General features: G+C 64.5%; 22 protein-coding genes, 1 tRNA gene and 2 pseudogenes. 10 read left to right on the plus strand and 15 right to left on the minus strand.

The window, feature by feature from the left end:
* Positions 1–176: 176 nt before the first annotated feature.
* Positions 177–2,789 carry an exo 1,3/1,4-beta-D-glucan glucohydrolase gene (locus tag FHT08_RS16735; protein WP_166775852.1) on the plus strand — a complete coding sequence of 871 codons (2,613 nt, stop codon included), beginning with the start codon at positions 177–179 and terminating at the stop codon, positions 2,787–2,789.
* A 262-nt stretch (positions 2,790–3,051) separates the two neighbouring features.
* On the plus strand, positions 3,052–4,614 hold the full coding sequence (locus FHT08_RS16745) for a sodium/sugar symporter (protein ID WP_166775856.1): 1,563 nt from the start codon (positions 3,052–3,054) through the stop codon (positions 4,612–4,614).
* A gap of 93 nt (positions 4,615–4,707) precedes the next feature.
* On the opposite strand, the gene FHT08_RS16750 is transcribed toward FHT08_RS16745, so the two are convergent.
* On the minus strand, positions 4,708–6,564 hold the full coding sequence (locus FHT08_RS16750; RefSeq protein WP_243849067.1) for an EAL domain-containing protein: 1,857 nt from the start codon (positions 6,562–6,564) through the stop codon (positions 4,708–4,710).
* A gap of 487 nt (positions 6,565–7,051) precedes the next feature.
* Between FHT08_RS16750 and FHT08_RS16755 the strand changes: the two genes are divergently transcribed.
* Positions 7,052–8,008 carry a glycoside hydrolase family 5 protein gene (locus FHT08_RS16755; protein ID WP_166775912.1) on the plus strand — a complete coding sequence of 319 codons (957 nt, stop codon included), beginning with the start codon at positions 7,052–7,054 and terminating at the stop codon, positions 8,006–8,008.
* A 625-nt stretch (positions 8,009–8,633) separates the two neighbouring features.
* On the opposite strand, the gene FHT08_RS16760 is transcribed toward FHT08_RS16755, so the two are convergent.
* Together FHT08_RS16760 and FHT08_RS16765 are read right to left on the minus strand one after the other, a co-directional pair.
* The gene (locus FHT08_RS16760; RefSeq protein WP_104537569.1) at positions 8,634–9,212 is read right to left on the minus strand and encodes a response regulator transcription factor; all 579 of its coding nucleotides are present in this window, start codon (positions 9,210–9,212) and stop codon (positions 8,634–8,636) included.
* On the minus strand, positions 9,209–10,435 hold the full coding sequence (locus FHT08_RS16765; protein ID WP_166775858.1) for an ATP-binding protein: 1,227 nt from the start codon (positions 10,433–10,435) through the stop codon (positions 9,209–9,211). The genes FHT08_RS16760 and FHT08_RS16765 overlap by 4 nt, the downstream gene beginning before the upstream one ends.
* Before the next feature lie 120 nt (positions 10,436–10,555).
* Between FHT08_RS16765 and ispG the strand changes: the two genes are divergently transcribed.
* The gene (gene ispG / locus FHT08_RS16770; RefSeq protein WP_166775860.1) at positions 10,556–11,821 is read left to right on the plus strand and encodes a flavodoxin-dependent (E)-4-hydroxy-3-methylbut-2-enyl-diphosphate synthase; all 1,266 of its coding nucleotides are present in this window, start codon (positions 10,556–10,558) and stop codon (positions 11,819–11,821) included.
* The gene (locus FHT08_RS16775; protein ID WP_166775862.1) at positions 11,802–12,500 is read left to right on the plus strand and encodes a phosphatase PAP2 family protein; all 699 of its coding nucleotides are present in this window, start codon (positions 11,802–11,804) and stop codon (positions 12,498–12,500) included. The genes ispG and FHT08_RS16775 overlap by 20 nt, the downstream gene beginning before the upstream one ends.
* Before the next feature lie 158 nt (positions 12,501–12,658).
* On the opposite strand, the pseudogene FHT08_RS16780 reads toward FHT08_RS16775, so the two are convergent.
* From FHT08_RS16780 to FHT08_RS16815, 8 genes and pseudogenes are all read right to left on the minus strand, one after another.
* A pseudogene (locus tag FHT08_RS16780) lies at positions 12,659–13,078 on the minus strand (MFS transporter); the annotation flags it as partial.
* A 34-nt stretch (positions 13,079–13,112) separates the two neighbouring features.
* The gene (locus FHT08_RS16785) at positions 13,113–13,817 is read right to left on the minus strand and encodes an aspartate/glutamate racemase family protein (protein ID WP_166775864.1); all 705 of its coding nucleotides are present in this window, start codon (positions 13,815–13,817) and stop codon (positions 13,113–13,115) included.
* 135 nt (positions 13,818–13,952) lie between these two features.
* Complete coding sequence (locus FHT08_RS16790) at positions 13,953–14,864, minus strand: DMT family transporter (RefSeq protein ID WP_104607277.1); 912 nt, start codon at positions 14,862–14,864, stop codon at positions 13,953–13,955.
* Positions 14,858–15,910: a UDP-N-acetylmuramate dehydrogenase gene (murB, locus tag FHT08_RS16795; protein WP_166775866.1), complete on the minus strand. Its 1,053-nt coding sequence runs from the start codon at positions 15,908–15,910 to the stop codon at positions 14,858–14,860. The genes FHT08_RS16790 and murB overlap by 7 nt, the downstream gene beginning before the upstream one ends.
* The gene (locus FHT08_RS16800; RefSeq protein ID WP_166775868.1) at positions 15,907–16,962 is read right to left on the minus strand and encodes a quinone-dependent dihydroorotate dehydrogenase; all 1,056 of its coding nucleotides are present in this window, start codon (positions 16,960–16,962) and stop codon (positions 15,907–15,909) included. Before FHT08_RS16800 ends, murB begins: the two co-directional genes overlap by 4 nt.
* 5 nt (positions 16,963–16,967) lie before the next feature.
* Complete coding sequence (locus FHT08_RS16805; protein ID WP_166775871.1) at positions 16,968–17,735, minus strand: class I SAM-dependent methyltransferase; 768 nt, start codon at positions 17,733–17,735, stop codon at positions 16,968–16,970.
* A gap of 2 nt (positions 17,736–17,737) precedes the next feature.
* Entirely contained in the window at positions 17,738–18,022 is a 285-nt protein-coding gene (locus tag FHT08_RS16810; protein WP_016903110.1) for a DUF4190 domain-containing protein, read from the minus strand.
* 334 nt (positions 18,023–18,356) lie between these two features.
* Positions 18,357–19,889 carry an aldehyde dehydrogenase family protein gene (locus FHT08_RS16815; RefSeq protein WP_166775873.1) on the minus strand — a complete coding sequence of 511 codons (1,533 nt, stop codon included), beginning with the start codon at positions 19,887–19,889 and terminating at the stop codon, positions 18,357–18,359.
* A 132-nt stretch (positions 19,890–20,021) separates the two neighbouring features.
* Here FHT08_RS16815 and FHT08_RS16820 point away from each other — a divergent pair.
* A tRNA-Arg gene (locus FHT08_RS16820) sits at positions 20,022–20,098 on the plus strand.
* 408 nt (positions 20,099–20,506) lie between these two features.
* Here FHT08_RS16820 and pgaD read toward each other — a convergent pair.
* The 4 genes from pgaD to FHT08_RS16840 are packed head-to-tail and all read right to left on the minus strand — an operon-like array spanning position 20,507 to position 26,045.
* Positions 20,507–20,953 carry a poly-beta-1,6-N-acetyl-D-glucosamine biosynthesis protein PgaD gene (pgaD, locus tag FHT08_RS16825; protein WP_166775875.1) on the minus strand — a complete coding sequence of 149 codons (447 nt, stop codon included), beginning with the start codon at positions 20,951–20,953 and terminating at the stop codon, positions 20,507–20,509.
* Positions 20,950–22,203, minus strand: a complete 1,254-nt coding sequence (gene pgaC, locus FHT08_RS16830) for a poly-beta-1,6-N-acetyl-D-glucosamine synthase (RefSeq protein ID WP_166775877.1) — start codon at positions 22,201–22,203, stop codon at positions 20,950–20,952. Before pgaC ends, pgaD begins: the two co-directional genes overlap by 4 nt.
* A 3-nt stretch (positions 22,204–22,206) precedes the next feature.
* Complete coding sequence (gene pgaB, locus FHT08_RS16835; RefSeq protein WP_166775879.1) at positions 22,207–24,105, minus strand: poly-beta-1,6-N-acetyl-D-glucosamine N-deacetylase PgaB; 1,899 nt, start codon at positions 24,103–24,105, stop codon at positions 22,207–22,209.
* Positions 24,087–26,045, minus strand: coding sequence for a tetratricopeptide repeat protein (locus FHT08_RS16840; protein WP_166775914.1), 1,959 nt, complete (start codon positions 26,043–26,045; stop codon positions 24,087–24,089). Before FHT08_RS16840 ends, pgaB begins: the two co-directional genes overlap by 19 nt.
* 762 nt (positions 26,046–26,807) lie before the next feature.
* On the opposite strand from FHT08_RS16840, the gene FHT08_RS16845 reads away from it, so the two are divergent.
* The 4 genes and pseudogenes from FHT08_RS16845 to FHT08_RS16860 form a co-directional block, all read left to right on the plus strand.
* Positions 26,808–28,508 (plus strand): ShlB/FhaC/HecB family hemolysin secretion/activation protein, encoded by a 1,701-nt coding sequence (locus FHT08_RS16845; protein ID WP_166775881.1) that lies wholly within the window; start codon positions 26,808–26,810, stop codon positions 28,506–28,508.
* 69 nt (positions 28,509–28,577) lie between these two features.
* Entirely contained in the window at positions 28,578–42,593 is a 14,016-nt protein-coding gene (locus FHT08_RS16850) for a hemagglutinin repeat-containing protein (protein ID WP_166775883.1), read from the plus strand.
* Complete coding sequence (locus FHT08_RS16855) at positions 42,594–43,505, plus strand: hypothetical protein (RefSeq protein ID WP_166775885.1); 912 nt, start codon at positions 42,594–42,596, stop codon at positions 43,503–43,505. It abuts the gene before it with no gap.
* A 390-nt stretch (positions 43,506–43,895) separates the two neighbouring features.
* Positions 43,896–44,696 (plus strand): annotated as a pseudogene (locus tag FHT08_RS16860) (hemagglutinin); the annotation flags it as partial.

A 44,696-nucleotide genomic window follows, 5' to 3' on the forward strand; every position in this document is an offset into this window, starting at 1 on the left:
TGGTTTGACAGGTGCTGCCGGTATTCCATGCCTATAGCCCGGGTCAATAAGTTGGCCGTCGTTTGGCATACAAGCGCGCGTTGTTGACAGGGTAGGGGAATCACGCAAGCGTACGCCGCCTAATGGCCTGCGGCGTCACGCATCGCCGTGGGGAGAACCACCTGGAGACCTGGATCTTGGACAAGCTGCTTCGTCGTACCGCCGCGCCTGTCGCGCGTCGTGCCCTCTCTCTGGCCACCGCCGCTGCGGTGCTGATGCTGGCCGCCTGCCAAGGCAAGGACACCGCTGCCGAGGCGAGCAAGACCGCGCCGGCCGCCGCACCGGCCGAGGCGTCCACCACGATCCATCCCGACCAATGGCCGTCGCCGAAGTGGCCGTTCGCCCAGGACCAGGCCCTGGAGCAGCGCATCACCGATGTGATGGCCAAGATGAGCGTCGAAGAGAAGGTCGCGCAGACCATCCAGGGCGACATCGCCAGCATGACCCCGGACGATGTGCGCAAGTACCGCATCGGCTCGGTGCTGGCCGGCGGCAATTCCGATCCGGGCGGCAAATACGACGCAAGCCCGGCGCAATGGCTGAAGCTGGCCGACGCCTTCTATGAAGCGTCGATGGACACCTCCAAGGGCGGCAACGCGATTCCGATCATCTTCGGCATCGATGCGGTGCACGGCCAGAGCAACATCGTCGGCGCCACGCTGTTTCCGCACAACATCGGCCTGGGCGCCACGCGCAACCCGGAGCTGATCAAGCAGATCGGCGAAGTCACCGCCGCCGAAACCCGCGTCACCGGCATGGAGTGGACCTTCGCGCCGACCGTGGCGGTGCCGCAGGACGACCGCTGGGGCCGCAGCTACGAAGGCTATTCCGAATCGCCGGAGGTGGTGGCCAGCTTCGCCGGCAAGATGGTCGAAGGCGTGCAGGGCGTGCCGGGCACCCCGCAGTTCCTCGACGGCAGCCACGTGATCTCCTCGGTAAAGCATTTCGTCGGCGACGGCGGCACCACCGACGGCAAGGACCAGGGCGACACCAAGGTGTCCGAAGCCACCATGCGCGATATCCACGCGGCCGGTTACCCGCCGGCGATCGCGGCCGGTGCGCAGACGGTGATGGCCTCGTTCAACAGCTTCAACGGCGAGAAGATGCACGGCAACAAGGTCATGCTGACCGACGTGCTCAAGGGCCGCATGAACTTCGGCGGCTTCGTGGTCGGCGACTGGAATGGCCACGGCCAGGTCAAGGGCTGCACCAACGAAAACTGCCCGGCCTCGTTCATTGCCGGCGTCGACATGGCGATGGCCTCCGACAGCTGGAAGGGCATCTACGACACCGAACTGGCGGCAGTGAAGTCGGGCCAGATCTCGGCCGAACGCCTGGACGATGCGGTGCGCCGGATCCTGCGCGTCAAGCTGCGCCTGGGCCTGTTCGAAGCCGGCAAGCCGTCCAAGCGTCCGCTCGGCGGCAAGTACGAATTGCTGGGCGCGCCGGAACATCGCGCGATCGCCCGCCAGGCGGTGCGCGAGTCGCTGGTGCTGCTGAAGAACCAGGCCGGCATCCTGCCGCTGGATCCGAAAAAGCGCGTCCTCGTGCTGGGCGACGGCGCCAACGACATGGGCAAGCAGTCCGGCGGCTGGACGCTGAACTGGCAGGGCACCGGCACCAAACGCAGCGACTACCCCAATGGCAACACCATCTGGGAAGGCCTGGACAAGCAGATCAAGGCGGCCGGCGGCACGGCCGAGCTGGCAGTCGATGGTGCGTACAAGACCAAGCCCGACGTGGCGGTGGTGGTGTTCGGCGAAAACCCGTACGCCGAGTTCCAGGGCGACATCGCCACCCTGCTGTACAAGCCGGGCGACGAGAGCGAGCTGGCGCTGATCAAGAAGCTCAAGGCCGAGGGCATCCCGGTGGTGGCCGTGTTCCTGAGCGGGCGTCCGTTGTGGATGAACCAGTACATCAACGCCGCCGATGCCTTCGTCGCCGCCTGGTTGCCGGGTTCGGAAGGCGAGGGCATTGCCGACGTGCTGCTGCGCAAGGCCGATGGCACGGTACAGAACGACTTCAAGGGCAAGCTGAGCTTCTCCTGGCCCAGGACCGCGGTGCAGTTCGCCAACAATGTCGGGCAGAAGGATTACGACCCGCAGTTCAAGTTCGGCTTCGGCCTGACCTATGCCGACAAGGGCGACTTGGTCGCACTGCCGGAGGAATCGGGCGTGTCCGGCGAGCAGTCGGTGGGCGGGGTGTACTTCGTGCGCGGCAAGCCGGCGCTGGGCATTGCGATGCAGCTGTCCAATGCCGGCCAGGCCAACATGCCGGCGACCACGCTGCCGGTGGGTCTGTCCGATGGCAGCCTGAAGATGACCGCGGTCGATCACAAGGCGCAGGAAGATGCGCGGCGTCTGGTGTGGTCCGGTGCCAAGGCCTCCAGCGTGTTGCTGGTGTCCGGCAAGCCGGTCGATGTCTCGCGTGAGAGCAACGGCGATGTGCAGTTGCAGCTGACCGTGCGCCGCGACAGCGCAGTGACTGCGCCGGTGTGGCTGGGCGTGGGCTGTGGCGACAAGTGCGGCGGCCGCGTCGATGCGCAGAAGACACTGGCCGCGCTGCCGCAAGGCCAGTGGAAGGTGGTCGGCGTGCCGTTGAAGTGCTTCGCAGTGGCCGGTGCGGATGTGACCAAGCTGACCCAGGTCGCCAGCATCGAAAGCGCTGCGGCGCTGGACCTGTCGGTGTCGAAGATCGCGCTGGGTGCGCTCAACGAAGCCGAAGTCACGCTCGACTGCCCGGTCAAGTAAACAGCACACCCGCAGGCGCGCCTGCGGGTGCGCCCAGGTAAGAACCACATACATGCGTCGCCGGCCCCGGCGACGTGTTACAGCGGCCACCTTTAGCGGTGGTGTCATCAGCCGCCGCGGGACGCGCGCGTCGATCGGCCGGGAAGGCCTGCAGCTGCGGTTCGCCGCGCTGCCCCCCCCCCACGCACGCGGTGCGGGCGGCGGCAGTCTGCAGACCTGGCCGGTCCACGACGCGCAGCCCAGAGCCAGACAGGAGAGTGCAGTGGGTTTGGCGACGTTGGATATCGTGATTGTGCTGGTCTATCTGACCGGCATCTTCGTGCTCGCGCAGTGGGTCTCGCGCGAGAAGGCAGGTCACACCAAGAGCGCCGAGGATTACTTCCTGGCGAGCAAGTCGTTGCCGTGGTGGGCGATCGGCGCCTCGCTGATCGCCGCGAACATCTCGGCCGAACAGATCATCGGCATGGCCGGTTCCGGCTATGCGATCGGCCTGGCGATCGCCTCCTACGAGTGGATGGCGGCGCTGACGCTGCTGATCGTGGGCAAGTTCTTCCTGCCGATCTTCCTGCGCAACGGCATCTACACCATGCCGCAGTTCCTGGAACAGCGCTACGGCAAGTGGATCCGCACGCTGATGGCGGTGTTCTGGCTGCTGCTGTACGTGTTCGTCAATCTCACCTCGATCCTGTGGCTGGGGTCGATCGCGGTCAGCCAGGTCACCGGCATGGACCAGACCCTGGCGCTGGCGTTGATCGGCGTGTTCGCACTGGTGTACCAGCTGTACGGCGGGCTGAAGGCGGTGGCGTTGACCGACATCGTGCAGGTCACCCTGCTGGTGCTGGGCGGCCTGCTGGTGGCCGGGCTGACCCTGGCGCGGATCGGCGATGGCGCCGGCGTGCTGGCCGGCTTCAAGCACCTGTGGAGTGCGCACCCGGAGCACTTCCACATGATCCTGAGCAAGGACAACCCGTTCTACAAGGACCTGCCCGGCCTGAGCGTGCTGCTGGGCGGCCTGTGGGTGATGAACATCAGCTACTGGGGTTTCAACCAGTACATCATCCAGCGCGCGCTGGCGGCCAAGAACATCGGCGAGGCGCAGAAGGGCATGGTGTTCGCCGCGTTCCTGAAGCTGCTGATGCCGTTGGTGATCGTGGTGCCGGGCATTGCCGCGGTGGTGCTGGCGCCGGATCTGGCCAAGCCCGACCAGGCCTATCCGACCATGATGCAGCTGTTGCCGACCGGCATCCTGGGCCTGGTGTTCGCGGCGCTGGTGGCGGCGATCGTGGCCTCGCTGGCCTCCAAGATCAACTCGGTGGCGACGATCTTTACCCTGGATTTCTACGCCAAGTTCCGCCCGCAGACCGAGCAGAAGCAGCTGGTGCGCGTGGGGCGCATCGTGGCCATCGTGGCGGTGGTGATCGGCATCCTGACCGCGCGGCCGCTGCTGGGCAACTTCGACCAGGGCTTCCAGTTCATCCAGGAATTCACCGGTTTCTTTACGCCTGGCGTGGTGGTGATCTTCATGCTCGGCCTGTTCTGGAAGCGCGCCAACGAGGCCGGCGCACTGACCGCGGCGATCGGTTCGGTGGTGTTGTCGTTCGCGCTCAAGTTCGCCTGGCCGGAACTGCCGTTCATGGACCGCATCGGCGTGGTGTTCGTGGCGGCGCTGGTGCTGGCAGTGCTGGTGTCGTCGATGACGGCGCCGACCCAGGCGCGCGACCTGATCCGTACCGACGATGTGGCCTACGGCACCACGCTTGGTTTCAAGATCGGTGCGATCGGGGTGGTGGTGATCCTGATCGCGCTGTACGCGACGTTCTGGTAATCGCCCAGGCAGTCCGCTGACATTGGCTGCGCACATGCGGCGTGACGCTCAGGTGTCGCGCCGCATTGCGTCTGCACGTTGTGCTACCGCCGCTTACACGTGAGCCGCGGCCAGGCTTGCGGCAAGCAGGTTGACCGGCGCTTGGAACTGCTCATGCCACGGCGTCTGCAGCCAGGTTTCCAGTGCGGCGGCCGGCATCGGTTTGGCGATCCAGTAGCCCTGACCTTCGTCGCAGCCCCAGGCGCGCAACTGCGTGTAGGCCTCTGCCGATTCGATGCCTTCGGCGACCACGCGCTGGCCCAGGCTGTGGCCGAGCCGGATCATCGCCGGCACCAGGGTGCGGTCTGTGCGGTTGTCCGGCAACGAACGGATGAAGGACTGGTCGATCTTCAACGAGCTGGCCGGCAGCTGCTTGAGATAGCTGAAATTGCTGTAGCCGGTGCCGAAGTCGTCGATGGCGATATGCACGCCCAGCGCCGCGATGGCAGCCAATTGCTCGGCCAGATGCTCCGGGTGGCGGATCATCGCACTTTCGGTGAATTCGATCTCCAGCCGGCGCGGATCCAGCTGGTGGCGCTCCAGGCCACGCCGTAGCAGGCCGGCGAATCCAGGCCGGTCCAGGTCGGCGGCCGACACGTTCAAGGCCAGATTGAAGTCCAGACCCTGTCGTTGCCAGCGCGCGGCCTGTGCGATGCCGTTGTCGATGACCCAGGCGGTGATGCGGTTGATCAACGCGGTTTTTTCGGCCATCGGCACGAAGTCGGCAGGCATCACCGGGCCGATCATCGGATGCTGCCAACGCAGCAGCGCTTCCACTCCGACGCAGCGGTGATCGTGCAGATCCACGCGCGGCTGGTAGTGCAGGCGCAGCTGACTAGCGCTGTCCAGCGCGGCGGGCAGGGCTGCCAGCAGGCGGAAGGTATTGCGCTGGGCCACGTCGTGTTTGCGCTCGTACATGCTCCAAGGCACGCCGCGCTCGCGCGAGATGTCCACCGAGGTGGTCAGCGAGCGGATCGTGTCGGCAGCGCCGTAGCTGGTCTGTAGCGAGACCGCGCCGATCGAGGTCACTGCGGTATGCGGAATGCCCTGATGTTCCAGTGGCTCGGTGAAGGCCTTGGAAATCCTGGTGCACAGCGAGGACAAACGCTGTGTCTCGGCCTGGGCCAGAAAGCCGAAGGTGGTCGGGTCCAGCCGATACAGCGTGGTGCCGGCAGGCAGATAGGCCGCCAGGCGGCCCTGCGCGAGCGCCACATAGCCGTCGACGTAATCCCAGCCCAGCGCCTTGACCATGTCGCGGAAGTAATCGCTGCCGCAGATGTCGACCGCCACCGCAGTGATGGCCGGCGCACTGTCGCGTTGCGACAGCCAGGCATCCAGATCTTCGGCAAAGCGCGACCGATTGGGGAGCCCGGTCGGACCGTCGCGGTAGGTAGTGCTGCGCAGGTTTTCCACCCGCAGCACTGCCAGGTCGCGCAGGCCTTCCAGTTGCGTGATCGCTTCGGCGTCCAGACCCGGACGCGGGCTGGTTCCGATCACGCATAAGGTGCCGATGCGGTGGCCGTCGCGCAGCGTCAGCGGCGCACCGGCATAGAAGCGGATGAACGGCGGTCCCAGTACCAGCGGGTTGTCGCAAAAGCGCGGATCCAGTTGCGCGTCGGGCACCACCATCACCTCGTGGGCGCGGATCGCATGTGCGCAGAACGCCTGGTCGCGTGGGGTTTCCTGCGGTTCCAGGCCAATACGGGCCTTGAACCACTGACGATGCTCGTCCACCAGCGACACCAGCGCGATTTCCGCACCGAGGTTGCGGGCCGCCATGGCGGCGATGGTCTCGAACACCGGATCGGGCGGCGAGTCCAGCAGGCACAGGCCATGCAGGACGGCCAACCGGGTCGACTCGTCGACCATGGGCGGAAGAGGGGACTTGGCAGGAGCGAGCGCGGATTGCATGTGCTCCTATCGGCCTGGAGCGGAATCCCTTGATCGACCGCGCTGGGCGCCGTTCAGTTGAAGCGGCCTTGCCACGCGATGGCTGCGACTGAGCCGCTGCAGGAACGACAGCTGCGCGATGGCATCAGGCCACGGCATGACGCGACGGTATGAGCGACGGCCAGGCGCCAGTTCGACGATCGCTCCGGACTGCTGCGGTATGGCCGAGGCAAGCAACTGTTCGGCGTCGCAGTCGGCGCCGGGCGCGCCGGCCACTAAACATCGGCGTCGCCTGGCCGATCACTGATGGCGCGCCTGCCTGTGTCGACCACAACAAAGTTCGGCGCACTTTTTTCTGCGGTTGTTCGTTATGTGACATGGGTTGCATCGATTGACGCAAAAGATTGACACAGTGTTCACGCGCGCTGTGAGCGATGCCGTCGCTTCTCATCTCCCTACTGTCTGGAAATCGATCGTGAAATCATCGTTGTCTCGTTTCGCCAGCTGCATGCTGCTGGTCGTTGCAGGCCTGGCATTGTCGTCTGCCGCGCACGCGGGGCTGTCGGTGTCCGGCGCGCAGCTGCGTGAGTCCAATGGCAACACCGTGGTCTTGCGCGGCGTCAATTTGCCGCATGCCTGGTACGCAAGCCGTACCGATGCGGCCCTGGCTGCCATCGCTGCCACCGGCGCCAACAGTGTGCGTGTCGTGCTCAGTTCCGGCTATCGCTGGAACCGCACGCCGGAGGCCGACGTGGTGCGCATCATCGCGCGTTGCAAGAGCCTGGGCTTGATCGCGGTGCTGGAGGTGCACGACACCACCGGCTATGGCGAAGACGGTGCCGCCGCCGGTCTGCCCCAGGCCACTGCGTACTGGACCAGCATTCGCAAGGCGCTGATCGGCAACGAAGACCACGTCATCATCAACATCGGCAACGAGCCGTTCGGCAATCAGTTGAGCGCCAGCGAATGGGTCAACGGGCATGCAACCGCGATCGCCGCACTACGCAAGGCCGGGTTGACCCACGCACTGATGGTGGATGGCCCGAACTGGGGACAGGACTGGACGTTCTACATGCGCGACAACGCTGCCGCCTTGCTGGCACGCGACAGTCGCCGCAACCTGATCTTCAGCGTGCACATGTACGAAGTGTTCGGCAGCGATGCGACGGTCAACAATTATCTGCGCGCTTTCCGCGATAAAAAGCTGGCGCTGGTGATCGGCGAGTTCGGTGGAGACCATCGCGGCGCGCACGTGGACGAGGCGGCAATCATGCGCCGTGCCCGCGAATACAACGTCGGCTATCTGGGCTGGTCGTGGTCGGGCAACGACAGCAGCACGCAATCGCTGGATATCGCGATCGGCTGGAACGCCACGCGCCTCAGCAACTGGGGCCGCAACCTGATCCTGGGCGCCGATGGCATCGCCGCGACCTCGCGCATGGCGAGCGTGTTCGGGCCACGTTGAGATTGAAGCCCTGCGGTCAGAGTCTTTGGTTTTTCGGGGTGCGTGGATGGGTTACTTGCAGAGCTTCCGATTTGCGGGCTTTTTGCAGGGCCCTTGCCCGCCCACTATCGCGGGACACGCCGCAAGTACGTCCGTGTAGGCTCTTACGCGGCATCCATGCCGCGTAAGGTCCCGCGACGGTGGGCGGGCAAGGACCCGTCGAGATGGTCGGTGTCATAGTGCAAGCGACGCATGACGTGTGCTGGTCGGATTACTAAGCGTTCGATCAACCTCTGACCATTTTCGCGTCGCAAGCCGAGCAGCAAACGGGCTTTCAACACGCAAGCTACAAACAGCGCATCTGCTGCCGCGAGCCGAGCAACACGCTTTCAAGAAAGCAGCCGATCAACTCTCTGGCGTGGTGTCCTTGCCGGTTGCGCGACCCTTGGCGGCATGGATGCCGCCAAGGAGCCTCCATGAACGGATTCACGGCATGTCCCACGAGCGGTGAGGGCACCGCGCACTCGACTCACCGAGCGTTTGACTTGAGCGTCGGATCGAACCAAAAAACAACGCCATGGTTGAATGGATCAAGCCTGGAATAGCACCTGAAAAACGCCACGGTTCAACGTTTCGTTGCCAGGTCTCAACGCCCGGGCTCGCGTAACGGCCCCGGGCTTGGCCGCTTGGTCAGCTTGCGCTGCAGCGAGCGGCGGTGCATGCCGAGCAGGCGTGCGGCAGCGGAGACATTGCCGCCGGTTTCGTGCAGCGCCTGCTGGATGTGCTCCCACTGCAGGCGGCTGAGCGGTGTCATCATTTCCCGCGCGGTTTCTTCTTCGTCCGGCTCGGGCAGTTCGTCGTCCTCTTCGCCCAGCGCCCGCATGATGGTGGGGATGTTGGCCGGCTTGGGGAGATAGTCGTCGGCACCGAGCTTGATCGCCTCCACGGCGGTGGCGATGCTGGCGTAACCGGTGACCAGCAGGATGCGCATGTCGGCGCGGATTTCGCGCAGCGGCTGGATCAGGCTCAGGCCCGAATCGTGGCCGAGCTTGAGATCGATCAAGGCGAAATCGGGCAAGGCGCTGCGTGCGGTCGACAGGGCACTGGCCGCATCGGTGGCGGTCACGGTTTCCACGCCACGGCGGGCGAGGCTGCGTTGCAGCGTGCGCAGGTACAAGGTGTCGTCATCGACCAGCAGGCCGGTACGCAGGGGAGTGCTTGTCATGCGAGTGCCTCGTGTTCGGAGAGCGGCAGACGGAAACCGACGCGGGCGCCGCTGCCTTCGGCGGGCAGCATCCACAACTCGCCCTGCAGGCGCTCGACGGTGGCGTGCGAGAGCGCCAGCCCCACTCCCATGCCGTCATGCTTGCCGCTGTTGAACAAGGTGCCCGGCAACATGGCCTGCGAGGTGTCGAAGCCTGGACCGTAATCGCGGACTTCGCCGCTGAGATGGTCCTGCTCCACGCGCAGGGTCAGATCGATCTGCGGCCGACCGGCGCGTTCGCCCGCATCGGCCGCATTGTTGAGCAGCACCATCAGCAGGTGGCTGACGCCTGGCTGCAGCAGCAGGCGCATCGGTGCGTCGTCGTTGCGGCGCAGCTCGATGGTCGGGCGCACCAGCCGCCATTGTTCCAGGACGTCCTTGACTGCCACTTCGCGGCTGAGGTGGCCATTGTCGGCCGGTGCGGCCAGGGCCAGCACGCGCTCGTGGCACTGCACCAGCAGCTCGCGCAGGGTGTCCAGATCCTCGCGCAATTCGCTCTGGTCGCACTGGTCTGCGATGTCGTCCACCAGTAGGGTCATCGTCGCCAGCGGGGTGTTCAATTCATGCGCGACCGAGGCCGCATGTGTGGCCAGCGCGACGATGCCCTCGTTGCGTGCGAAGCGCTCGCGAAGCGTGGAAATCTCGCGCTCGCGTTCGCGCATCGACAAGGCCAGCCGGGTGGCGAAGGCCAGCACCACCACCGTCGACAGCAGGAAGTTGGCCGCCATGCCCCACATGTGCAGGCTGAGCGGGTCGAAGCTGCCGTAGGGCAGCGGCAAGCCGAACGCCGCACTGATCACATAGCCGGCCACGCAGGACGCCGCCACCGCCATCGCCCAGCCTAGCGGCAGGGCCAGCGCGGCCAGCGCGATCAGGACCAGGAACAGCGAACCGAACGGGTTGGCGATGCCGCCGCTCCAGCCTACCATCCAGGTCAGCACGGTGACATCGACCAGGATGTGGCCGAATTCGGTGGCCTGGCTGACCGCGCCACGGTGGGCCACCCGCAGTTGCGCATACAGGTTGAACACCGTCAGCGCGGCCACACCGGCCCACAAGGGTTGCTGCGGCAGGTGCAGGCCCATGAGTCCGGTGGCGACCAGGATGGTGGCGGCCTGGCCGGCAGTGGCCAGCCAGCGCAGGCTGCACAGGGTCCGCAGGAAGGAGGCGTCTGAGGAATTCATCACGGCAATGCTATGCGCTCGGGGGCGTGGCGGCCTGCGACAAACCGTCGCATCGGCAGGGAAGGCAGCCCGCGCAGCGCTTCAGCTGTGAGCGGACCGATGACAGGCTAAAATACCGCGATGTACGACGCCGTGACTCGCCCAACCCCTCCCGCCGACGCCACCGCCTGGCCGCGCCGCATCACCCAGGCCGTCAAGATCGGCAGCGTGATCGTGGGCGGCGGCCACCCGGTGGTCGTCCAGTCGATGACCAATACCGACACCGCCGACATCGCCGGCAGCGTCAAGCAGGTGGCCGACCTGTGGCGCGCGGGCTCGGAAATGGTGCGCCTGACCGTCAACAACGCCGAGTCGGCCGCGGCCATTCCGCGCATCGTCGACAAGCTGCGCATGATGGGAATCGAGGTGCCGTTGATCGGCGACTTCCACTACAACGGCCATCAGCTGCTCGCCGCCGAACCGGCCTGCGCCGAAGCCCTGGCCAAGTACCGGATTAATCCGGGCAATGTCGGCTTCGGCAAGAAGAAGGATCTGCAGTTCGCGCAGCTGATCGAGTTCGCAATCAGGTACGACAAGCCGGTGCGCATCGGCGCCAATTGGGGCTCGCTGGACCAGTCGCTGGCCGCGCAGCTGATGGACGAGAACTCGCAGCGCGACACGCCCTGGGATGCCGGGCGCGTGCTGCGCGAGGCGCTGATCCGTTCGGCGGTGGATTCGGCCGAGCGCGCGGTGGAACTGGGTCTGGCGCGCGAGCGCATCATCCTGTCGGCCAAGGTGTCCGGTGTGCAGGAGCTGATCGCGGTGTATCGCGACATGGCGAGCCGCTGCGACTTTGCGCTGCATCTGGGCCTGACCGAGGCCGGCATCGGCAGCAAGGGCATCGTGGCCTCGGCTGCGGCGCTGAGCGTGCTGCTGCAGGAGGGCATCGGCGACACCATCCGCATCTCGCTGACGCCGGAACCGGGCCAGTCGCGCACCCAGGAAGTGATCGTCGCGCAGGAACTGCTGCAGACCACCGGCCAGCGCGCCTTCACGCCAATGGTCACGGCCTGCCCGGGCTGCGGCCGCACCACCTCCGAGTTCTTCCAGGAACTGGCCGGCGTGGTGCAGAACCACGTGCGCGCCAAGATGCCGGAGTGGAAGATCAGCAACCCCGGCGCGGAAAACATGACCCTGGCGGTGATGGGCTGCGTGGTCAATGGGCCGGGCGAATCGCGCCACGCCAATATCGGCATCTCGTTGCCGGGCACCGGCGAGGCGCCGTCGGCACCGGTGTTCATCGATGGCGAAAAAAGCGTCACCTTGCGTGGCGAAAACATCGCCTACGAGTTCATCGATCTGATCGATCAGTACGTCGAACGTACCTATGTCCGCCGCGCCGGCTGAATCGCCGGCCGGTTTCAGGGGGTGGCTGCGCAGCAATGCGTGGCGCATGGCGTTGCTGTTTGCCGGCGTACTGCTGCCGCTGGGGTTGTTCGTCGACCTGGCCGACGAAGTCCACGAACTGGAAAATTTCTACTTCGACGAGCCCTTGCTGTGGAGCATGCGCAGCATCGCCACGCCGGGCCTGGATGCGTTTTTCGGGGTGGTTTCCAAGATCGGATACCAATACGGCGTGATCCCGGCCGATATCGTCATCGTGCTGGTCTTGCTGATGTTGCGGCGCTGGCGCGAGGGGACCTTTGCCGCACTCGGCTTTGGTGGCTCGGCCTTGTTGAACATGGGCGCCAAGCAGGTCTTCGAGCGCGACCGCCCGAGCCTGTGGGAATCGATCGCCCCGGAAAGCACCTTCAGCTTTCCCAGCGGGCATGCGATGGGCTCGATGACGCTCGTCGCGGTGGTCATCGCGCTGGCCTGGAACACGCGCTGGCGCTGGCCGGTGACCATCGCCGCCAGCCTGTTCGCAATGCTGGTCGGCGTGTCGCGAATCTACCTGGGCGTGCATTACCCCTCCGACATCCTGGGCGGCTGGTCGGCTGCGCTGGTGTGGGTGGTCGGGCTGTATCTGGTGATGTTTCGCGGCGCACGGCGACCGCATTGGCGTCGCCATCTCACTCCGGCCTGAGGTCACGGCCGCGCCGACGTCGAACGGGGTCTGCGCAAGCGCGGTTGCCAGGAGTGGCGGACACAGGTGCCGCCTTTGACTCAGCAACGACTTGCCCGCTCCCGGCGGCGCAATTGCAGCCCGATCACGCTGCCGATCAGGGCCAGCAGAATCATGTCATAGGCCGGCTGCAGCAACGTCGGTGTCATCAACGACACTACCAGCACCCAGGCTGACACCATCCAGGTCAGCCACAACGACAGCGCCACACTGCGTGGATGATCGCGCAGCACCAGCTTGAGCGGCGTTTCGCGCGCGACAGCCCGCGTCGCCATCAGCTCGGCGAACACCGGCGTTTCGTGCAGCCAACGCCGCAAATACACGGAACGCAGGCAGAAGATGCCGCCGGCCAGGAACGGCAGACGCCAGGCATGGTCGGCGATTTCCTGCGGCGTGAAGGCGCGATTGATCGCCCCGGCGCTGAGCGAACCGAGCAACACGCCGGCAGCCAGGCCGGCGGTCAGGGTTCCGCAAGCCGGTCCCCTGCGCTGCGCAGGCACGTGTTCTGCGACGAAGACCCACGCACTGGGGACTTCGCCGGCACAGGCGCGTTGGCTGCGCCTTCGCTGCCGATCAGTCGTGCACACTTGCGTGCGCGGCCGCTTCGGCATGCAGTGCGGTGGTGTCGAACAACGGCAGCTGCGCATCGCCGCTGTCCACCAGCAGCGAAATCTCGGTGCAGCCCAGGATGATCGCTTGCGCACCATCCTGGCCGAGGTCGGCCATGACCTGGCGGAAATAGCCGCGCGACTCCGGCCGGATGATGCCCTGGCAGAGTTCGTCGTAGATCACCCGATGCAGTTGCACGCGTGCATCCGCCGGCGGTACCAGCACCTGCAGGCCGCGCGCAGCCAGGCGCGCGCGATAGAACGGCTGTTCCATGGTGAAACGCGTGCCGAGCAGCCCGACCCGGGTGAGGCCCGCGGCAATCAACGCATCGGCGGTGGCATCGGCGATATGCAGCAACGGCAGCGGCGTTGCGGAAGTGATCGCATCGGCAACGCAATGCATGGTGTTGGTGCACAGCACCAGGAAGTCGGCGCCGCCGGCATGCAGCGAGCGCGCCGCTGCCGCCATCGCCTGGCCTGCGCCGTCCCAGTCGCCGGCGTGTTGCAGGCGCTCGATCTCATGGAAATCGACGCTGTACAGCAACAGCTTGGCCGAGTGCAGGCCGCCGCAGGCCTGGCGCACCCGCTGGTTGATGATGCGGTAGTAGGGCAGGGAGGATTCCCAGCTCATGCCGCCGATCAGGCCGATGGTTTTGCTTGGAACCGGCATGCGACCTCACCTTGGAGCAGTCAACGAAAGTGCGTATCGTCCAGTCGATGCCTGGGCTGCGCGGACAGCGCAGTGTACGTCGGTATCGTCGCCCCACCATCTCCTGCGCCGGTGAGGCTGCCTGCGGACGATCGATCATTCGCCCGGTTTTGCGCCTTCCACCGGGGCATGCGTGGCGGCGCGACGTGCCAGCACGCTTTCGCGATGGGCGATATAGACGTTGGCGCAGATGATGATGGCCGCACCGATCAGTGTATGGCGTTCGATCGCCTCGCCGAACAGCCACCAGCCCAGCAGCGCCACCAGCGGCAGCTGCATGAAGCTGATCGGCTGCAGTGCGGAAACCTCGCCCAGCTTGAGCGCGCGTGTCCAGAACAACTGCCCGGCGGTGCCGAAGATGCCAGTGGCCACCAGCCACAGCCAGGCGATGCCCTGCGGCCAGGCCCACTGAAACAGCGCCGGAATTAGCGACATCGGCACCCAGAACACATAGGTATAGAACACCACGGTGTCCGAGTCGTCGCTACGCGAGAGCTGCTTGATCTGGATCGCCACGACGGCGCTGATCACCGCTGCCAGCAGCGCAATCAGCAGGCCGGGCGTGAATGTGGACGAGCCCGGCCGAAGGATCACCAGCACGCCGACAAAGCCTGCCGCCACTGCCAGCCAACGGCGCATGCGCACCTGTTCGTGCAGCCATACCACGGCCAGCACGGTGACGAACAACGGGGTGGAATACGACAGCGAGATCGCCTGCGACAACGGCAGATGGCCGATCGCCCAGAACCCGCACAGCATCGAGGCCAGGCCGATCAGGGTGCGTGCCAGGTACTGCGGCAATTGCCGCGTGCGTGGCAGCGCCTTGCCGGGGCGCAGGATCAGCGGCAACAACGCTAACAGCCCGAACGCATTGCGAAAGAACGCGATCTCGGTGGTGGCGATCGTGCCCGACGCCAGCCGGATGCAGATGGCCATCAGGCCGAAGGCGAAGGTACTGGTGAGCATCCACAGCGCAGCACGTCGTGATGCCTGCTGCGCTGTCACCAATGCGCTCCGATGATGCGCGGCTCCGGCTCCAGGATCACCGAGTAACGCTCGCGTACCGATTCGGCAACGCGCCGCGCAAAGTCCAGCAGCTGCGCGCCGCTGGCGGTGCCGTAATTGACCAGCACCAGCGCATGGTCCGGCGACACCCCGGCATCGCCCTCGCGCCGGCCTTTCCAGCCGCACTGCTCGATCAACCAGGCCGCCGACAACTTGCCCTGGCCGGGTTGTTCGCCGGCATACACCGGCATATCGGCAAAGGTGGCCTGCAGTGCGGCAATCTGCTCGCTGGGCAGCAACGGATTCTTGAAGAAGCTGCCTGCATTGCCGAGCACATCCGGGTCCGGCAGTTTGCGCCGACGGATGTTGATCACTGCCTGCGCCACATCGGCGGCGCCGGCTAGTTCGGCGCCCATGCTGGCCAGTTCCTCGCGGATGCCTGCATAGTCCAGCCGCAATTCGTGCAGCAGCGGCAGATTAAATTCCACCGCGACGATCAGATAACGCTCCGGCTGCCGCTTGAACACGCTGTCGCGATAGGCGAACGCGCACTCGGCCGCGGTCAGCCGCACAAACTGCTGTGCGTGCAGATCGAAGGCGTCCACCACGTGGATAAAGTCGCCCACCTGCGCGCCGTACGCGCCGATGTTCTGGATCGGGCAGGCCCCGACCGTGCCGGGAATCAAGGCCAGATTCTCCAACCCCGACAAGCCTTGCTGCAGCGAGTACAGCACCAACGCATGCCAGTTGACGCCGGCACCGGCGCGCACGATGGCATGGTCGGCGTGGTGCGCAATGATGGCGATGTCGCGGTTTTCGAAACACAGCACGCAGCCTTGCGGGTCGCCGGCCAGCAGCACGTTGCTGCCGCTGCCCAACACCAGCAGCGGTTGCCCGGCGATTTCCGGCGTTGCCAGCGCCTGCGGCAACGCATCGGGTGCGTGGATGCCCAGCAACCAGCGCGCCGTGGCCTCCACATGAAAGGTATTGAGCGCGCGCAGTGGCGCGTGTTCGCTCAAGCGCCAGCCGGCCTGCGCTGCCTCGCTCATAGCGGCGACACCGCACCGCCGCTGGGCGCTTCGCGGCGGCGACGGATCGCCGCCACGCATTCGCCGATCAGCGGGGGCCCGCGATAGACCAGGCCGCTGTAGCACTGCACCAGGGTCGCGCCGGCCGCCATCTTGGCTACCGCGTCCGCACCGGAGTTGATGCCGCCCACGCCGATCAACGGAATCGACTCGGGCAGGCGTGCGCGCAGGCGGCGCAGCACCAGCGTGGATTGCCCCAGCAGCGGCGCGCCCGACAGGCCGCCGGCCTCGGCAGCTAGCGGATGGTTGGCGATCAGGGTGCGGGTCACCGTGGTGTTGGTGGCGATCACGCCATCCACCGCCAGGTCGGCCAGCACGCGCGCGGCCGCATCGATGTCGCGGTCGTTGAGGTCCGGCGCCACCTTCACCAGCATCGGCACGCGCTTGCCGTGTTGCGCGGCCAGGGTTTCCTGGGTGTCGCGCAGATCGGCGATCAGCCGACGCAGCGCCTGTTCTTCCTGCAGTTCGCGCAAGCCGGCGGTGTTGGGCGAAGAAATATTGACGGTGATGTAGTCTGCCAGCGGGTACACGCGCTCCATGCAATAGCGGTAGTCGCTGGTCGCTTCCTCGTTGGGCGTGTCCTTGTTCTTGCCGATGTTGATGCCGAGCAGGCCGCCGCGACGACGCGCGCGTTGCACGTTGGCCACCAGCACATCCACGCCCAGGTTGTTGAAGCCCATGCGATTGATCACCGCTTGATACTCCGGCAAGCGGAACATGCGCGGCTTGGGGTTGCCCTCCTGCGGCCGTGGCGTCACCGTGCCGATCTCGACAAAACCAAAGCCCAGCGCAAGCAGCGCATCGATGTGCTCGCCGTTCTTGTCCAGGCCGGCACCGAGCCCGACCGGATTGGGAAACATCAAACCGAAGGCCGGCGTCGGCAGCGGCGCCGGACGCTTGGCCAGCAGCGGCATGGTGCCGGTGCGGTAGGCGGCATCGATGGAGCGCAATGCCAGCGCATGGGCGCGCTCGGCGTCGAGGGAAAACAGCAATGGGCGGGCAAGCGAATACATGCGGGTCAGTTCAATCCCCCGGCGAAGACCCGGGTCTGGTATTGGAAGTCGATCAGCCCGTCGCGCGCATGCGCATCGAACAGCGTGCGCAGCGCGGAGAGCATCGGGGCATGGCGTGGGTCGTGCGCAAGCGGCGCATAGGACGACGACAATAGCCGGCCACGCAAGGCATCGAAATCCAGCCGCTGCACATTCGGAAAGCGTGCCATCGCGCGAAAGCCCTCAGCGAACCACGCCTGCATGGTGGCATCGTCCTGATAGCGCTCGGCCACGGCCGAATAGTCGGTGCCGTAGTCCAGCAGCAGTTGCTCGTAACCGCGCAGGAAGTCGGTGGTGTCCAGCTCGCGGCTGTTCCAGTAGATCACCGCCAGCCCGCCCGGCTGCAGGATGCGTGCCCACTCCGCGCGCACGGCCTGCATGTCGAACCAGTGGAAGGCCTGCGCCGCCGACACCAATCCGACGCTGGCATCGGCCAGACCGGTGGCCTCGGCGGTGCCGTCGACCGCCCGGAACCTGGGGAACTCCGCCAGCCACTGCTGCGCGGCTTCGCGCATGGCCGGGTTGGGTTCCACCGCTGTGACCGGATAACCGGCCTCCAGAAACAGCCGGCTGGAGATGCCGGTGCCGGCACCGATATCGGCCACCGCGGTGGCCGGCGTCACGCCCAGCGCTTCGTGTAGCCAGCGCAGCAGTTGCGGCGGATAGCTCGGCCGGTAGCGCACATAGGCCGCGACGCGGTCGTTGAAGCGCTGGGCGGAGGAGGGCGCGGCCATGCTCAACTGTTGGCGGCCGCAAGCCAGGCCAGGCCGCCGAAGAACAGAATGAAGATCGCCACCCCTGCCACCCACAGCGCAACCGCCAGCCAGCCAAGAATCAGCCCGCCGATGGCCAGACCGTCGCCGTCCAGCCCCTGCGGATTGCGGCGGATTTCGCCACGCGCCAGATGGCCGGTGATGATGGCGCAGAGACTGCCGAGGAACGGAATCAGCGTCCAGCCGAGGATGCCCGAGACCAGGCTGACGATGGCCATGGCGCTGGTCTGTCGAACGACGACGTTCATCATGAACTCCTGAAGTGGCGGCAGCCGACGGCTGGCGTGGGCCGATTATCCCAGAGCCGCCGCCCGAATGGCGTGCCGTCTGCGGGCAGACGCGGTGCGTGGCCTGTTTTGACGGGAATGGGCGAGGCTGCGTGTCTGGCCACCCGGCCGAGCGCTCGATGAAAATGTCGGGCGCCGAGGCAAGGCGCAGCCGCGCGGTTCACGCCCACGACCAGGGCATCGGCACCAGGCCGCTGGGGATTGTGGAAGCCGGGCGCGGGCGCAGCGCAACAGCCGTGGTCCGGCATGCTCGCGACAGCGCGCCGGCTCAACGCCCGGCGCGCCTGCACGTCGATCAGAGATCGAACTTGATGCCCTGCGCCAGCGGCAGCGAGTCGGAGTAGTTGATCGTGTTGGTCTGGCGACGCATGTAGACCTTCCATGCATCCGAGCCGGATTCGCGGCCACCGCCGGTTTCCTTTTCGCCACCGAATGCGCCGCCGATCTCCGCACCGGAGGTGCCGATGTTGACGTTGGCGATACCGCAGTCGCTGCCGGCGGCCGACAGGAACTTCTCGGCCGCCTTCAGGTTCTGGGTGAAGATCGACGACGACAGGCCCTGCGGCACACCGTTCTGCAGCTCGATCGCCTCGTCCAGCGTGCTGTACTTCATCACGTACAGGATCGGCGCGAAGGTCTCGTGCTGCACCACCGCGTCGCTGTTCTGCAGCCCGGTGACGATGGCCGGCAGCACGAAGTTGCCCGGGCGGTCGATCGCGGTGCCGCCCACTTCGACCGTGCCGCCGGCGGCCTCGGCCTTGGCGATCGAGGCCAGGAACTGCTCCACCGCGCCCTGGCTGTTGAGCGGGCCCATCAGGTTTGCCGGGTCGGTCGGGTCGCCGATCTTGCTGTCGAGCTGCTTGTACGCCTTGACCAGCGTGGCCAGCACGTTGTCGTAGATCGAGGCGTGCACGATCAGGCGGCGGGTGGTGGTGCAGCGCTGCCCGGCGGTGCCCACCGCGCCGAACACGATGCCCGGGATGGCCAGCTTCAGGTCGGCGGTGTCGTCCAGGATGATGGCGTTGTTGCCGCCCAGCTCCAGCAGGCAACGGCCCAGGCGGTGCGCGACCTTTTCCGCAACCACGCGGCCGATCTGGGTCGAGCCGGTGAAGCTGATCAGCGGGATGCGGGTGTCTTCCACCAGTTTCTGCGACAGCGCCGTGCCGGCATCGTTGATCAGGAAGAAGATGTCCGGGAAGCCAGCGTCCTTCAATGCCGCATTGCAGATCTTCATCGTCGCGATCGCGGTCAGCGGGGTCTTGTTGGACGGCTTCCAGATGCAGATATCGCCGCAGATCGCCGCCAGGAACGCATTCCATGCCCACACCGCCACCGGGAAGTTGAACGCGCTGATGATGCCGACCAGGCCCAGCGGCTGGTACTGCTCGTACATGCGGTGGCCCGGCCGCTCCGAGTGCATGGTGTAGCCGTACAGCATGCGGCTCTGGCCGACCGCAAAGTCGGCGATGTCGATCATCTCCTGCACCTCGCCATCGCCCTCGGGCTTGCTCTTGCCCATTTCCAGCGCCACCAGCGAGCCCAGCGCATCCTTGTGCGCACGCAGCGCCTCGCCACACAGGCGAACGGCTTCGCCACGGCGCGGCGCCGGCGTGGTCCGCCAAACCTTGAAGGCAGCCTGCGCGCGCTGGACGATCAGCTCGTAGTCTTCCGGCGTGGTCGCCTGCACCTCGGCGATTACCGCGTTGGTGGTCGGATTCAGCGGCTGCAGCACCCCGGCACCGGTGGCCGGCGACCAGGTCGCCTCGCCAAGATAGGTACCGGAATTGGACGTGGCGAGGTCGAGCGCCTTGAGCAGGTCAGCGGACATGGGATCTCCAAAGGTCGGGACGGTCGCGCGGCGGCCAGGGCACCGGCAACACGGTAGCCGCCGATTTTAGCAGGCTCCGCCGCCCGCCCACCGGCTTGGCAATCGCAACGATCGTGCGACAATGCCCACCTTGGCCCCGTAGCTCAGCTGGATAGAGCGTCCCCCTCCTAAGGGGAAGGTCGCCCGTTCGAATCGGGCCGGGGTCACCAGGATCGATTGGAATGGCGCTTGCTTTCGGCGCATTGCTGAGCGAGGTCATCGATTGCCTGAGCGATCATTTGCCCCTTGTGGACCTCATGAGGTCCACATAGATCCGCGTCATTGAGACCAGCATTATCTGGACTGGTGACGTCATCGATCGCGGCGAGGATTCGATGATCGTGAGTCGCCGGTAAAGAATCTGGCGCGTAGCAAGCGAACCGCGCGTTTATGTAGCAGTGCCATCCAAGGGACCTAGGGACGCTGGACATCGAGCGGCTGCAGCCGGATGGCAACGTCGCCTGCCTGGCGAGTGGCTGCGTGATCGAGGAGCACCGCAATGCTGTTCGCCGAGCACGGTCATGCTGGCAGCCTCTTACGAGATTTATCTAGTCGTATCTGTAGTCCATAAGCCCGACTCAGCCATGCCGCACCACCCGCACCCCCACCGGCCGTGCAAACTTATCCATCGCCACCGATGAAATACGGCTATGACGCAGCAGGCTACCAAGCTGCTCGGGGACACCCAGGCGTTGATCGACTTCCGGTTCGAGCACGGTGCGGCGGCGTTTGCGCTGGTCGGCCTTGGCGAAGCGGATGCGGTTGTACTCGGCCCAGCCGACGGTGGTGATGGCGCTCATCAGTGCGATCACCGGCAGGGCGCCCAGCGCGAACGGGTCCAGCGCGTTGTGCTTGAGGTACAGCTCCATGTAGGCGCTGCGCAGGCCGAAGAACCAGGCGATGAGCGTTGCCAGTGGTGCCCACAGATAGAAGTAAACCATCCAGGCGCCGACGGTGGCGGCGCCGTAGGCGAGCCGGCGCGACCGGCCGAGGCGTTGCGGCAGGTTGATGATGGGCGGTGTCATTGGATTCCTCGGTCGGGGCTTTTCCAGCGGGCGCGTTTGCTGCGACGCGCGAGCAGGGCACGTGGGAAGGCGATGACGGCGGTGAGCATGCCGATCATCCAGAAGGCGACCGGATACCAGATCACCCAGAAGAACTGGCGCGCCAGGCCTTTTTCGTAGCGGCGTTCGATCACCAGGCTGGTGGCGAACTGCATCAGGCACACCACCGCCAGCACCAACCCATGCCAGCGCGGCAGGATGGTATCGACGTACAGCGCAGGCGGCAGCGCGATGACCTTGCCGAGCAGCCACAGCACGATGATGAAGAGCATCGTGTAGGCCCAGGCCAGGCTGAGCGCGTATTCCAGCAGCACGCCCCACATGCGTCGGCTGCGCCATGACAGCACGCGGCGGCCATGGCTCAGCAACACTTCCACACCGCCGCGCGCCCAGCGCAGGCGCTGCATCCACAGGCCGCGGAAGGTTTCCGGCATCAGGATCCAGCACAGCGCGTTGGGTTCGTAGCGGATATCCCAGTCGTCGAGCTGCAGCCGCCAGGAGATGTCGATGTCTTCGGTGACCATGTTGTCGGACCAGAAGCCGACGCCGTGCAGTGCCGAGCGCCGGAACGCACAGATCACCCCGGAGACCGTGAAAAGGCGTCCGTAGACGCGCTGCGCACGCTTGATCAGTCCGACGATGGCGGAAAATTCGCCCACCTGCATGCGGCCCATCAGCGTGGTGCGATTCCGCACGCGCGGGTTGCCGGTGACGCCGCCGACCTGCGGCCCGGAAATCAAGTGGCCGACCATCCAGCGGGTGGCATTCGGGTCCAGGATGGCGTCGGCGTCCACGCACACCAGATAGTCCGAGCGCGACGCCAGCGTGCCGACACGCAGCGCGTTGGCCTTGCCGTGGTTCTGCTCCAGATGCACCACGCGCAGGCGCGGATGCTGATGGGTGAGGTCGTCGAGCGCTTCGGCGGTGTTGTCGTTGCTGCCATCGTTGATGGCGATGATCTCGAAATCCGGATAGTTCTGCGCGCTCATTGCGGCGATGGTTTCGCCGACGTGTTTGGCCTCGTTGTAGCAGGGCACCAGCAACGACACGAACGGCTCGCTGGCCAGCGGCGGCGGCGACGAGGGACCGGGCCTGCCGCGTTCGCGTCGCAGGTAGTAGTACGTGCCTCCGATCATCCAGAAGAACGCCATGATGATGGGATAGAAAAACGCGAAGTTGAACAGAGCGCCCAACAGGAGGCTGGTCGTCATCGGTTACCGCTCGATATATGGGAATTGCCGAGCCGACATGGCCTCGCGCGCTTCGGGAAGAGACGGGTGGCCGCCGATGAAGTCGTCGGGGTAGTACGCCAGGTGGCGCACGCCCGCAGCCAGGAGCAACTTGCTGTGTTCGAGCAGGACGCCTTCCGGCAAGGGTTTGCCGGTGCGCCAGTCCACGGTCTGCAGTTCGAAAATGGTGTTCTCGAAACCATGCGGTTGCTGGCCGACACGCTGCGCCAATTGCTGCAGCCAGTGCTGCGGGTCGTTTGCCTGCTCCATGTACGGCATCGCCATCAGCGCGGTGTAGTCGTAGGCCGAGGAAAAGGCGTCCAGGCGCTGCGCGAACCAGGCTTCGCTGTGCGGCTGCAGCACTGGCTGCGCGAACAGGTTGCGCACGGTCACCAGCTTGGGGCGCCAGCGTTCGGCGGCTGCCTTCAGCTCCTGGGTGAAGCCGATCAGCTGCTGCGTGCGCCTGGTCGGATCGCCATTGCCGTAGGCAGGCACTTCGTCGTCGCGCAGGTAGGCATCGTCGTGAAACAACAGGCCTTCGAAGTAGGTGTTGGCGGCCAGGTCTTCATAGATGTCGGCGACCAGCTGATGCGTGCGCGGGTTGCCCGGATCCAGGCGTGGCACATCCTTCGGGTCCTTGCCGCGAATCTGCAGCGCGGCCTGCTGCCGTGCATCTGGCAGATGGAAGCCCTGCACCGGTAGCCAGGCAAATACGCGCACGCCTGCACGGGTGCGCAGCTGCCAGGCCACACGCCCGAACAGATCCGCGCGCATCGGCAGATGCCGGTTGGGGAAGTACAGCGCATCGGCTGCGCCATCGCCATCCGGGTCGGCGAAGGCCTGCAGGAACACATGGCTGGGGCCGATGTCTTTGACGCGCTGGACCAGGATGTCGAGGTTGCGCTCCAGCTGCGCCGGATCCGGATCGTAGACATAATCCAGATCGATCTGGATCGCACGCAGACCATCGCGCGACAGATCGCGTCGCAGTTCGTCGGCCAGGTCGCGCACATCGGGGTTGTTGAACAGCAACAGGCGACCCAGGCTGGCCAGCGATTGTCCGTCCACACGGTCGCGGCCCTGCTGGCCGATATCGGCTTCATGCGAACGACCTTCCAGGTCGAAGCTGAGCGTCATGCCCAGTTGCGCGGCAATGGCGTTGCTGGCGCGGTTGTAGGCGGCATACGGCCAGACCATGGCGCGCGGCGGTTTGCCCAGATGCGCCACGATCGCGTCGCGGCTATGGCGCAGATCGGTCTGAATGCGCTGGCGATAATCCGCCTCGCTTTCATAGCCCTTGCCCGCCTCCCAACGACGGGTGACCGCGGCCGGCGTCTGATTGCCGAACGGGTTGCCGGCGATACCCTTGTGCAGGTCATCGCTGTGCGAGCCGATTTCGATCAGGCCGCTGCCTTGCATTTCGCGCAGCTGCGCCCAGGTGACGAAATCATCGTGGGTGAAATCGCGATGGCCGTAGGGCACCACCTGGCCGGCGGGCAATTCGACCCAGCTGGTGACGGGGGCGACCAACGCGGGATAGCCGTAGGCCTGCAATAGCGGGAACACACGCGTGTAGACGCTGCGCAAGCCGTCGTCGAAGGTCAGCAACACCGGCCTGGAGGGCAGGGCGCGTTCGCCGGCACGTGCATCCAGGACCTGCTGCACGCTCACCGGGTGGTAGGCGTGCGAGCGCAGCCAATCCAGATGCGCGGCGAAGTTGCTGGTGGACACCGCATAACGATCGGGATCGCCCTTGGCGGCGACGTCGTCGCGAATATCGTGGTAGCTGAGCACCAGCAGGCCCGCCTGCGCCGACGACGCAAACGTCATCAGCAGCAAGGCGACCAGCAACAGCGGCAGGCGGATCAAGGCGTACCTCCCCATCGGAAATCCAGGTCGAATCCAAGTTGTTGTTCGCGCTGGCCGTCGTAAACCGGGCGCGACCAGCTCACGCCGTAGCTCAGCGCACTGCCGTCGCCCAGCGACCACAGGTGCCGATAGGCCGCGCTGGGCACCCACTGGCTGCCGAAGCCGGACTGATAGGTCGGCCCGATGCTGACCTCCAGCCGTTGCCGGAAGGCGTAGTCGTAGCGACGCCAGCCGATCTGATCGATGCGCACGCCGGCGGCCACCGCGGAGTTGCGGCGCGGATTGAAGTAATTGACGGCGCGGTCGTCTTCGGCGCGCCCGGCCGAAGCGGCGAACAGGCCATCCAGCAGCACATGCGGGCTGGCCCACAGGCGTTGGCTGCCGGACAGATCCAGCTGATCGCGCCGATTGCCGTCGCTGTAGCGCAACTGGCGTGCCTGCAGTTCCCAGCGGCTTTCGTCATTGGGCGTCCAGCGCAGGGCGGCGCCGATGCTGTCGCCGGTGATGCCGAAGCGGCGTGCCTGCAACGAGGCGTCCGGATCGCGCGTGCGCCAGGCCAGGCTGCCGTACCAGGCATCGGAAAACCGCCAGCCGGCATCCAGTGCCCAGGCGGTGCCATCGCGATCGAATTCGTCGAGCGCACGTCCGCCGTAGGCACTGACATCCAGGCGGTCGTAGCGGTAGTGGGTCCCCAGCCAGAAGCTGCGATACTGCACACGTGTGTCCTGGAAATCGGCCCAGTCGTCGCGTGCACGCAATCCCACACGCCAGCGCTGGCCGAGCAGTGGCGATTCGGCTTCCAGCAACGTGCTGCCGAAGTCGTTGCCAAGCGGCGAGGTGCTGTTGGTCAGGGTGTCGTTGTCGCTGCGGCCGCGCGCATGGCTGAGATGCACCTGCCAGCCGCGTTGACGTTCCAGCGAGGCGCCAATCCGTTGCAGGCCGGCGTCATCCGGATATTCCTTGTGCAGCGGCGCAAAGGTCGCATCGGCCAGATCCAGGCGATCCAGATCGCGTTGCGCTTCGACAACGCCACTGCGTGCCTGTTTCTGATGCGGATCCAGCGTCAATGCCATCGCGTTGCGTTGCAGTGCTGTGCTGGGGTGCCCGCGACGGAACTCGATCGAGGCCAGGGCCGCCTGCAGCTCCGCATTGTCGGGGCCGATGGCCACGCGTTCGCGCAACAGGGCGTCTGCGTCGCGATTGTGGTTCGCCGCCGAGCGTGCGGTAGCCAGGGCGATGTCTGCGCTGAAGCGGTCCCAGTTTTCGTAGCCGCTGCTGGCACCGTTGCGACGCGGCCACGGCGCCTGCGTGGCCGCGAGTTTTTCGAACAGCGGCATCGCCAGATCGAAGCGTTCCTGCTCCAGCAAGGCATAGCCCAGCAACAGCTGCGTATTGAAGTCGTCGGGGGTGTGCCGCAGGGCTTGCCGAAGCACGGCTTCGGCCTCGGCCGGGCGACGCAGGCCCATCAGCGAATCGCCGACCGTCGGCAATACATAGGCGGGAACCTCGATACCTTCCGCCTTCAACGCCTGATAGTTGGCCACGACATCGCGATGGCGCTGACGCTGGTTGAGTGCGACCAGGCTGTCCACGCGCAGCCGCGTGGCTTCCCATGTCAGCGTCGGCGGTGAGTCGCGTTCGATGCGGGCGACATTGACCAGGGCCTGATCGGTCTCCGCATAGCGGTGCGCCGCATCGATGGGCTCGGCGCTGGCCCACCCGATCATACGGGCGACGCGATCGTTCTCGATGCGCTCGCGCTCCTGCTGCGAGAACCAGTCCGGGTGCCGCCATACGGCCTCTGCCGCAAGCTGTGCGCTGCCGAGGTCGCTCAGCGTGACCGCACGCATGGCATAGGCGCCGCGATCACGTGGGTTCGCACGCAGTACGCGTTCGTAAATGGCCAAGGCATCTGCATAGCGTTGCTGACCGCGCAATTGCTCAGCCTGCTGCATGGGCGTGTGGGCGATGGAGGCGTCAGCCACCTTGCTCGGCCGCACTTCGCCGCCGTGCGCCTGGGGCACACATGCAGCAATCAATGCGAGGCTGAGCAGGGGAATGACCGCGCCCCCGCGGTCAGGACAGCCGCGACGCACGTGATTGCGGCGATTGGGGGAGGAGGCGGTGCATTAGCGATCCAGGCGTATGACGACAGGCGATACTGCGTATGCCCACGTAAAGCTCACGTCATCACAAATTTAACGCGACCTTCATCGGATCAGTCCGCTGTAAACGTGATTGATGTCACACAAATTATTCCTGGGAATCTGATGAAGCCAGCGGATCGGCTTTCAACTGGGCTGCTGGCCGCTGAGGTCTGGGCAGGCGGACACCACCCAACACGTACGAGCGACGGCAGAAGCGTGGCAAGTGGAAGTGGCAGTCAGATATGCATCCAAAGTCATTGCTCCATTGACCTCTGTTAGCGACACGTTGACGGACGTTCGCGGGAAGAGACGGAGACGGAATACTGCAGCGAGTCCGGGGACCAGATTTTTTTGCCCACTTTTTAAGTGATATTCATCACATAATTGAAATGGGTCGGGTTTTTCTTACAGGGTGGCCCCTACATGGCGCGTTGACCGGTTCTTCACGTTCCATCACAGTTGCGCCGCATTCGTTGTGCCCAAGGATTGTGTCGCCGTCTTGGTGGCCAGGCACAGCGGTGTGAGCGACGGCGCGCCAAGGCGCGGCCCGCCGCACAGGGGGCAGGACAGATGTGGATGCGTTCGGCGCCAACGGCGCTGGTGGCTTGCCTATGGGCTGTCGCCGGGCTGGCGGCTGCACAACAGACGGCACCGACAACGCTGGATCGGCAGGAGCAATTGCGCCAGGCCGAGGAGATTCAGCGGCGTCAGGAACAGGAGCGACAGGCACCCTTCGCCGGCCCGCGCGAGGATGCCGAGCGCGTGGACGCCCGCAGCACCGTGCTGCCCAAGGAGGAACTGTGTTTCCCGATCGCCCGCGTGCATCTGTCCGGTGCAGGGAACGATGGTGCACGCTTTGCGTGGTTGTGGATGTCGCTGCGTCGTTATGAGGGCCGCTGCATCGGTCGCGCGGGTATCGACATCATCCGCCGTCGCGCCCTGGACCAACTGGTCGCGCGCGGCCTGGTCACCACCCGCATCGGCGTGCCCGAACAGGATCTTTCGCGCGGCGAACTGCGTTTCGAACTGATGCCCGGCCGCGTGCGCGCGGTGCGCGTAGTCTCCGACACCGGCGGCGAACACTGGAAGAGCGCGCTGCCGCTACGGCACGGCGACCTGCTGGACCTGCGTGCGATCGAGCAGGCAGTAGAGCAGTTCAAGCGACTGCCATCGCAGGACGCCAAGATCGACATCGCGCCGGGCGAGGCACCGGGCGAATCGGATCTGGTCATCACCTTGCAGCATGGTCGGCGTTGGCGTGGCGTGGCCAATGCCGACGACTCGGGCGTGGAGGCTACCGGGCGCGTGCAGAGCGGGCTGGATTTCTCGCTGGACAACCCGTTGGGCCTCAACGATCTGCTCAGCGTCGGCTACAGCCATGACCTGGCCACGCGCGACGAAGAGCGCGGCACGCGCGGCAACAGTCTCAGTTACAACCTGCCATGGGGCTGGTGGACGTTTGCGTTGTCGGCCTCGTCGTACCGCTACCACCAGCGCGTGGACGGATTCTTGCAGACCTTCCAGTCCAGCGGCGAATCCAGCAACGCGCAGCTGGATATCCAGCGCGTCTTGCATCGCAATGGCACCAGCAAGACCTCGGCCGGTGTCACGGTTGGCCGGCGGCGTGCGCGCAGCTATCTGGATGGCGTGGAGATCGGCATCCAGCGTCGCGATACCAGCAGCGCGGAGTTCTACTTCACCCATCGCCGCTATCTGGGGACGATGCAGTTGGACGTGCGTATCGCGCATCGGCGTGGCACGCCGTGGTTCAACAGCCAGTGGACCGGTTACGACCCGCAGATCGGGTTCCCGACATTCCGTTATGGCGTGACCACGCTGGACGTGAGCACCGCCATGCCGTTCAAGCTGGGACCGGTGCCGATGGCCTGGGAAAGCAGCCTGCGTGCGCAAACCGCAGGCGAGCTGTTGCTTGGCTCGGAGTTCGTCACTATCGGGGGCCGCTACAGCGTGCGCGGTTTCGATGGCGAAGCGACCTTGGGCGCGGAAAAAGGCGCGTACTGGCGCAACACCTTGAGTTTTCCGATCCAGCAGATCGGGCTGACGCCGTACCTGGGCCTGGATGCCGGCCGCATCGATGGCACCAGTGCCAGCGGGCTGCGCGGCCGCAGCCTGGTGGGCGGCGCGGTGGGTCTGCGCGGCGGTTGGTTCGGTGCCAGCATCGATGCGTTTGCAGGCTGGGCGATCCATCGCCCGGACGGATTTGGAAGTGCGCAGCCGGCGTATGGCGCGCGTGTGATCTACCAGTTCTGACATGGATCGCGCCGCCAGCCGGCAGCGCGCTGTTGATTGATGACGCCCAGCAGTGGCGAGAGAGAAACGATGGACACCGAAGCGATGGGCATGCGTGCTTACCTGGCCGAACAAAGCAAGCGTGCGCTTGCGTTGCTGCTGTGCTGCACGGTCACCTGGACATCGTTTCCGGCCTGGGCACAGGTGGCGCCAACGCCGAATCCCGGCGGGCAGACGCCCGGTCAACAGGTCGCCGCCAATGGCGTGCCGGTGGTGGACATCGTCGCGCCCAATGCGCGCGGCATCTCGCATAACCGATACAGCAATTTCAACGTCGGCCCGAACGGGTTGATCCTCAACAACAGCGCGCAGATCTCCAAGACCGAGCTGGGCGGCTATGTCGCCGGCAACGACAATCTGCAACGCAGCGGTGCCGCCTCGCTGATCCTCAACGAGGTCACCTCGGCCAGCAGCCGCTTGCAGGGTTATACCGAAATCGCCGGTGCCAAGGCGCAGTTGGTGATCGCAAACCCGAACGGCATTTCCTGCGATGGCTGCGGATTTCTCAACACTTCGCGCGTGACCTTGACCACCGGCACGCCCAACCTGGGCAGCGATGGCGCGTTGAACGGCTTCAGCATCACCGGCGGTGCGCTGGGTATCGGCAGCAACGGCCTGGATGCGTTCAATGTGGATCGCCTGGACCTGCTGTCGCGTCAGCTCAGCGTGGAGGGCTCGATCTGGACCAGGGAACTGGTCGCTGCCGCGGGTGTGGGGCGGGTCAACTATGACGGCATGCTGCTGGAGGTGGTGCCGGGCACCGATGGCGCGGCACCGTCGATCGGCATCGACGTGGCGCAGCTGGGCGGCATGTATGCCGACCGTATTCGCCTGATTGCGACCGAAGCCGGTGTGGGCGTGGTAAGTCGCGGCACCCTGGCGGCGCAGAGTGGCGATCTGCAGATCGACAGTGCGGGCCAGGTGAGCCTGGGCGGGACCACGGTGGCGCGCGATGGAATGGGTGTGCGTGCAGCCGGTGACCTCGACCAGCGCGGCGTGCTCGGCTCGCAGCAAGGCGATGTGCGTCTGCGCGGCGCGCGCATGACCCTGGCAGGCGATCTGGTCGCCGCCGGTACCCTGGATGCACAAGCCAGCGGCACGTTGAGCCACAGCGGCCGCAGCAGCGCCGGCGCCATCCGTCTGTTCGGTTCGGAACTGAATGCCGATGGCAGCCTGCATACGACCGGTGCGCTGGATCTGGGCGCCGATGGCGTGTTGCGCAGCAACGGTGTGGCCTATGCGGCAACCGCCGCAAACCTGCGTGCGGGGCAGATTAACCTCACAGGCACGCTGCAGAGCGGCGGCGCGATCGGGCTGAATGCAAATGCGATCGATGCACTGGGCATCCTGGACGCGGCCACCGCCTTGCGCGTGAACAGCAGCGGCGACGTGCGCCTGGGTGGATTGGCGCAGACCGGGCAGGGCGCCGATGTGCGGGCCGGCGGTCGGCTGGAACTGCAGGGTCAGCTGATTGCTGCGGATGCAGTGGCGCTCGATGCGGCGAGTATCGACATCGCACAGCGCGGCGCAATGTCTGCCGGTGGCGATCTTGAACTACGCAGCGCAGGTGCGTTGAACAATGCCGGTAGTGGCTACGCCGGCCGCGATCTGCGTCTCCAGGCAGCGTCCGTCACCACGTCAGGCAGTCTGTCTGCAGCACGCGATGCGCAGGCGGCGGTTGCAGGTGGTCTGGTCAATAGCGGCACGTTCGTTGCAAGCAATGCGCTGACCATCGACGCGGCGCAGCTGGACAGTCGTGGCGATATCGGCAGCCAGCGGGGGGAGACGTTGCTGCGCAGCCGCGGTGGTCTGGCGCTGAGCGGCAACACCGTGGCAGGCACTGCCCTGGGCCTGGACGCCGCAGCGGATGCGCAGGTCTCGGGCATCGTCAACGCTGGTCGCGTGAATCTTCGTAGCGGCGGCGATACCGCACTCTCCGGCACCCTGCAGACCACTGCCGGTGGGTTGGTGATCGCCGCAGGCGGTGAGCTCGTCAGCGACGCCGTGGTGGGTTCGACAGGCACGATCGATTTGCAGGCGAACGGCGCGCTGCGTCAGCGTGGTCAGCTCCGCGGCGATAACGCGGTGCAATTGCGTGGCGCGGCGGTCGAGCACAGCGGTGTCATCGATGCAGGTGGCGACCTGCGCATCACCAGTGCTGCCGAGCTCGCGTTGGACGGCACCGTGCAGAGCGCTGGCTCAGCAGCAGTGCTGGCGGGCGCAGCATTGGAAAACCGCGCGAAAGTGGTCGCAGCCGGTGCGCTGGATGTGGAGGCAGCCTCGTTGCGCAACGCGCAAAGTGGCGCGTTTTCGTCGGATGCCGGTGCGCGCGTGCGCACGGCCGGCACATTGGACAATGCCGGCAGCCTGTATGCGGCGAGCGATCTGCAGCTGACCGCAGGCGCGTTCACGCAAAGCGGCAGCGCCAGTTCGGGCAACACGCTTTCGGCAGCTGTGAGCGGGTCATTCGACAACGCTGGCAATGTGATTGCCAGGAACGCGCTACAGATCGATGCCGGCAGCGTGCGCAGCAGCGGTCAACTCGGCAGCGAATCGGCAGGTGTTCGTCTGGGCAGCCAGGGCGATATCGCGCTGCAAGGCGTGGTTGCCGCTGCGACCACGCTGCAGGCCAGCGCCGCTGGCGATCTGCAGCAGGCAGGGTCGCTAAGAGCGCAGTCGCTGGCATTGAGTGCCGGGCGTGATCTCACCGCTGCTGGCAACCTGCAATCAGCGTCCACGCTGGATCTGCAGGCACAACGTGCTCTGACATTTGCTGCCCAGGGCCAGGCTGGCGATGATGCTTCGATGCGCGCCGCCACACTGACAACCAGCCAGGATGCGGTGTTGCAGAGCACGGGAGCGATCGCGCTGGACGGCGCAGCCATCGACAGCCGCGGCAAGCTGGACGCGGGCAGCGATCTGCAGATCCGCAGCCAGGGCGATCTGGCACTGGCGGGTGTGGCACAAGGCGGGCGCGACGTTGGTTTGAATGCCGCCGGCGCGCTCAGTAACGCAGCGCAGGTGTTTGCAGGCCGCGATCTGTCGTTGCAGGCAGGTAGCCTCGACAACACCACGAGCGGTGTGTTGGCGGGCGAGGGCAACATCGCCCTGACCACTACGGCACTGCTGAACAACGCTGGGCGCGTGCAGGCCGGTGGCGATCTGCAGATCAACGCTGCAAGCCTGGACCAGGGCGGTAGCGCGTCTGCGGGCAACACGTTGCATGCGACGATCGCAGGCACGCTCGACAATCGCGGCAATCTGATCGCCAAGGATGCGTTGCAGGTCGATGCGGCCACGCTGCGTAGCAGTGGACAGTTGGGTAGCGAGCGGGCCGATGTCACGTTGAACAGCCGAGATGCGCTGCAACTTGAGGGTGTGGTTGCAGCGGCCACTGCATTGCGTGCGACTGCTGGCGGCGATTTGCAGCAGGCCGGTTCGCTCAAGGCACAGTCGATCGCGTTGCAGGCGGGGCGCGACCTCACTGCAAATGGCACTCTGCAATCGGCATCCACGTTGGACCTGCAGGCGCAGCGCACGCTCGCCCTGAATGGACACGCATCGAGTACGGGTGAGGCAACCGTCACCGGCGCATCGGTTCTGACAGGCGCTGCAGCAGTGCTGCAGAGCGGTGCCGCCATCACCCTGGATGGCGGCTCCATCGATAGCCGCGGTTCGCTCGATGCGGCGACCGATTTGAACGTGCGTAGCGCCGGTGATCTTGCACTGGCTGGCGTGGTCCAGGGCGGGCGCGATGTTGCGCTGACCGCTGCGGGCGCGCTGAACAATGGCGCTCAAGTCGTCGCAGCACGCGATCTGCACGTGCAGGCCGCCAGTGCCAACAACGCCGTAACGGCAACCCTGGGTGCACTACGCGACCTGCGCGTCGATGTCGCTGGCGTGCTGGAAAACAATGGCAGCCTGCATGGCGAGCGTGGCCTTGCACTGAACACCGGAACATTGCTTCAGCGCGGACGTGTCTATAGCGGCGACGCGGTGTCGATCGCTTCGACAGGCGCATTCGAAAACGTGGGCCAGCTGGTGTCCGGCAAGGACCTGGCCATCGCTGCCGACAGCATCGTGAGCAGCGGGCAACTCGGCTCGGTCAACGGCGCACTGACGTTGACCAGCCAGAACGCGATCGATCTGCACGGTGTGGTGGCTGCGGCGACCACGCTGCAAGCCACCGCTGGCACGGATCTGCTGCAGGCCGGCTCGCTCAACGCGCAGGCCGTGACATTGCAGGCCGGCAGCGATCTCACTGCCGGAGGTACCCTGCAGTCCGCGTCTGCGTTGGATCTGCAGGCGCAGCGCAGCCTGACGTTGAACGGCCAGGCGCAGGCGGGCAGTGACGCCAAACTGCGCGGCAACAGCATCGCCACCGGCCGCGACGCCGTGCTGAAAAGCGTCGGCGCGATCAGCCTGGACGGTGTGGCAATCGACAGCCGCGGCACCCTCGATGCCGGCACGGACCTGCGCCTGCGCAGCACGGGCGCGCTTGCGCTCGCTGGCGTGGCGCAAGCCAATGGCGATGTTGTGTTGAGCGCAACCGACACCTTGAGTAACGCGAGCCAGGTGATTGCCGGCCGTGATCTTTCGGTGCAGGCCGGCAACATCAATAACGTGGCGGCCGGCGTGTTGGCGGCCGATGGCAGCGTCACGCTGACCACTGGCGCGTTGCAGAACGCCGGCAGCCTGCAGAGCGGCGGCGATCTGCGCATCACCGCCGCCAACATGGACCAGGGCGGTACTGCGATTGCAGGCAAGGCACTGACCGCAAAGGTCACCGGCACGCTGGACAACCGCGGCAACCTCATTGCCAAAGATGCGCTGCAGGTGGAGACAGGCAGCTTACGCAGCAGCGGCCAGCTCGGTAGCGAAACTGCCGACGTCAGCGTGATCAGCCAAGGCGACATGACGCTGCAAGGCGTCGTCGCTGCAGCGACCACACTGCAGGCCACTGCAGTTGGCGATCTGCAGCAGGCGGACTCACTCAAGGCGCAATCGATCGCGCTACAGGCCGGGCGCGATCTCACCGCCGCAGGCACGCTGCAGTCGGCAACGCAACTGGATCTGCAGGCGCAGCGCGCACTGACAATGAACGGGCAGGCGGTGGCGACGGGCGATGCAACCCTGCGCGGCGCGCAGATCGGCACCGGTCAGGCTGCCGTGCTGCAAAGCGGTGGCGCGATCAGCCTGGATGCTGCCGCGATCGACAGCCGTGGCGCACTCGATGCAGCCACTGATTTGAATCTACGCAGCACCGGCGACCTGGCGGTTGCCGGTGTGGCGCAAGCCGATCGCAATGTGGTGCTGAGCGCAGCTGGCACGTTGACCAATGCGGCGCAAGTCGTCGCTGGTCAGAGCTTGAACGTCACCGCAGCCAGCGCAAGCAATGCCGCCAGCGGCGTGCTGCTCTCGCAGGGCGACGCCACGGTCGCCATCGGCGGCTTGCTCGACAATGCTGGCGCCGTGCGCGCCGGCAATCAACTCGCCTTGGGCGTCGGGTCGCTGCGCCAGACCGGCCAGGCCTACGGCTTGCAACGCCTGGGTGTCATTGCCACTGGAGCGGTGGACAATCGCGGTGACCTGATTGGCGGCAATGGCTTGCGCGTGGAAGCGGCGCAAGTCAGCAGCAGCGGCCAGCTGGGCAGCGAGCGCGGCGATGTCGCATTGATCAGCCGCGGCAACCTGGAGCTCGGCGGCAGCCTCGCATCGGCAGGCAGCTTCTCGGCGCAGGCCGATGGCGCGCTGGCACAGAGCGGCAACTTGAGCGCTGGCAGCACGCTGGAGTTACGTTCCAGGGGCGACCTGGGTGTGGCCGGCCAGCTCGGCGCTCAGCAGGTCACCTTGACCAGCGACGCCGTGCTGCGTCAGCAGGGCACCGTCAGCGGTACGACGGTGGATCTGCAGGGCGCCCGCATCGAGAACGCCGGGCAGACCACCGCTTCGGGCAACTTGAGCCTGCGTGCGGGTGAGATCAGCATCGCCGGCACCGTGGGCGCTGGTATCAACGCAGATGGCAGCCTCGGCAGCGGACGCACGCTGAGCCTGATCGCCGATCGCCAGCTCAGCGCCTCCGGCAAGCTGTTGGCTGGCGGCAACCTCACGGCGCAGGGTAGCCAGCTGCAGCTGGCGGGTGCCAGCACACGCGCAACCGGCAATGTCGCACTGACCACCGGCGGCAACCTCGATCATCGTGGCGGTGATTTGCTTGCCGGCGGCACGCTCACCGTGCAGGCCGGCGGCAACATCGACAACGGGCGTCTCAACGCCGTCGCCGGCCAGATGCAGGCCAACCAGTTGAGTATCGACGGCGCCAGCCTGAGCAATGCCGGCGGGCGGTTGGTGCAAAGCGGCAATGGACTGACCCGCGTCAGCATCGGCGGCGCGATCGACAACACCGGTGGCACGCTGGCCAGCAATGCGCAGGATCTGACCATCACTGCAGCCAGCCTGGAAAATGCACAAGGGCGCATCGAGCACGCCGGCACCGGCGTCCTGTCGGTCACCAGCCGTAGTGCGCTGGGCAACAGCAGTGGGCGCATCCTCACGCAAGGGCAACTGCACCTGGACGCCAGTGGCGCGTTGAACAACCAGGGCGGCGTGATTGGCGCAGCGGGCGATGCGTCACTCACCGTCGCCGGCCTCAATAACATCGGTGGTTCGGTCTCGGCACGTGGATTGAACGTGCAAAGTACCGGCGCGGCCGACAACCGCAACGGCTTGCTACAGGTCAGCGGTGGTGCGCTGACCTTGCGTGCCGACAGCCTCAGCAATGCCGGCGGCATTGTGCAGGCGGTCGCGAACGCTGGTGGGGGTGGCAGCCTGCGCGTCGAACTCAATCGTGGCCTGGACAACGGCAACGGCACGATCGGTGCCGGCACCGACGCAGTGATTACAGCGGAAAACATCAGCAGCAGCGGCGGCAGTCTGCAAGCGGCGCGCGACCTCAGCGTCACTGCACGCGGCCAGCTGGACAATCACCAAGGCGGCAAGCTCAGTGCGGGGCGCGATCTCAACGTTGCCGTCGCCGGCGCGTTGCTCAACAGCGGCGGCCAGCTCGATGCCGGCAATACGCTGACCGCCTCCGGCGGAAGTATCGACAATAGCCAAGGCAGTATCGTCAACAACGGTGGCGGACTGACACGCATCACCACTGGCGGTGCATTGACCAACAGCGGCGGCAATCTCGGTGGACGCGGCAGCGTGGTGATCGATGCCGCCAGCATCGCCAACAACAGCGGCCAGCTGGTCGCCGGCGGCGACCTGATCGCCAACACCACTGGCTTGAACAACCAGGGCGGCAACGTCTATGCCGGCGCAAGCTTCCTGCTGCAGCGCGCAGGCGCCACGCTAGACAATCAGAACGGCACCATCAAGGCCGAGCAGGCAGTCCGCTTGAACCTGCAGAACTTGAACAACGCGGGTGGCAACATTGGCGCCGGCAGCATGACCGGTGGCGCCGGCGATGTGGTGATCGATACCGTCGGCTTCGACGGTGGCGGCAGCATCCTGGCGCAGAACCTGCTGGACCTGACCTTGCGTAGCGACTACACCCACCGCGCCGGTGCAGACCTTACCAGTAACGGTAATTTCAACCTGCGCGTCGGGGGGAGCCTGGTCAACGAGTCCACGCTCAAGGCTGCGCGCAGCCTGGACATTACGGCCGGCAGCATCACCAACCGTGCGGGCGCCACCATCCTGTCCAATGACACCCGCCTCAACGGCGGCAACATCATCGACAACGCCGGAAGTATCTCCGGCAACGGCGTGCTGTCGCTGGTGGCGAACAGCATCAACAACACCGGCAGCATCGTCGGCGGCAACGTCTCGGTGAACACCGGCACATTGGTGAACGGCGCCGACTTCGGCGGCGCGACCGACAACGCAGCCTATGGCTCGGCCTTGCTCGGTTCCACCGGCAACATGAATCTGATCGTGCGCGATCAACTGCTCAATCGCGACGCGCGCATCTTCAGCCTGGGCAATATCGCCATCGGCGGCGCGCAGGATGGCGGCGGTACCTTGGTCTCGCGGACCGGTGTGGTCAATAACCTGTCGGGCAGTATCGAGGCCGATGGGAGCATTTTGATTGCGGCCAACCAGCTGAATAATCGGCGGCGAGTGATCAATACGACCAGCGTGTCGACCGATCCTGGTAGCGACAATATCTACTCCGGCGGCGAGCTCATCGAAGGCAAGGCGATCCGGAATCTGCAGGGCGCGCGGGCGCCGTATCCCTACAAAGGACTCGCACCTGGCATTTATCGCAACTATCAGGTGATCCAGCAGGAGCAGCTGTCATCCGCAAGTGCGGAGGGGAAGATTGCAGCGGGTGGAAACATCTTGCTGTCGGGCAGTGTCACAAATAATGCGTCGACCATCGCTGCAGCCGGTCTGTTTGCTGCCAATCAGCGAGGTCTTGGGGGGCTCTCGGATGCAATGATCAATGGCGGTGAGCAACTGCTCAACCAAGCGCTGGCATTGAATCAGGTGGTCCGGCAAAGCGATGTGGAGCACATCGTCACCGCGATCACCAATGACTGCATGCAGCCGGTTGGACAGAAGGTCGTTTGCTACTACGAGGAAGAAGATCAGCGACTGAGTTCGTCGACGACCAGCAGCAGCTACGTCGCCCTGGGCGCCAGCATGACCGGTGGCCAAGGTGTGAGCATCAACGGCGCCAACATCAGCAATGGTGCCGTCGGCAGCGACGGTCGTGGCATCAGCGGTGCTTCGTTGAATGGTGTCGGCGCACAAGGGGGCTTGACCGGACGCGCCACGCAAAGCGCCGGTGGAGTGGGCGGCCAGGCCGTGATCGGCCGTGCCAACGGCGGCGCGTCGAGCATCAGGGTGGCCACCGGCACGACCGGCAGTGCAGGCAGCCAGGTGGGCGCCAACACGCAGGACGCCACGCTGGCCACATCGGGTGGCATCGTCAAGATGTCGGTTGCACCTGTCGCGTCCAACGACAGCGGGCTTGTGCGCAGCAGCGTCGATCAGGCAGACGTGCAGGCCACCGCGGCCGGTACCGGCGTCACTGCCGTCGCAACCGACAGCCGCACCCGCGTCGACCCGGCCACCATTCCGGTGACCACCATTGCGGGTAGCGGGCAAACCTCGCTGACGCAGATCGATCTGCCCATTGGCGGGCTGTATCGCCTATCCGGCGGCACCGGTACCGATCTCACCGCAATGGGCCGTGCCGCCAACGGGCTGAGCGGCATCAATGCCTGGCGCAGCAATGGCCCGGGTCGTCGTTACCTGATCGAGACCGACCCGCGCTTCGTCAATTACGACAACTTCATCAGCAGCGACTTCTTGCTGGACAAGCTCGGTGTTGACCCGGAGTGGACCCAGACCCGCCTGGGCGATGGCTTCTACGAGCAGCGCCTGGTGCTGGACCAGATCACCCAGCTCACCGGCCGCCGCTATCTGGGCAACTACGCCGATGGCGTGGCGCAGTACCGCGCCTTGCTGGAGTCGGGCGTGGCCGCCGCAGGTCAGCTGCAGCTGAGCATGGGCGTGGGCTTGACCGCTGCACAAGCGGCCGCGCTGACGCAGGACATCGTCTGGATGGTGGAGCAGGACTACCAGGGCCAGAAGGTGCTGGTGCCCGTCGTGTATCTGGCTTCCAACTCGCTGCAGTTGCGTGGCAATGGCGCCTTGATCGCCGGCGGCAACGTCGAGCTCAACGCCACCAACGCCATGAGCAACCAGGGCGTCATCGCAGGCGCCGACGTCAGCGTCACCGCCGGCAACCTGCTCAACCAGGGCCGCATCAGCGGCACTGGCAGCGTTGCCCTGGAAGCGCGCAACGACCTGCTCAACCAGGGCCAGATCCAGGGCCGCGACGTCGCACTGGTGGCCGGCAACAACCTGGTCAGCGAAGCATCCAAGGCCACCAACGGTGTCGGCATCCTGTCGGGCATCACCGCCAGCAACACCTTGCAGATGATGGCCGGCAATGACATGACGTTGACCGGCACCCGCGTGCAGGCCGATGGCAGCGCGGCGTTGATCGCAGGCAACAACCTCAGCCTTACCCCAAGCGCGTTGCGCGACGACAACGGCCTGCTGCGCGGCGGCGATGTGGTGTCGATGACCACCGGCAAGGATCTGGTGATGTCTGCAGGCAACGACCTGCAACTGCATGGCGTGACCATCAACGCCGGCGGCAGTGCCGCACTGCAGGCAGGCAACAACCTTTCGCTGACCCCAACCACCGGCCTGGACGGCAAGGTCGCCACCCGTACCAACATCAGCACCGGCGACAGCCTGCAACTGACCGCCGGCAACGACCTGACCATCCGTCAGGCCGACGTCAAGGCCGGCGGCGATCTGATTGCCGCAGCAGGCAACAACCTCAACGTCGAATCCGTCCTCAACGAGACCGAAACCAACAGCTACAAGAGCCGCAACGGCAAGACCCGCGTCACCACCACCACGACCACGCAAACCATCGACCAACAGGCGCTCACTGCCGGCGGCAACCTGATCCTCAGCGCCGGCAACGACGTCAATCTGGTCGCGGCCAAGCTGGACGCCGGCCAGGGTCTGGGCATCAGCGCCGGCAACGACATCAATGCCAGCACGCTGACCACGGTGGACACCAGCAACACGCTGGAAACGCGCAAGCGCTTCAAGCAGACCACTGCGACCAGCGACGAAACCGTCCACGGCACCGAGCTAAGCGCCGGCGGCAATCTGGCGGTGCAGGCCGGCAACGACATCACCCTGACCGCCGCCACCGCTGCCACCAAGGAAGGCGGCATCACCCTGGCCGCCGGCAACGACGTCAACCTGCTCGCCGCTAGCGAGCAGCACGACGCCGTGCAGGACATGACCAAAAAGAAGAAGGGCACGTTCTCCAGCAAGACCACAACCACGCATGATGAGTGGCACGACAATGTAGCAGTCACCACCACGCTCAGTGGCGACACGGTGCAGATCGCGGCGGGTAACGATTTGCTGTCGCAAGGCGCGCAGGTCGCCAGCACCGGCGATGTGGTATTGGCCGCAGGCAACAACATCACGCTGGACACGGTGCAGAACACGCACAGCGAGGAACACGAAAAGACAGTCAAGAAGTCGGGTCTCTACGGCGGCGGTGGATTCAGCGTCGCTTTGGGCGTCACCAAAAAGACCGATGGGCTGGACGTCACCGAGGTGACCAACAGCGGCAGCCTGGTCGGCAGTACCGATGGCTCGGTGACAATGACCGCCGGCAACAAGGTGGCCATTACCGGCAGCGATGTGCTGAGTGCCACCAGCACCACGATTGTGGGTAAGGAAGTCACGATTGCGGCGGCGGAAAACACCGTGGACACGGTGCAGACCTCCAAGCAGCAGAGTGCGGGCATTACATTGGGTATCAGTGGAGGCGTGGTCGATACCGCATTGGCGGCCTATGGTGCAGCCAAGCGGATTTCCGATGTGGACGACGATAGATTGAAAGCGCTCTATGCGGCGCGTGCTGCTTACGCGACAGGTGCGACGGTCGATCAAGCAAAGACAACTCCAGACAATTTTTTGGCTGGCTATCAAGGTCAAGCGGTCGGTGGAAATGTGGCAAAACCTGGCAAGGAGCCAGCGAGCGGATTAGAAGGGGCGGGAGCTGCAACTGGCATGAGCTTTCGTCTCGGCATTGGTGCGAGCAGTTCGTCAAGCAAGACCAGCACACATGAAGAAAGCACCGGGGGCAGCCGCATCCTCAGCAACGGCAATGTCACCATTGCGGCCACCGGCGGCGACCTCAATGTCATCGGCAGCAAAATTGCCGGCAACAACGTGGCATTGGCCGCAGCAAACAATCTCAACCTGCTCAGTAATCAGGAGACCAACACCACTAAGTCCGAGAACAAGAACGCTGGCGGTGAGATCGGTGTCAGCGTCGGTGCGACGACTGGCTACTATCTGACAGTGTCTGCAGGCAAGGGCAGCGCCAAGGGCAATAGCGATCTACGCACAGAAAGCGTGGTCACGGCCAACGACAGCCTGACCCTGGTCAGCGGCAACGACACCACCATCCAGGGTGCACAAGCCGTTGGCAACAAAGTGCTGGCCAATGTCGGCGGCGATCTGCTGATCAAGAGCGAGCAGGACACCAACGAGTACAAGAGCAAGCAGCAGCAGGCCAGCCTGACCCTGGCGACCGGCTCGGGCAGCGGCGGCAGCTACAGCCAGCAGAAGGTCAACAGCAGCTACACCAGTGTGACTGAGCAGAGCGGCATCCAGGCTGGCAATGGTGGCTTCGACATCACTGTGGGCGGTAACACGAAGTTGGTCGGCGGTGCGATTGCCAGTGCTGCCGATGCCAGTCTCAATCGGCTGTCCACCGATAGCCTGACGGTCGAGGACCTGCAGAACAAGGCGGAGTACAAGACCAGCGGCGTAACAGTTGCCGGCGGCACGGGCAGCAGCATGGCCAGCGTTGCCATCGGTGCCGGATTAAGCATGCTGGGCAACGCCAGCGACAGCTCAAGCAGCACGACCAAAAGCGATATCGCCGCCGGTACGATCCAGATCCGCAATGGCGACGAGTCTGCGCTGGCAGGGTTGGATCGCAATGCCACCGAGTTGCAGCAGTCCGGGCTGAAGGAAATCTTCGATCAGAAGAAGATCGAAGACCAAAAGGAACTGATGGGGTTGGCGGGAGAGATTGGGTTCCGGGTCGTAGGTGATGTTGCTTCGGCGATGTATCAAAAAGCTCAGCTTGATCTAGCCAGCGCACCAGATGAAGCGTCGAAAGCTCAGGCACTGGCACGTCTGGAGGCATGGAGCGATGGTGGTACGAACAAGATTTTGCTGCATGGCCTGACAGGTGCGGCGATTGCGGCACCCGGCGGCGAAAACGTTCTACAAACAGCAGCTGGTGCAGCGGGTGCTGAAGCAGCCAAGGTTGCGATGTCGGATTATTTGGTCAATAACGGCGTTACCGACCCAGCCACTTACAACGCACTCATGGAGCTAGGAAGTGCGGCGCTTGGTGGTATTGCGGGTGGGCAGGTTGGCGCAACAACCGCGCTTGCGGGAGATCAGTTCAATCGGCAGCTGCATCCTGATGAAGTGACATGGATTCGCCAGAACGCTGAAGCTTTCGCATTGCAAGAAGGCATTAGTGTCATTGAAGCGAAGCAGCGTCTGACTGTGGAAGCTGCGGCGCAAGTGGATGCAGTGATCGCAAAGAAGGTCGGTATCGAAAATATCGACACAGAAGCGCTAGCGTTTCTGAATTCCAATCAAAACCAATACAAGTGGGGTCAGGCCTTCAAGGCAACTGATGACGAGTATGCCAACTTCCATCAATATGGAAATCTTCTTGCGAATAATCCTGATCAATTTCGCGAGGTATATAACGCTCTCGGCGCATCTGGAATAACAAAAGACTCCTTACAGCAGGTATATCAGAGCGAGCTGTTGGCCTGGTCTACTGCGACGCGTGGGTCGGATGGTGTGGCGATGCTCGAGACGTTTACCGGCGATGTGGGGATGGCGGCAGGCATCATCCGTAATATTGCACAAGGCGACACCCAGGCTGCCGGTACGAGCATCGCTCTTGCGGCGATGCCGACAATTGTAGGCAAAACAGTTGGTCCCCTGTTGCGCCCACTGGCGAAGGCGGCTGACGAAACGCTTTGGCTAAATGGTCAGGTCATTAGTAGTACTTGGATGAATGCCAAGAATGAGCTGACTTGGATCAATCCACTGACTGGTGTAAAGGAAGCAGTGCCTGCAACGGCTAAAATTCATGTGGATCACGTCCTGCCACAAAATGCTATTCGGCAAATTGAAGGTTTTGATTCTTTGCCAAAAAGCGTTCAGAATGAGATTCTGAAAGACCCTGCGAATCTGCAACCAATGATCAAATCAGCGAACTGTTCAAAGGGGTGTAAAGTGGAGGTCGACGGTGCCGGATGGATGATGTGGAATGGAAAGCCTGTCAGTGCTGAGTACAAGGATTACTTAAAAAAAGCACAGGATGGATTCAGAAGTGATATTTTAAAGATTATTGAGGCCAATCGTGCATCTGGAGGTGGGTGAGTGAATATATCGCAGAAGGGGGGTTCCAGTGGATGGGGTGGGGTGGGTGTCTTGGAAAATGAGTTTTTCGAACGATTAAATGGAGGGGTGTATAGTAAAATTGATGAAGTTGTTGGTGATTATGATTTTTTGGATTATTACGATGTAAAGGGGCGAAAAAATCTTGATTATTCCGGAGTTTTGACGCGTGGAAAAGATTGGGTTTTGGAGCCATTGAGGCTACTTCAGCCATTTTCTTATATGGCATTTCAAGAATTTTGTGGTGATCTTTTTCTTGGGGTGATGTTAATTAAGGATTTAATGAATCCAGAGGGTCCTCGTCTACCCGTGGAAGTTCTATTTTTTAACGTGAGCGGCCGCATGGTTGAGGTTTTTCCCACCTTCCCAGGGTCGACCTATGAGGACGGTAACGACTGCTTCGGTTCTTTGCTCAGCTTGCCTGATGGTTTGGCGAAGTCCTGGTTGTGGCGGACCGACGGATGGCGTATTCCAGGAAGTGTCGGTGAAGGTCCTATGACCAATCGTCAGTTGATTGGGCATCCTTCATCAAGGTGGCGGGATGCGGATACTTATTTGGATAGCCTGGGTAAAGGGTGGAAAAAGAAGTATTTACCGAAAATAAAAGAGTTATTCCCTGATGCGGTGACCAATATAAATGGCGTAAAAAGAATTAAGTTTAGATGCTTCTTGGATACGAGGCCGGTAGGCGTCGGTGGTCCACAGGGAGATCAATTCTTCGTTTGCTCGACCCGTCAGGATCAGGTGGTCTACCATGTCCATGAAGGGGATGTTGGAAATTTACGCGTGTTGCGTAATCCGGAGGATGCGATAGATCGTTATTGCGCTCATGTATTGCGCCGCAAAGCGGGTCAATTTGACTTCAGCGAGTGGAGCGAGCCATTTCGTCCTTGATAGTAGGACGGTGGTAGATTTGATACTGGTTAGATATGGCACTCATAGTGCTGGACCCAGTAAGTAAAGTGCCTCCGGAATTTGCTCTTTGAAAACTTAGTAATAGCCAGCTCAGAACTATGCTCGTGGGTGTGGTTATGATCGGCACGGCTCTAGCCATCAATCTGCCCGCCGAGGCTGGAGTCTGTAAATTGCAGCCTCCGTTTGCGGCGCGTGCATTGACCACTTGGCACGGATCTCACCGCCATGGGCCGCGCAGCCACCGGCCTTGGCGGCATCAATGCCTGGCGCAGCAATGGCCCGGGCCGTGGTTACCTGATCGAGACCGACCCGCGCTTCGTCAACTACGACAACTTCATCAGCAGCGACTTCCTGCTGGACAAACTGGGCGTGGACCCGGAGTGGACCCAGACCCGCCTAGGCGATGGCTTCTACGAGCAGCGCCTGGTGCTGGACCAGATCACCCAGCTCACCGGCCGCCGCTATCTGGGCAACTACGCCGATGGCGTGGCGCAGTACCGCGCCTTGCTGGAGTCGGGCGTGGCCGCCGCAGGTCAGCTGCAGCTGAGCATGGGCGTGGGCTTGACCGCTGCGCAAGCGGCCGCGCTGACGCAGGACATCGTCTGGATGGTGGAGCAGGACTACCAGGGCCAGAAGGTGCTGGTGCCCGTCGTGTATCTGGCTTCCAACTCGCTGCAGTTGCGTGGCAATGGCGCCTTGATCGCCGGCGGCAACGTCGAGCTCAACGCCACCAACTCCATGAGCAACCAGGGCGTCATCGCCGGCGCCGACGTCAGCATCACCGCCGGCAACCTGCTCAACCAGGGCCGCATCAGCGGCACTGGCGCTGTATCGCTGGAAGCCCATAACGACCTGCTCAACCAGGGCCAGATCCAGGGCCGCGATGTGGCGCTGGTGGCTGGCAACAACCTGGTCAGCGAAGCATCCAAGGCCATCAATGGCGCTGGCATCCTGTCCGGCATCAGCGCCAGCAACACGCTGCAACTGTTTGCAGGCAATGACATGACGTTGACCGGCACCCGCGTGCAGGCCGGCGGCAGCGCTGCACTGATCGCAGGCAACAACCTCAGCCTCACCCCAGCGCGTTGCGCAACGACAACGGTCTGCTGCGCGGTGGCGACGCCGTGTCGGTAACCACGGGCAAAGATCTGGTGATGTCGGCAGGTAACA

This window comes from Xanthomonas sp. CFBP 8151, assembly GCF_011761885.1.
Taxonomy (GTDB): domain Bacteria; phylum Pseudomonadota; class Gammaproteobacteria; order Xanthomonadales; family Xanthomonadaceae; genus Xanthomonas; species Xanthomonas arboricola_B.

Coding starts and splice junctions, on each gene's coding strand:
- FHT08_RS16750 (WP_243849067.1), bottom strand. CDS start 6,564: ATGCAATCCGCGCTCGCTCCTGCCAAGTCCCCTCTTCCGCCCATGGTC.
- FHT08_RS16755 (WP_166775912.1), top strand. CDS start 7,052: ATGCTGCTGGTCGTTGCAGGCCTGGCATTGTCGTCTGCCGCGCACGCG.
- FHT08_RS16760 (WP_104537569.1), bottom strand. CDS start 9,212: ATGACAAGCACTCCCCTGCGTACCGGCCTGCTGGTCGATGACGACACC.
- FHT08_RS16765 (WP_166775858.1), bottom strand. CDS start 10,435: ATGAATTCCTCAGACGCCTCCTTCCTGCGGACCCTGTGCAGCCTGCGC.
- ispG (WP_166775860.1), top strand. CDS start 10,556: ATGTACGACGCCGTGACTCGCCCAACCCCTCCCGCCGACGCCACCGCC.
- FHT08_RS16775 (WP_166775862.1), top strand. CDS start 11,802: ATGTCCGCCGCGCCGGCTGAATCGCCGGCCGGTTTCAGGGGGTGGCTG.
- FHT08_RS16785 (WP_166775864.1), bottom strand. CDS start 13,817: ATGCCGGTTCCAAGCAAAACCATCGGCCTGATCGGCGGCATGAGCTGG.
- murB (WP_166775866.1), bottom strand. CDS start 15,910: ATGAGCGAGGCAGCGCAGGCCGGCTGGCGCTTGAGCGAACACGCGCCA.
- FHT08_RS16800 (WP_166775868.1), bottom strand. CDS start 16,962: ATGTATTCGCTTGCCCGCCCATTGCTGTTTTCCCTCGACGCCGAGCGC.
- FHT08_RS16805 (WP_166775871.1), bottom strand. CDS start 17,735: ATGGCCGCGCCCTCCTCCGCCCAGCGCTTCAACGACCGCGTCGCGGCC.
- FHT08_RS16810 (WP_016903110.1), bottom strand. CDS start 18,022: ATGAACGTCGTCGTTCGACAGACCAGCGCCATGGCCATCGTCAGCCTG.
- FHT08_RS16815 (WP_166775873.1), bottom strand. CDS start 19,889: ATGTCCGCTGACCTGCTCAAGGCGCTCGACCTCGCCACGTCCAATTCC.
- pgaD (WP_166775875.1), bottom strand. CDS start 20,953: ATGACACCGCCCATCATCAACCTGCCGCAACGCCTCGGCCGGTCGCGC.
- pgaC (WP_166775877.1), bottom strand. CDS start 22,203: ATGACGACCAGCCTCCTGTTGGGCGCTCTGTTCAACTTCGCGTTTTTC.
- pgaB (WP_166775879.1), bottom strand. CDS start 24,105: ATGGGGAGGTACGCCTTGATCCGCCTGCCGCTGTTGCTGGTCGCCTTG.
- FHT08_RS16840 (WP_166775914.1), bottom strand. CDS start 26,045: ATGCAGCAGGCTGAGCAATTGCGCGGTCAGCAACGCTATGCAGATGCC.
- FHT08_RS16845 (WP_166775881.1), top strand. CDS start 26,808: ATGTGGATGCGTTCGGCGCCAACGGCGCTGGTGGCTTGCCTATGGGCT.
- FHT08_RS16850 (WP_166775883.1), top strand. CDS start 28,578: ATGGACACCGAAGCGATGGGCATGCGTGCTTACCTGGCCGAACAAAGC.